Source organism: Metallibacterium scheffleri, assembly GCF_002077135.1.
GTDB lineage: Bacteria > Pseudomonadota > Gammaproteobacteria > Xanthomonadales > Rhodanobacteraceae > Metallibacterium > Metallibacterium scheffleri.
This window is the reverse complement of sequence record NZ_LDOS01000001.1, coordinates 284,453-341,000: the sequence shown is the minus strand read 5'-3', so window position 1 is coordinate 341,000 and position 56,548 is coordinate 284,453. Positions and strand designations below refer to the sequence as shown.

The following is a 56,548-nucleotide window of genomic DNA, read 5'->3' as shown; positions in this document are numbered from 1 at the left end:
TTGCGCCCCCAGGCGCGCGCGCGCGCGCGGCGCAGCATCGGGTGAAACCTCACATCTCGGCGTGCACCATGCCGGTGGCGCCGGGTGGTGGTGGCGCGGCGTCCGCGAACACGTCGCGCCAGGCCACGAACATGAGCACGGCGCTGTAGCTGTAGACGACGGCGATGTACAACACCAGCAGCGCCAGACGCCACCAGGCGCCCAGTGCGGCACCCAGGGCGATCAGCGCGCTCATCACCACGCTGACCAGCAACGCCAGCACGATCAGGCCCAGCATCATCAGCGCCAGCGCACCCAGGTTGCGCCATACCGCGCGCAGGCTCTGGCCCATCGCGGCAAAGCCACCCTGCTGGCGCAGCATCACCTGCGGCACGGCGAAAAAAGTCAGCGCCCAGCTCAACAAGGCTCCACCGATCGCGATCACCAGCAGCGGCACCGCGTGCGCGCGCAGCAGCGCAAGCATGGCGGCCGGGTCGGCCTGCATGGCCTGCAGCTTGGCGGGATCATGGCCGACCGCGCCCATGAGTGCGCCGGAAAACGCGATTACCAGCAACAGCAGCAAGCCGATCGATGGCAGGCACAAGGCCACCAGGCTGGACAGGCGATGGCTGCCGTCGAAGCCCTTGAACAGCATGCCGGGGCCGGGGCGCGCCCCCTGCGCCGCCTGCGCCGCGGCATAGACGATGCCGGCCAGCAGCGCGGGGCCCAGCAGCAGGATCACGATGGTGCCCAGGTAGGGGATCTGCGAGATCAGCACCCACAGCAATCCGAGCAGGAAAAGGCCGGTGAAGTGACGGCCAAACAGGCGCAGCGCCGTGGCGATCCACTGGATGCCCTGCGAGGCGGGAACTTTGCGCATGCGCGGATACACTCGATGATGCCGCTCGCTGCGGCGGTGGGATGCTAACACCGGCCCGTTGCGCATCCGCGCCGCGGGCGCGACCCCGGGCAGCGCCGGATCAGGCCGCCGCGCGCGTGTCGGAAGACGTGCTGGCCGTGACTTCGCCACGACACAGCCGCGCGAAACCGCGCAGCAGGCGGCGCGCCCAGGGCGTGGGACACACCCCACGCAGCAAGGCGTCGAGGTCGTAGGCTTCGGCGCGCAAATCCGCAGCACGGCGCAGGATCAACGCGCGCATGACCGCGGTGCTGAACTCGGGATGGAATTGCGTGCTGAACGCGCGCGCGCCGTACGCCAGGATGTGGTGCGCATCGTGCGCCGAGCGCGCCAGCACGCGCGCGCCGTGCGGTGTCTCCAGCACCGACTGCAGGTGCGTGGTGTGCGCGGGAAAACGCTCGGGCAGCGGCGCCAGCGCGTGCAGCGCGGCGTCCGCCGCCAGCAGTTCGATCGTTTGCGTGCCGATCTCGCGGCCCTGCGGGTGGTAGTCCACGCGCCCGCCCAGCGCGTGCGCCAACAGGTGGTGGCCATAACACACGCCGAACAGCGGCAGGTCCGCGTCCATGGCCGCGCGCAACCATGCGGCCGTGTGCTCGCTCCACGCCGCGCGTTCGCTGACCATTGCCGCCGAGCCGGTGATGACCGCGCCGGCGATCTCGCGCGGCGACGGCAACGGCTCGTCGCGGTCGACCTGTACCACGCGTGCCTGCGCGCGCGGCCAGCGCATGGCATGCAGAAACCAGTCGGCGTAGGTGCCGTGCCGTGCACGGATGTGCGGCGGTGGGGTGCCGGTTGCCACGATCAGCAGCGGGCGCATGCAGGATCCTCTGCCCACGACTGCCGCGGGCACTGCGGCGCATTGTAGCCAGCGCTTCCGGCACAATCCGGATCTGGCCTGACTCCGGCACCCCCATGCATACCCAGCGGTTATGGCTGCGCGCCCAGCAACACATCGCCGATGGCCATCTCGACGCCGCGGCGAGCAATCTGCAGGCACTGCTGCAACGCGAGCCGCGCAATGCGCAGGCGCGCATGTTGCTGTCCAGCGTGGCACTGGGACGTGGCCAGTTGCGCCAGGGTTGCGCCGAGGCGATCGCCGCCGCGCAGGCGCTGCCCGACGACGCCGAGATGATCGCCACCGTGGCCATGTGCCTGTTCCGCGTCGGCGAAACCGTGGCCACGCGGCAATGCATGCAGCATCCCGAGATCGCGCGTACTCGCGACGCGCCGGCGCTGGCGCGTCTGGCGCACGTGTGGCAAATGCTGGGCGAGCACGCCGCGGCGCTGGCGCTGATGGATCGCGCCCGGGCGCTGGGTTTCGACAATCCCGAGTTCCGTTATTTTCGCGCGCTGCAATTGCAGTTCAACGGACGCCTGCACGAAGCCGAACGCGAGATCGAGGCGTGCCTGAGCCAGGGTCCGACGCACGGCCGCGCCTCGCTGACGCTGGCGCGCCTGCACCGGCAAACGGCCGAACGCAACCATCTGGATTACATCGTCAGGCAACTGCCACGCGTCGAGCAGGGCAGCGAGGACCACGCCGCATTCGAGTTCGCGCGTTACAAGGAGCTGGAGGACATCGGGCGTCACGACGAAGCCTGGGAAGCCCTGCAGCGCGGCAACGCCATCATGGCGGTGCGCAACGCGCATGATGGCGCACTGGAACAGCGCCTGTTCGCGCGCCTGCAACAGCACTGCACAGCGGCGTTTCTCGCCGAGCGGGCCAGCGATACCGGCGTGGCGCCGCAGCCGATCTTCATCCTTGGCCTGCCGCGCTCCGGCACCACCCTGCTGGAGCGCCTGCTGGGCAAGCATGCGGCCATCGCCGTGCCCGGCGAGCTGCCGGATTTTCCGCGCCAGTTGCGCTGGTGCGCCGATGCGCACGGCGCCAGCCTGCTGGACGAGCGCGTGCTGGATCGACTCGATGCCATCGACTACGCGCAACTGGGTCAGCGCTACCTGGCGCAGACGCAGTGGCACGCCGGCGCCAGGCCTCAATACGTGGACAAGCTGCCGTCCAACTACATGCTGGCCGGATTGATCCACAAGGCGTTGCCGCGCGCGCCGATCCTGCACCTGGTGCGTGCGCCGCTGGACGTGTGCTTCTCCAACTACCGTGCGTTGTTCGGCGACGCGCACAACTACAGTTACCGCCTGGACGACATGGCCGTGCACTATCGTCGCTATCGCGCGCTGATGGCGCACTGGCACGCGGCCATGCCGGGCGTGATCCTCGATGTCGAATACGTGCAACTGGTCGGCGATACCGAGGGCACGATGCGCCGTGTGCTGGCGCACTGCGGGCTGCCGTTCGATGTGGCCTGCACCGAATCCAGCGGCGCCGGCGCGCCGGTCTCCACGCTGAGTAGCGCGCAGGTGCGCGAACCCATCCATCGGCGCGGCGTGGATGCCTGGCGTCGCTACGCGACGCAGCTCGAACCGCTGCGCATGGCGCTGGCGGACCTGGCCTGATGCGGTGTGCATTCCCGCGCGCCGCCGGCAACGCCGCCGCGACGCGAAAAAAGGCCGGCCCTCGCGGGCCGGCTGCGTCATCACCCGTTGTTGCCCCGATTACTTCTTGCCGGTGCCGAAACGCACATTGAGTTCCAGCCAGTACGAGCGGCCGAAGGCGTTGTAGTTGAACACGTTGTAGTACGGCCAGCCGATCCAGGTGCTGTCGCGCGGCGGCATCGAATTGCGGATGTTGTTGACGATGAAGCCGACGCGCGCGTTGTCGCCGATGCGGTACTCGACGCTGCCGTTGTAAAGGATCCACGGAGCCACTGTGCCCGCGCCCTTGGTCGCATACCCTGCGGTGTAGAGCTGCGCGGTGTAGTTGGGCGTCGCGCCGTAGCGGATGCCGTACAGCGTGGTGGTCCAGTCGCCGATGTTCCAGCTCAGATTGCTGCTGAAGATCGACTTGTACTCGCTGGAGTAATACGGGTTGCGCAGCAGATCGATATCCGGATCACCGGCGTATTGCTGGTAGGTGTGCTTGAGGGTGACGTTGTACTGCGCCCCCAAGCCGAAATCGCCCCAGCGTCCCGCGTCCCAGCGGTAGTTGGCCGAGGCCACGATGCCCGAAACCATCTCCTTGGAGACATTGATCGGTTTCACCGTGATGCCGAGCAGGTTGTAGGGCAACGGTCCGGTCGCCGGTGCACGCTGCACCTGCGCGAGCGCGGCCACGCAGGTGGGCGATGCAGCTGGCAACTGGCCGAGCAGGCAGGCCGCATCATCCTTCATCAACTGGTCGACGCTCTGGTAGCTGACTTCGTTGTCGATATTGATGTGGTAGTAATCCGCCTTGAAGTCGAGCTTGCTGGTCGGCGACCACACCACGCCAAAGCCATAGGACTTGGCGGTGATCGACTTGAGGTTCGCGTTGCCGACCTGTGTGCCCTTGTACTGCGAGGGTGCGTAAGTGCAGTTCTCGATCGGGACGCCCGGTTCGAGCACCGCGCAACGGTAATAGTCGTTGGTTGTACTGTAGAAGCCGCTGGGGCCGATGAAGGCGTAGCCCAGGTCCGGCGCGCGGAACGCCGTGGCGTAGTTGCCGCGGAACAGCAGCGATTCGATCGGCCGGAACTCGAGGCCGAGCTTGTAAGTGGCCTTGCTGTCCGCGCCGCCACCGATGTTCTTGTAGTGGTCATAACGACCGGACAGATCCGCGGTGAGCATGCTGAAGATCGGCACCTTGAACTCCAGCGCCGCGGCGTAGTTGTCGCGCTTGCCCGCGCCCGAGGAGCCGGTGATACCCCAGAAGTCACCGGCTACCAAGGCTGGATCGGCCGGCAGGCTCCAGTAGGAGTTGCCCGCCTGCAGCACGCCCGCCACGCCCACCGGGCCAGCCGGCAAGTCGAACAGGTTGGTGTTGGTCACCTGCAGGTTGACGTTCTGGGTATAGGTTTCCGAGCGGGTGCTGACCACCCCGGTGAAGCTTTGGTATTGCGCCGGCGTGACGCCCTGGTAGAACTTGCTGTAGTCCGGCGCATAGATCGGATAGCCGGATGTCGTACCCAGCTTCGGCCCGAGGAACTGGTTCTCGAAGAACGCATCGACCTTGGCGCCCAGGGTGCGGCGTTGCTGGCTGGACAGGTTGTACTGCGAGCGCGCGTAGTAGGCGTCGTAGGCCCAGTCGGACTGGCCCACGGTGCCGCGCACGCCGCCGGTGAAACTGTAGGCCCGCGACCACAGGCGCTCCGCGCTGGCATCCAGCCCGCCCATTTCCTCGGGCGCGAAGGTCTGCTGCACCAGATCGAAACTGCTGGTGTTGGCGTTGAGGAAGTAATTGCCGGTGTTGGCGCCCCACCACGTGTAGTTCGGCCCTGCGTAACTCTTGCTCTTGACGAAGGAATACAGCAGGGTGCCGTAGACCTGCGTGGTGTCGTTGATGCGGTAGTCCGCGTTCAGATAGCCGCTGTAGGACGTGCTCGGATTCTGCAGCGTGGCGTAGCCGACGCTCTCCTTGCTGCCGCAGTAGTAGCCCGAGCCGGGCCGGTACTGGTAGCTCATGGTGCCGCCGAACTGGTTGGCGATCGGCGCGCAGGGATTGGCCCCCGCCAGACTCACCGGATCCACATAAGGCGGATGCGCCCCATAGCGCAGGACCAGGTAATTGCGCGGCGAATAACGCGCGTTGGGATTGGGGTTGCCGTTGGTGCTGCTGGAGATCGGCCGCTGGAAGCCCCAGATCGGCTGGGTGTCGCTGATCTGCACGCCATACACCATGTTGAGCTTGTCGGTGTTGTAGCCGCCGACCAGTTGCAGGCGCTGGTTGCCGCCGCCGCCATCCGAGGTGCCGCCGGCGCGGTAATCCAGGGTGACGCCCTCGACGTGCTGTTTGAGCACGATGTTGACCACGCCGGCGATGGCCGAGGAACCGTAGATCGAGGACTGGTTGCCGGGCAGGATGTCGATGTGGTCGACCATCGCCATCGGCACCGTGGACAGATCGACGAAGTTGGACTGGCCGTTGTACAGCAGCGGGTAGTCCGCCATCGGCTTGCCATTGATCAGGAACAGCGTGAAGCCGGGCGACAAGCCCAGCAGGCTGATGGTCTTGGCGCCGGGCGTGAAGCCTTGCGAGAACTGGCTGTCCTGTACCGCGCCGGTGGCCAGCGGCTGCGCGCGCAAGGCGTCGTAGACGTTGCTGAAACCCTGGCGCTGCATCTCGCCCGCGGTGATGGTGATCACCGGCGAAGCGGTTTCGATCTGCGCCTGCGGAATCAGCGAGCCGGTGACGACCACCTTGTCGAGCTCCTTGGCTTTCTCGCGTGCGCTCTGCGTGGTGTCCTGGCCCTGGTCGGTTTGTTGCGCCAACGCGGGTGCGACGGCGAACGGCAGCGCGAGCGCGGAAGCGATCGCGGCAACGAGCAGCTTGTGTTTCATGGATTACCCCTTGGATTGGATCGGTCGGATAGCAAGAGCTGCGCGACGCGGCAAGCGCGCTTAACAGAAATTTCGCAGATCTCGTACGAGACCGTAATGCAAATGAAATCACAACGTCAACTGCAGGAAGTCATTTCGTAATAATTGCAAGATGCCGCCCGGATGCGTTGCGCAACGGGTGATCGAGGTGCACGCGCAGTGACGTGCAAGGCGTGGCTGGGCAGGGAATCACGGCCTGGGCAATGGCCATCGGGTCGCCGCGCGGGCCGGATTAGTGTCTCGGCATGGCCGGCAACGTCACGCCAGGCGTCATGCAACCGTAAAGAACCGCTGACGAGCCCATCCTTGACTTGTCAGAGGGCGCCGAGTCCGGCACAGGTCCGGACTCGGCAACTCTGCATCAAGCACGTGCGTGCCCGATACGCGGCAAGTCATCCGTGGCTTGGAGAAGGTCCGAACGTGTTCAGACCTTTCTAAACTCAGGCGTTGCGCGTGCGCATGACCTTCACACGTGCGTGCTGCGCCCGCCATCGACCGGCAGTACGCTGCCGGTGACGTAACGCGCGCCGGCGAGGTAGCGCACCGCCTGGGCGACATCGGCGGGACTGCCGATATGGCCCAACGCGGTGCCGCGCGCGGGCACGGCGTCGGTTTCGCCGCGCTGCGCGCCTGCGGCCCACAGCACCGTGCCCGGCGCCACGCCGTTGACGCGGATGCCCTCACTGCCGAATGCGCGCGCCAGCGCCTGCACCAGCATGCCGCCGGCGGCGCGGCTGATGCTGTAGGCCTCGTAGCCAGGCAGCGGGCGCTGCGCATAGAGATCCAGGATCACCACGATGGCGGCGTCACCGCGCGCACGCGCCGCCGCGGTCAGCAACGGGCGCAGGCGCAGCGCCAGGTCCCAGGTGGCCACCACGTTGACCTCGAGGAAGGCGCGCAGCTCGGCGTTGCGCATTGCCGGCGCGGCAGTGAGGTCACTGGGCGCGTAGCGCGAGGCGTTGAACACCACAAGATCGAGCGGCGCGGCGCCGACGTCCGCGGCCAGTTGCGCGCGTGCAGGTTCATCGCCCAGTTCGGCGCAAAGAATGCGCGCGCTGCGCGCACGTGTCGCGTTGAACCGCGCGGCCAGTGCCTCGGCATCGGCATGTGCGTGCCGGGCGTGCAGCAGCAGATCGTGGTCGGCATGCAACTGGCGCGCGATCTCGGCGCCGACACGGCGCGTGGCGCCGGTGATCAGGGTTCGCGGAAACGGGTTCATGCGTGGTCACTCGAATGCTGCGGATGTCCCGAGTATTGCGCAGCGCGGGCATAACGGTGGTGTCGTCATGCCGAGCGCAAGCGCTGCCATGTCGGCCTGCGCGAGATGCTTCGCTGCGCTCAGCATGACAAAGAAAAATGCCGGAGCGCAGCGAAGCATCTGGCGGAGCCGAAGCATCCCAGCCCATCACGCTAGCGTGCCGCTCATACGGGGCCTGGCGCGCAACCGAAGTTGCCGCGCCTACACCAGGGCGATATCGGCGATGGCGTTGAACGCGGCCCGGATCTGCGCCAGCAGCGCCAGGCGATTGCCGCGCACGGCGGGATCCTCGGCGACGACCATGACCTCATCGAAGAAGCGCGCCAGCGGCGCATCCAGCGCGGCCAGATGCGCCAGCGCGCCGGCATAGTCGCGACCGGTGGCGGCAGTCGTGCTGGCATGACGCACGGCCGCCAATGCCTCGACCAGGGCGCGTTCGGCAGGTACTTCGAGCAGCGCGCTGTTGATGGCCGCAGCGGCCGCATCGCCGGTTTCTGCCTGCTTGCGCAGGATGTTGGCGACGCGCTTGTTGGCCGTGACCAGCGTGGCGCATTCCGGCGTCCGGGTGAAGTCGGCCAGCGCACGCAGGCGTCGGTCGAAGTCCACCAGGCTGGATGGCGCCACCGCCAGCACCGCCTCGAACACGCCGGCGGCGATGCCCTGCTCGGCGTAGTAACCGCGCAGGCGCTCGATGATGAAGCGCTCGATCTCCGCGGCCAGCGCCGCGCGCCGCGCGCCGGCATCCAGCGCCGTCGTGACTTTGGCCGCCTTCAGACCCGCGGCCAGCGCCGTCTCGGGGATGGCGTCCAGCGCCTCCAGCAGCAGGCCGCGCGTATCCAGTTGCAGGCCGCCCTCGATCAGGGTGCGCGCCAGCCCCAGCGCGGCGCGGCGCAGGGCATAGGGATCCTTGGCGCCGCCGGGTTTGCCGCCGATGGCGAACAACCCGGCCAGGGTGTCGGCGCGCTCGGCCACCGCCAGCACCCGGCCCAGCGCGCTGCCGGCGATGGTGTCGCCGGCGCCGCGAGGCATGTACACCTCATCGAGCGCGCGCGCGATCTCGGGTGACTCGCCCTGCGCCAGCGCGTAGGTGCGGCCCATGACGCCCTGCAGCTCGGGAAACTCGCCGACCATGCGCGTGAGCAGGTCGCACTTGGCCAGACTGGCGGCGTGCGCGGCCTGCGCCGCGTCCGCGCCGACGCGGTTGGCGATGACACGCGCCAGCTCGGCGACACGCACGCTCTTGTCCCACAGGCTGCCCAGCGCGGACTGATCCACGACCGCGGCCAGCGCTTTCTGGTGCGTGGCCAGCGGAGTTTTCAGATCCTTGTCGAAGAAAAACTTCGCATCGGCGAAGCGCGGGCGGATCACGCGCTCGTAGCCGTGGCGGATACGCGTCTCGTCCCTGCTTTCGATATTGGCCACGCCGATGAAGCGCGGCAGCAAGGCACCATGATCATCGAGCAGCGGCACGAATTTTTGGTTGGCGACCATGGTCGCGACCAGCGCTTCCTGCGGCACCGCGAGAAAGCTCGCGTCGAACGAACAGCCGATGGCCACCGGCCACTCGGTGAGATTGGCGATCTGCTCGAGCAGCGCGTCATCCATCTGCGGCATGCCGCCGAGTTGCGCCGCCACGCGCGCCACCTCGCCGTGAATGCGTTCGCGGCGCTGCGCGGGATCGGCGATCACCTTGGCGCCGCGCAGCGCCTCGACATAGGCATCGGCGTCGGTGATCCACACCGGTTTGTCGGCCATGAAGCGGTGTCCGCGCGAATGCCGCGTGCTGCGGATGCCGAACAATTCGGCCTCGATCACCTGATCGCCATGCAGCACCACCAGCCAGTGCAGCGGGCGCACGAAGCTCCATGCGTGCGCGCCCCAGCGCATCGGTTTGGCGATGGGCAGTGCCTTGACGGCTTCGGCGAGGATTTCCGGCAACAACGCCGCCAGCGGCTGGCCGACGTCTTCGCTCACGTACACGTAGCGCTCGCCCTTGTCGGTCATCTCGCGGGTCAACGATTCCACGGCCACGCCGATCTTGGCGGCAAAGCCACGCAATGCGGCGGCGGCTTGGCCGGCGGCATCCAAACCCATGGAAACTGCGGGGCCCAGCACCTTGGTGTGAACACGGGGTTGCCCGCAAGCGACCCACGGCAGATAGACCGCCAAGCGTCGCGGCGAACAGTAGAACTGTTGAGTCCTGTCGAGTTCCTCTCTGCCGATACCGAAATGCCGGGTCTCGAGACCCTTGCGGACTGCATTGAAAAACGCTACGGCCAAGGTGTCGACTGCAGCGATCGGCAGTTCCTCGACGCCCAGCTCGATCAGCAACGGCTTGCCAGCGGACTCAGCCATGTGCCGCCTCCGCATGCTTCACGCCCGGAAACCCCAGCTTCTCGCGCTGGGCGACGTAGGCCTCGGCCACGCCGCGCGCCAGCGCGCGCACACGCAGGATGGTGCGCTGGCGTTCGCTGACGCCGATCGCGCGGCGCGCATCGAGCAGGTTGAAGGCATGACTGGCCTTGCACACCTGCTCGTAGGCCGGTAGCGGCAATCCCAGCGCGATGAGGTTTTTGGCCGCGGCCTCGCAGGCATCGAAGCGGTGGCGCAGCTCGTCCACGTCGGCGTGCTCGAAGTTGTAGGCGCTCTGCTCGACTTCGTTCTGGTGGAACACGTCGCCATAAGTCACGGCGCCGTGCGGCGCCACGGTCCACACCAGATCGAACACGTTGTCCACGTTCTGCAGGTACATCGCCAGGCGCTCCAGCCCGTAGGTGATCTCGCCGAGCACCGGCCTGCACTCCAGCCCGCCGGCCTGCTGGAAATACGTGAACTGGGTGACCTCCATGCCGTTGAGCCAGACCTCCCAGCCCAGACCCCAGGCGCCCAGCGTCGGCGATTCCCAGTTGTCCTCGACGAAGCGCAGGTCGTGCACCAGCGGATCGATGCCCAGCGCCTTGAGCGAGCCGATGTAGCGCTCGAGGAGGTCGTCCGGGTTGGGTTTCATCACGACTTGAAACTGGTAGTAATGCTGCAGGCGGTTAGGGTTCGCGCCATAGCGGCCATCGGTGGGCCGGCGCGAGGGCTGCACGTAGGCCGCCGCCCAGGGCTCCGGTCCCAGCGCGCGCAGGAACGTGGCCGGGTGGAACGTGCCGGCGCCGACCTCGGTGTCGAACGGCTGCACCAGCACGCAGCCCTGCTCCGCCCAGTAGCGGTTGAGGGTCTGGATGATGTCCTGGAAACTGGGGCCCGACATGGCGGCTCCGGAAGCTCGCGCAAAGCGGGCTAGTATACGGAGCGACTGCACGAGGTGTTGATGGCCACGCAAGCGAACGCACCGATGCTGCTGGGACGCCGCGGCCGCCTGGAGCTGGACGAGGTGCTGGCGGCGTTGATCGTCGATGGTCGCGTCGCTGCCGAGGACGCCAAGCTGCTGCGCCAGAAGGCGCGTCCGCAGCGCGCGGTGCGCAACGTCATCGACCTGCACCCGCTGGTGCTGATCGCGAACGCCGAGGTGCCCGATCACGCCGAGCCCGAGCGCCCGCTGAGCATGGAGCGCCTCACGCAGTGGCTGGCGGGCAAGGCCGGGCTGGATTACCTGAAGATCGATCCGACCAAGATCGATGTCGCCCAGGTCACGCAGATCGTCAGCCAGGCCTACGCGCAGCGGCATCGCATCCTGCCGGTGAAGGTCAGCGCCGAGGCGGTGACCTTCGCCAGCGCCGAGCCCTTCGAAGTCGCCTGGGCCAAGGATCTGGCGCCAATGCTGCGCCGGGACATCGTGCGCGTGGTCGCCAACCCGATCGACATCAATCGTTATCTGGCGCAGTTCTACGGCGTGCAGCGCTCGGTGCGGATGGCGCGCGACGGCGCCGAGAACAGCCCCGCCGCGCTGTTCAACTTCGAGCAACTGGTCGAGCTGGGCAAGGGCGGTGAACTGGGCGCCGACGACCGCCACGTGGTCAACATCGTCGACTGGCTGCTGCAGTACGCCTTCGAGCAGCGCGCCTCGGACATCCACCTGGAGCCGCGCCGCGAGATGGGCCGCGTCCGCTTTCGCATCGACGGCGTGCTGCACGGCGTGTTCGAGTTGCCGCCGGCGGTGCAGAACGCGGTGACCGCGCGCATCAAGATCCTCGCGCGCATGGACGTGGCCGAGCGCCGCCGCCCGCAGGATGGGCGCATCAAGACGCGCTCGGCCGGTGGCCGTGAAGTGGAACTGCGCATCTCGGTGATGCCCACCGCATTTGGCGAAAAGGTGGTGATGCGCATCTTCGATCCCGACGTCGTGGTGCGCAGTTACGCCGAGCTGGGCTTCGACGCGCACGAGGAACAGCTATGGCGCGCGCTGGTCGAGCGCCCGCACGGCGTCGTGCTGGTCACCGGCCCCACCGGCTCGGGCAAGACCACCACGCTGTATTCCACGCTCAAGCATCTGGCGCGGCCCGAGTTGAACGTGTGCACCATCGAGGACCCGATCGAGATGGTCGCGGCCGAGCTCAACCAGATGCAGGTGCAGCCGGCCATCGACCTCGACTTCGCCGCCGGCGTGCGCACCCTGCTGCGCCAGGACCCGGACATCATCATGGTCGGCGAGATCCGCGACCTGGAAACCGCGCAGATGGCGGTGCAGGCCGCGCTCACCGGACATCTGCTGCTGTCCACCCTGCACACGAACGACGCGCCCAGCGCGATCACGCGACTGCTCGATCTGGGCGTACCGCATTACCTGATCCAGTCGACGCTGGCCGGCGTGGTGGCGCAACGCCTGCTGCGCGTGCTGTGCCCGCACTGCAAGCGTGAGACCGCTCCGGACCTGGACGTGTGGCAGGCGCTCACGCGCGGCCACGCCATCGCGCTGCCGCCGCGCGTGTTCGCGCCGGTGGGTTGCATCGAGTGCCGTCACACCGGCTATCGCGGGCGCATCGCGGTGTACGAGATGCTCAATCTCAGCCCGGCCCTGCGCGCGCTGGTCGGCGCCGATTTCGATTGCGCGCGGCTCACCCGGCAAGCCGAAAGCGAAGGCATGCGCCCGTTGCGCATGGCCGGTGCCAGCGCCGTCGCGCGCGGCATCACCGCGCTGGACGAGGTGCTCACCGTGCTGCCGCTGGCCGAGTGAGGCGCGCGTGCCGCTGAGCTGGAACGAGATCAAGGACCGCGCCCTGCGCTTCTCGCGCGAGTGGGCGCTGGAATCCTCCGAGGACGCCGAGGCCAAGAGCTTCTGGGACGGCTTCTTCGAGGTGTTCGGCGTGTCGCGCCGCCGCGTCGCCAGCTTCGAGCGGCGGGTGAAGAAGATCGACGGCAAGGACGGCTACATCGATCTGCTGTGGAAAGGCGTGCTGCTGATCGAGCACAAGTCGCGCGGCAAGGATCTGGACCGCGCCTCGGCGCAGGCGCGCGATTATTTTCACGGCCTGACCGAAGCGGAACTGCCCAGGTACCTGCTGGTATCGGACTTCGCGCGCTTTCGCCTGTACGACCTCGATGCCGGCGATGCACGCAGCAGAATCCGGCCTGTTTGCTATTCGGTTGTGCCGGATCTGGGCTCGACTGACTGGCGCAGCCATTCTTCGACAATCTGTGCAAAGTCGAGGTAGTTCAACGCCGCGCGATCGATCCGTTGCTGGTCGCAGATGATCGGCAGGGCTTCCGCGAAGGCCTTGTATTGATCACGGATGAAGTCATCGCCCGGAACCAGGCGCCGCGATGTCGTCCTCAACCAGTCCCGCACCACCTGCAAAATCCGCTCGGGACGCGCATCGTGACTGCGGATGTCCTGCCCGGAAATATCCGAAAGGCATTTCTGGTAGCGATAGCTATCGCTGTCGAGGACAAGGAGCTTCTTCGCGGCATATGCCGATCCACCGAACTTCCTGCAGCCCAGATCGAGCCCGAGTTCGAAAGGCATGTTGAAGCGCGGCAGCTTGTTGGCAGGATCCAGTTCGACACGCGAGATGTCGTGGATGGCGTAACGCGACTCGCGGATAAGCCGGATGATCTTGTCGACGCGCACATCTCCCGAGTCGGCCTCCTCAAGAGCGCACCGTGGCCGGAAGCCACAGGCATAGACCGTGAAGACAAGAACCTCAAAGAGCGGCGCGTAGCCGGCATCGAACGGGCAGTTGAGGAAGACATCACTCGGATCCGGACGGGTGGGCTTCCTTGCCATGCAGCTTCATGCGGCCGTGCGGGAGCGCTGCGCCACCGTGATTGCCTCGGGCTCGACAAAGCGCACGTGACCGCTCCCTGTCGCTGTGTCGGACTTGCGCAGAGCCTTGACGCTCTTGATCCCGGACTTTTCTCGCGCATCCCGGACCGTTATCTGTAACTTGGCAGCAGAAATGTTTCCACTTTTGCGTCCCAGGCGCTTGATGACGATTTTGGCTGGCGTGGACTTCTTTTTCATGTCTTCATGTTACTCCGAGAGCAACACCGGAAAGACAGATAGCCGATCTGGAAGTGAACGAGGATGGCGCGCACCACCGGGTGGATGAAGTGCTTGTCGTCGTCGACAAGGTTGGCGAAATTGCACAGCCGCTGCGGCAGCTCGCGGGCCGGCGGCGGGCTGTGCAGGAGGGTGCCGATCTCGTCCTGCACCACGATGTTCTCGTCCGCGCGCCGAAACCTGCCGGCGGCACCCGGATCTTGCAGCGTGCCATCGGTCAGCATGCGATGGATTTCGAACACGACGTTCGGCGTCAGTGGAGAGTCCAGCCAGCGCTTGAGCTCGCGCATGGTCAGGAAATTGTTGACGATCATGCGTTCGCCGTGGTCGCGCGGCGCGCGCCCCGTGCGCAGCATGTCCTTGGCCACCTGGGTCGTGGTGGCGGCGCCTTCCAGTTGCGACGAGGTCATGGCCTCTTCCATCAGCGACCGCAGCAGATAGCGTTCGCGCATGGCGTCGGAAGGCATGCGGTCGGCGCCCTGCAAGGCACCGGCGGCATCGCGCGCGACCAGAAACAGACGCCGCTGGATGCTGTCGCTCGGCACGACCTTGAACGGGTTGCCGTCCTTGTCGTGTAGCGGCGGCACGGGGCGCCCCAAGGCATGTCGCGCGAATTGGATGCCCAGCCACCACTGTTCGGCGTTCAAGCCCGCAGGCGGCGTGAGGTGGTGCAGATGGTCCCAGTGCTCGTTCTTGCCCCTGACCTCGGCGCGGAGCTGATTCGAGAGGATGGCGCCGACCTGTTCGCCGTAGCGATTGAACAATTCCGGCCATGCCGGCGGGGCGACGGGTTGCTTCATGGGCGATCCACCAATGTTCTACCGAAATCCACAGGAATCGGTAGATCATTGGTAGGTGTTTTTCAACCACTTGAATCGAATGATCTTTCCATGCGCATGAAATCACGTCTGCCGACTGCGGCGCGTGACCATGGCAAGGGTCTTGCCGCGCGCGTGCCGCGCATCGCCTAACATCGCCCATAAGAGACTTCCCGTCAACGCCGCGCGCTTGAGGTTCTTGCCTTGAGCTTTCGGGCCATGGCTGGTCATCGTGTTGTCCTCTTTGCTGCGTCGTGCGTGTCAGTGCTGCGTGGTGATGCAACGAATGTCAGACTGCATTTCCATAAACGGTCTTGTTGCGCCGCTGATGCTGGCGCGGACCAGGGTATAAACCGCACCCGGAGACCTCGTTCGTCTTTCGGTATCGTCGGTGTTCGGGGATCAGCCGAAACACGGGGTGACGTCCGGCAGGTTAGTCAGGTTCTCTCCGGGTCGGTCTGACCGTTGTCGACCACTTCGCGCTGACGTGAAAGGATGTGCGTTCGTGTCATGCCATGCCGGCGATCCTCACCGCGCGCTTGCCGGCCGGGCGCTGCACCATCGGGTGCTTCAGCCACGCCTCGGCGTCGTAGGCTTCCTCGCGCGCCAGCATCGCCCACAGTTGCCGCGCGTGTTTGTTCGCAATCGCCACCAGCAGCTTGCCGAACGGCATCCGACACGCCAGTTGGCGGATCCAGATCTGCTCGGGCGTGGCCCGATCCTGTGCAGTCACCTTGGCGCGCTGCAGGCTGCTGCGCGCGCCCTGGATCAGCAGCGTGCGCAGGTAGGCATCGCCGCGGCAACTGATCGTGCCCAGGCGGGTGTGCCCGCCGCTGGAGTGCTGGGTCGGCACCAGGCCGAGCCATGCGGCCAGTTGCCGGCCGTTCTTGAACTCCTTGGCCGAGCCGACGCTCGCCACCATCGCATCGGCGGTGAGCGGGCCAATGCCGATCAGCGCGCGCAGCCGCACGCAGCGCTCATCCGCCTTGGCGTGCGCTTCGATGCGCGCATCGCACGCGGCGATGCGGTCGCGCACCTGCGCCCAGTGCGCGCTGAGATCGCGCAGCAGTTCCTTCAGCTCCGCAGGCAACGATGCCGCTGCGTCGAGATCCGCCAAGGCGATGCGCAACGCCCGGTCACCCTGCGCCATCACGATGCCAAACTCGGCCAGCAGACCGCGCAGGCGGTTGCTGATCTCCAGCCCTTCGGTCTTGTAGCCCTCGCGCACGCGATGCCATGCCAGCCGCGCCTGCTGCTCGACCGACTTGACCGGCACAAAGCGCATGTTGCCCTGGCGTGCCGCCGTGGCAATCGCCTCGGCGTCGTTGCGGTCGTTCTTCAGTGTGCGGCTCTTGCGGAACGGCGTCACGAACTGCGCCGCCATCAAGCGCGGCTGCAGACCGACCTCCAAACAGCGCCGCGCCCAATGGTGCGCGCCACTGCATGCCTCCATCGCCACCACGGTGCCGGCCGGCACCTGCGCCAGCCACAGCGCAAACGCTTCACGCCCGAGATCCTGCCGCCGCTGCACGTGTCCGGCGCCATCCACCGCACATACGGAAAACAGGTTCTTCGCCAAATCCACGCCCATGGTTATAGTGCTCATCGAGACTTCCCCTTCTGCTGACGGTTGTAAAAACCATCATGGCCCTCGAGGCCGTTGGAAGCGGGAAGTCTCTTTTTACTCGGCTTGTTCATGAGCTTTTCTCCATGGCCACCAGCCTGCTCGCCCTGCTCGATGACATCACCACGGTGCTGGATGACGTGGGCGTGCTCACCAAGCTGGCGGCGAAAAAGACCGCCGGCGTGCTTGGTGACGACCTGGCGCTGAACGCGCAGCAGGTCGCTGGCGTGACCAGCAACCGCGAGCTGCCGGTGGTTTGGGCCGTGGCCAGGGGCTCGCTGCTCAACAAGGCCATCCTGGTGCCGGTGGCGTTGCTGCTGAGCGTGTTCGCGCCGTGGGCGGTGATGCCGCTGCTGATGCTCGGCGGCGCGTATCTGTGTTTCGAAGGCGTCGAGAAACTCGCACATGCGTTGCGCCAGGCTGGTGCCGCGGACGCCGCGCACCATGCCGAACTCACGCGCATGCTGGCCGATCCGGCGTTGGATGTGCTGGCCCTGGAGCGCGACAAGGTCAAGGGCGCGATCCGCACCGACTTCGTGCTCTCGGCCGAGATCATCGCCATCACCCTGGGCGCGGTGGCGCAGTCCACGCTGGCCACGCGCATCGGCGTGCTGGTGACCATTGCGTTGGTGATGACCGCGGGCGTCTACGGGCTGGTCGCCGCCATCGTCAAGCTCGACGACCTCGGTCTGCACCTGCAGCAGCGCGCCAGCCGCGCGGCGCAGACCGCGGGTCGCGCCATCCTCGCCGCCGCGCCGTGGCTGATGCGGACGCTGTCGGTGGTCGGCACGCTCGCCATGTTCCTGGTCGGCGGCGGCATCATCGCCCACGGCGTGCCGGTGCTGCACCACGCCAGCGCGATGCTGGCCGCCGTGTCCGATCCATTCGGCTGGTTGACGCCGTTGCTGTTCGATGCCGCGCTGGGCGTGATTGTCGGTGGCGTGGTGCTGGCGCTGGCGGCGCTGAGCAAACGCGCGTGGCCGCGCGGCGTCGCGCGGCCGCGGTAATCACGGACGCGTGGCGGACTCCAGCGCGGTCAGCAGCGTCAGCGCCGCGCCGCGCGAGGTGCCGCACATCGCCGGCTCGGCGCGCAGGCTGGCGCAGACGGCGGGGCGCTCGACGCGCCCGAACAGCGCGCAGCTCAGGTCCGGCAATAGCTGCACGCAGCGCACGCCGGCGGGCTTGCCGTGCGGCATGCCGGGTATTGGCGAGCTGATCGATGGGGCGATGCAGCAGGCGCCGCAGCCGGGGCGGCACTGCATCGGGAACACTCAGGCTTGCGGATGTTGCGCGCGCAGCGCGGCGAACACCGGCTCGGTGTCGGGCGTTTCGCCAAACCAGCGCGCATAGGCCATGGCGCCGCCTTCGATGAGCATGCCGAGGCCATCGAAGGCATAGCGCGCACCCGAGGCATGCGCCCAGCCCATGAAATCGGAGGCGGCGCGGCCGTAGGACAGGTCGTAGCAGGTGGCGCGCGGGGTCACCAGATTGAACGGCAGCTCCAGATGCTGGCCGAGCACGCCGGTGCTGGTGGCGTTGATGATCAGATCGAACACGCCGATGTTGGCCAGGTCTTTCCAGTAACGGCTGTGCACGCGACCGGGCATGCCGATGGCATCAACCAGCGCATCGGCGCCGGCCGGGTGGCGGTTGACCACGGTGATCCGGCGCGCGCCGGCGTCCAGCAGCGCCCATACCGCCGCGCGTCCGGCGCCACCGGCGCCCAGCACCAGCACGTCATGGCCGCGCAGATCGACACGGTAACGTTCGGTGAGGTCGTGCACCAGGGCGGCGCCATCGACATTTTCGCCGTTGATGCTGCCGCCGGCCTCGCGCGTGAGCATGTTCACCGCGCCCAGGCGCTGTGCCCACGGCCCGAGATTGGTGGCCAGATGCGACGCCGCGGTCTTGTGCGGCAAGGTGATGTTGAGCCCGGTGCCGCCTGCGCTGAAGAACGCGCGCACGCCTTCCTCGAGTTGTTCGGGCGCGAGGTCGATGCGCTGGTAATCGATCTGCCGGCCAAACTGCGTGGCGAAGGCGTGATGGATTTCAGGCGAAAGACTGTGTGCGATCGGGTGTCCGACCACGCCGCAACGGGCGATCTGGGTCATGTGGCCTCCGGCCATGGGTCTGCGCGCATTGTAGTGGGCTGCGGCGGATGGTCACGCGCGACCTGCCGGCCGGCCGTGACTTCACTGAAAGCCTGGTTGTCCTGCTTCGGCCGGCGTCTGCGGGATTTTTTTCACCTGGTCCACCGGGAAACCCAGCGCCCTGGCCTTGTCCAGCAGCATGGCGTAGGTGTGCGCATCGAGCGTGGGCGTGCGCGCGAAGATCCACAGCAGCTCGCGCGAGGGCAGGCCGATCAGCGCGTAGTCGTAGGCCGGGCCGGGCCCGACATCGAGAATCGTGTAGTCGGAGGTGAACGGCCAGATGAAGCGCACTTTCCAGCGCGCCGGGTCGCGCGGATCGGGCAGCCACGCCACGCCCTTCCACTCCGAGTACGTCGTGTCCTTGAATGACTTCTTGTAGAAGTACAGGTCGTCGAGCCTGCCATCGGGCCGCTGGCGGTAGATCACGTAGCTGGCCAGCTTGCCGCGTTCGGCGAAATACGGGATGTTGGCGATCACGTACCACTTGCCCAGATAGCGGTCGAGGTCGACGTTGCGTGCGGCCGGCAGGGGCTTGCTCGGCGTGCCGGCGCAGGCGCCCAGCAGGACGGCACCGAGCAGCAGCAGGACAAGGCGGGTGTGGCGTGCGGTCAAGGCGTGGCGCATCAAGATTCTCCGTCAGGGTGACTACCATGCCCGCGCGATGGTCAAGGAAAGATCAAGACGTCCGCGGCGTCGCAGGGTTTGCGATGGCTGGCGCGCAGGCTGTGGTGGTTCCCGGCCCGGAGTCCGCCATGTCCTCATCGTCGATGCGCCAGTCAACGCCCGTTCGTGCCACGCCCAGCCTCGGCGCGCTGGCGTTGCTCGCGGCCAGCGGCCTGCTGCTGCAGCCGTGGTTGCCGCAAGGCCTGGGCTTGGCGCTGACGCTGAGCGCGCTGCTGCTGATGCCGCTGCTGCACGCGCGCCTGCGCCAGTTGCTGCTGCTGGCGGGTGGCGCCGCGTTGCTGTGGTCGCTGCGCGCGCTGGCGCGGCGGCGTGCGCGGCGCGATACGTCGCGCTGAGCATGGCCCGTGCCGTGTCGCCCGCTGGCGCGGCGCTCAGGTCGTCGTCGCGGTGATCACGATGACGGCGCCGGCATAACTGCCCGCGACCTTGGCCTTGGACAGATTCATGCGCATGCGTAGCGCGCCGTTGTGCGCCTGCGCCGCGCCCAGGCCGGTCGGCTTGAAGCGCGCGGGCGTGACCGCGAGGCTGCGCAACACGATGCTGGCACCGCTGCCGCCGGGGCCATTGAGCGTGGCCGTGCTGCCACTTTGAAAGCGCGCGCTGACGCGCGTCTGTGCGTTGCGCGAGCCCAGCGCGCGCACCGCCCAGGCATTGTCGATGGTCAGCAACACGTTGTTCATTGGGTTGGCCTTGCCCGGCGCGATCGCGGCATCGGCGCTGAGCGTGGCGCCGCTGGCGCTGGCGGTCAGCGCCTTGGCGGGCAGGCGCGTACCCGCCGCGGGCGTGGCTAGTTTGCTGAGCACGGCGGCATCGATATCCAGTTCGATGGCGCTGTAGTAATAAAGCAGCGTCAGCGGTTGCAGGGTCACCTTGAATTGCGTGGCGGCGGGCGCTGCCTGCGCGCGGATGCTGGGCAGCACGGCCAGCAGCAGGGCGACAAGCCCGAGTGCGCGCAAGGCCCGCGCGGGCCGCGTGCGGCCAGGCGTGTCGGCATGCTGCATGGTTTCCCCTGCGTCCATGCCAGGAATGAAGCAAGGTCAGTGCCAGCGGCCACAAAGCCGTGCAGTGAGCTGAATCCTGACGCGATCCAGCCGCATGCCGGCGCCGCGCGGTGGACCTGCTGCGCGCATTTGCGTCGCAGCGGGTCGCAGCGTGATCGGCGGGTTGCCGGCGCCGGGCGCGGAACCAAGGCGCGCCGCGCGGGTCTGGTCTGGGATGATGTCTGCAGCGTCTACAGCGCCGGTGGCGTCCACATCGGTACTGCCCGGTTCGCGCTTCGTGCCGATCGAGCGCTTCGGCGCGGTGATGGGTCTGGCGACGCTGGCGCACGCCTGGCTGCTGGCGCATGCGCGGTACCACGCGCCATGGCTGATCGGTGCGTTGCTGGCCGCGCTGGCGCTGCTGCTGTTCGTGGTGCTGGGCCTGCGCACGCTGTGGCAGTGGTGGCGCATGCCGCTGCGCGTGCGCGCGGAGTGGGCGCATCCGCAAAGCAAACCGCTGGTCGGCACGCTGTGGATCAGCCTGCTGCTGCTGCCGCTGCTGCTGGCGCCAGCCAACATGCTTGCGGCGCGCGTGCTGTGGGGCATCGGCGCGCTGGGCGCGCTGGCCTGGGCTTGGCACACGTTGGGCAGTTGGCTGCGCGGGCGCCATCGCCTGGCGCACATCAACGCGGCGTGGCTGATCCCGGTGGTCGGCGTGCTGGATATTCCGCTGGCGCTGCCGGCCTTGCGCTGGTTGCCCGCGCTGACCCCGCTGGCGGCGTTCGCGCTGCTGTTTGGCGCGCTGTTCACGCCGCTGGTGAGCGCGCTGATCTTCGCGCGCATGGCGCTGGGGCGGGCGCTGCAGCCGGCACAGTTGGCGGCGCTGCTGATCCTGGCGGCGCCGGCGGCGGTGGCCTCGAGCGTGTTGCGACTGGTGTTTCCGGCGTGGCCGATGCTGGCGCTGGGCGTGCTGCTGCTGGCGGTGTTTCTGCTGGTCTTGCTGTTGCCGCAGTTCGCGCGCGACAGCCGCGCGCACGATTTCGAGGCGGCCTGGTGGACGCTGAGTTTCCCGCTGGCGGCCACGACCGTGGCGGCACAGCTCAACACACCCTGGGGCGGGTCCGCGGGCTTGTGCCTGGCGCTGCTATTGCTGGCCCTGACCAGCGCCGTGGTCGCTGCGCTGCTACTTGGCAGCCTGCGCTTGTACTGGCGCGGGTCGCGTGCGCGCTGAGCATGCGCGCCCTGTCGGCTATCGCGCGCAACGGCCATGGCGCAGTACGCTGGCGCGACTTGATCCCGGTCCGAGGCAGAAGCGCATGGCGGTTTGCAAACCACGCACGCGCATGATGTTCGCGCTGGCGCTGGCGCTGGCGCTGGCGCTGGCGCTGGCGCTGGCTGCGCCGCTGGCGTTGGCCGCACCCGCGCCAACGCCTGCCGTGCCCGGCGCCGCGCTGCCCGCGGGCCTGGATGCGACCCTGCATGAATTGGCCGGCAGCGTGCCGGTCACGGGCACGCTCACGATCGACCAGACCAGCATCACCGGTACCGGCGCCAAGGCCAAGCACAGCACGGCCAGGATCACCTTCGATGTATCCGCCGCGCGCGGCGTCAGCCTGCATGTGCCGGGCGTCGTGCTGGCCCAGGCCGAGCAGCAGATCGCCGCACACCAGCGCGACCCGGAATTGCCCACGCCGAGCGCCGACCTGCTGGGCGGCACGAATCTGGTGCAGGTGCAGCGCATGCTCGATCCTGCTGTCGCGCTGCGCGCGGCGTTGATCGGCGCCAAGCTGCTGCAGCAATCGCCCACCACGCTCGACGGCGTGCCGGCCACGCTGTTGCGCTTCGATCTGCCGCTGCATGCGGACAAGTCCGAGCGCGACATGGTCAAGCAGTACCACGACGAGCTTTCGCTGTGGTTGAACGCGCAGGGCGCGCCGCTGGGCTTCACGCGCAGCACCCGCACCGAGGTCGGCTGGTTCCTGCTCCATGCCGACACCCGACGCAGCGAGCAGGGGCGCTTTCAGATCATCGCCGGACGCCTGGTCATCACGCAGCTCGACGTGCAGCAGGACGGCAGCGCGCTGGGCCATCGCGGCAGCAGCACGACGCATTATTCCCTGCACCTGAGCGCGCACGCGCCGATACCCGCGGCGCATGCGGCGGCCGCGACCGGCGCGTGAGTCGCGCAATCCGGGAGTCCCCATGAATCCTCTGCTGCGCAGCTTCCTGCTGGAATTGATCCCCCTGCTGTGGCTGGTCTGGCTGCTGTACTGGTGGCTGGGCGCCGGTCACCTGAAAGCCGTCGCGCGCCGCGAGTCGCCCCTGCAGGGCGCCAGCCACGGCATTCCGCTGGTGCTGGCGGCGTTGCTGTTCCTGTTGCCGGGCCGCGACCTGGGCGCGCTGGCGGCGCCGTTCATGGCGCGCAGTTGGACCGGCTACGGCATCGGCGTGGTGCTGGTGGCGCTGGGTCTGGCTTTCGCCGTGCAGGCGCGCCGGCATCTGGGCGCCAACTGGAGCGGCACGGTCACGCTGAAGCAGGAGCACAGCCTGATTCGCAGCGGCCCGTACCGGCACATCCGCCATCCGATCTACACCGGGATACTGCTGGCGTTCGTGGGCAGCGCGCTGGCGCTGGCCGAGTGGCGCGGCGTGCTGGCCGTGCTGCTGGCGGCCATGGCGCTGATCATCAAACTGCGTCGCGAGGAGCGCTGGATGCTGCAGTGTTTCGGCGCCGACTACGCCGCGTACCGCAAGGCGAGCTGGGCACTGCTGCCCGGGCTGTATTGATCACCTCGGCGCCGCGCATCCGCAGCCGCGGCGGACCGCGCGAACACACCCGGCGCGCCCGTCGCGCGGCATGCGCGGTGCGCGTGCCGCGGCATTCAGTGCCGCAGCGGTGCGCGCGGCCATGGCATGCCCTGCGCATCGACTTCGGCCAGGGGCGCATCGCGGCGCGGCGGCGCGCAATCACTGCGTGCGGCGAGCGTCGTCTGCAGCAGCGGCAGGCCAGCCGCATCCAGCGGCGTCGCCAGCACCTCGATGTCGCGCGCATCGCTGTCGCCCAGCAACAGCGCCACGATGCCCAGACCGGGCGCGGTGCAGGCGTGCAGCGCTGACGCGGCCCGGGCATCCGGCGCGCGCAGGATCTCGATCACGCCCGCAGGGCTGAACTGCACCCCCGGCGCGTCATCCAGCGCACCCGGCGGCAGGCCGTGCGCTTGGAACAGGGCCGCGGCCTGGCGCAACTCGAACACCGCCGCGGCATAGGCGTGCACGCGCGCGTCAGGGTCCGGCCGGGTACGCGCCACGAACGCGCGCGGCGTTTCCAGCGCCACGTGCGCGCCGGTCCATTGCCAGCGCGCGCCGCGCGGACTGGTCGCCTGCTCGCGGCGCGCGGGCGTCAGCAGCGCAGCCTCGAGCAGCGGCCAGTGCGCGGCGAAGCCGGCGTGTTCGTACTGCACGCAGGTCAGCGCCAGCAGGTCGGTGAGGCTCATGTAGCGCGCGTGCTGCAGGCGCAGTCCGTAGCCGCGCATCAGCACGTCGGCGCACTGGGCGCTGGCCTCGCCTTCGTTGGCCAGCACCTGTTCGAGGCGGGTGCCGAGTGTGGCGGCGTGACCGGCTTCGGCTTCGATCAACAGGGGCAGATAGCGCATCGGTGCGCCGGCGAATTCGGTGCCGGGCGCCAGCGCCGCGGCGGGCATGCGCCCATGGTGCGCGCCGATGGCAACCACCGCGCCGTGGCCGCGCGGCAGACGCAGGCCCAGCTCGGCCAGCGCCGCGTGCGCGGCGAATCCGGGACGCAGGATCTCCGCCGCATCGAGCAGCCCGGTACCCAGCAGCAGGCGCGCGTGTTCGATGCCGGGCAGCAGACGCTGCAAATCCACGGCGATGGCGGCCGCCAGCGCGTCGCCAGCATCGCGTTCGAGCAGCAGGCGCGCGGGCGCGGGTTGCGGGCTCAGTTCGCAGGCGAGCACGGCGTGCAGGGTGACGATGGCGGACATGGATCGCTCGTGGTGTTGGCGGATGCGCGCCGCGGCGCACTCGGGGAGTGTGCCGGCGCGCGGGCACGCGGCGTGCCGCTGGACGATTGTCTTATGTCTTGTGCGGGGCCGCGCGCGCAACGATGCAGGGGCGGCTTCCTGCACCCGGCGAAAGTCCAGTCGTCTGCCACCTGCCGTGCAGATTCCGCATGCGCGTGTGGCGTGTCGCCAGGCGTAAACCCAAGCGGCCGGAGACAGCGCGAAAACCGCGCTGTCTCCGCTGCGCGCGCCTCAGGCCCCCACCAGCGGCGGCAGCGCCGGCGCGGGCTTCAGCGTCAGCGGCGAGCCGGTGGGCAGCGTGGCCACGCCCGCCGCGTAGGCCGCGGCGTTCCAGGATTTCACCTGGCCCATCAGGCTGCCGTTGTACTGCACCAGCAATTGCCCGATCAGCGCGCGGTTGCTGGCGATCAGCTCGCGCACCTGCGCGCGCGGCGGCTCGCCCCAGCTCGATGCGGCCAGCCCGTACAGCGTGCTGACGTGCTGGTGCAGGTGGCTGAAGTGGCGCAGGAAATCCTCCGCGACCTGGTGCTGGGTGTGCGGATTCCACAGCACGTCCTGGTAATCGCCGAGCTGCTTGTCCAGCGCCTTGGCCTGGGTGATCAGCGTGGCGTGCTGCTGCGCCCAGGTGACATCACCGTGGCCGCGCGCCAGCACCGCGCCGAGTGCCTTGCGCATGGCCGCGACGTGGTTGAGCACGCGATTCACCGCGGACAGCTCGGTGCGCGCCTCGAGCCCGGCCGCGGTATCCGCGCGGTAGGTCGCCAGCGCGACCTTGTAATGCGCATCGGGCAGCACGCGCAGCGCGATGGTCTGGCTGGCGCCGGCGGCGGTGAAGGTGGCGCTGTAGTCGCCCGGCGGCACCGACGGGCCAAAGCCGCGCCCGTGCGGACCTGCCTTGCCCAGCGGTGGGTCGAGCCTGGCCGGGCCCGCATAGCGCAGGTTCCACGCCAGCTGGTTGACGCCGGCCTTGCCCGGGCCGTGCAGGGTGTCGATGAGCTGACCGGCGGCGTCGTGGATGACGATCTTCACCGGCGCATGGTGCAGGGCTTTCTGCGCCGCGGTCGGTTGCACCGCCTTGGCCAGGGCGTAGCTGATCACGGTGCCGGTGGGCGCGTTGGGCGCGACGAACGCGCTCGGGCCGACGCCATTGCTGCCGCTGGCATACAGCAGCTTGCCGGGCGAGGCGGGGAATACATGCAGCGGCGCCGCGGCGATGGCGGTGTCGTAATCCTCGATCGGGCGCAGGTTGTCCAGCACCCAGATGCCGCGCCCGTGCGTGGCCAGCACCAGGCTGTGCGTGCTCGGCACGAAGGTCAGGTCCATCACCGACACGCCGCCCGGCAGGTTGGCGTGCAACGCCTGCCAGTGCGCGCCGTCATCGCGCGAGTACCACAGCCCGTCCGACAGCGTGCCGGCGAACAGCAGGCCGGCGTGGTCGGGGTCTTCGCGCACCACTTCCACCGAGCTGTCGGGCAGGCCGCGGCTGATGTTGGTCCAGTGCTTGCCGTAGTCGCGGGTGCGATACACATAGGCGTGGTTGTTGCCCAGCTCGTGCGCGTCGAACGCCGCATACGCGGTGCCGGCGTGGAAGGGCGAGACGGTGACGTTGTACACGCGCGCCCACTCGGGGGCGCCGCCGGGCGTGACCTTGCTCCAGTGCGCGCCGCCGTCGCGGCTGACCCACACCCAGCCATCGTCGGTGCCGGCCCAGATGACCCTGGCATTGGTCGGCGCCAGCGTCAGCGACTGGATGGTGTCGTAGGTCTCGGCGCCGGACATGTCCTTGGTCACCGGGCCGCCGCTGGGCGCCTGCTTGGCCTTGATGTCACGGGTCAGGTCCGGGCTGACGATCTGCCAGTGCGCGCCGCCATCGGTGCTGTGGAACACCACGTTGGCGCCGAGGTACAAATCGTCCGGATCGGTCGGCGACACCGCGATCGGCGTGGTCCAGTCGAAACGGTATTTCTGCTGCGACATCGGTTTGCCCGACAACAGCAGCCCGGCGAGGATGTCCTTCACGTACGGGTTGATGCTGCGCTTGCGCTGGGTCACGCGGTCATAGCGCGTGGCGTAGCCGTCGTCGGTGACGGCGTAGATGATGTTGGCGTCGCTGGGCGCGGGCACCACGTACTGGCCGTCGCCGCCGGCGACATCGAACCAGTCCTGGTAGCCGGTCACGCCGCCGCGCCGGTAATCGCTGGAATCGCCGCACCAAGCGTCGTTGTCCTGCAGGCCGCCGCAGACCAGATACGGATAGGGCGCCTGCTGCGTGCTCACCGCCACCTGGTAGAACTGCTCGATCGGCAGGTTGTCCAGATAGCGCCAGTGCTTGCCGGTATCCAGCGTCAGGTACACGCCGCCGTCGTTGCCCTGGATGATGCGGCGCGGATTGCGCGGGTCGATCCACAGCGCGTGGTGATCCACGTGCACGCCCTTGTCGGCATAGAACACGTGCCTGCCGCCGTCCTTGCTTTCCATCAGCTTCATCGACATCAGGAACAGGCGGTTGGGGTCATTCGGCATCACCGCCAACTGGGTGAAGTAGAACGGACGCACGTCGTTGTCGTGGTCATCGCTGACCTGCATCCAGTGGCTGCCGAGATCGTGCGACACCCACAGCACGCCGCCCTTGGCCTGGATCACCGCGTACACGGTCTGCGGCTGGCTGGGCGCGAAGGCGATCGCACTGCGGCCGATGTCGCCCTTGGGCAGGCCGTGCGTGAGCTTGCTCCAGTGCAGGCCGCCATCGGTCGAGCGATACAGCCCGCCGGACTTGCCGCCGCTGGTCAGCATCCATGGCCGCCGCTGCAGCGGCCACATGCCGGCGATCAGCACCTTGGGGTTGCCCGGCTCGTAGGCGATGTCGGCGCAGCCGGTGTGGTCGTTGAGGTACAGCACCTTGCGCCAGTGCGCGCCGTCATCGGTGCTCATGAACACGCCACGCTCGGGGCCGCGCTTCCACACATCGCCGGCCGCGCAGACGAACAGCGTATCCGGATGGTCCGCGTCCACCGCGATGGCGGCGATCTGCCCGGCATGGTGCAGGCCCTTGTCCACCCAGGTCTTGCCGCCGTCGGGGGTGAAGTACACGCCATCGCCATTGAGGATGTCATTGCGCGGATTGGCCTCGCCGGTGCCGACCCACAGCCAGTTCGGGTTGTTGCCGGCCAGCGCCATGGCGCCGATGGATTGCGTCGGGCCGTGGTTGAAAATCGGTTTCCAGGTGGTACCGCCATCGGTGGTTTTCCACACGCCGCCGCCGGCGCTGCCGACGTAATACAGCGCCGCATCGCCGGCCACGCCGAGCACGCTGGTCACGCGCCCGCCGGCCACCGCCGGGCCGAGATTGCGGAACGCAAGATGGTGAAACGGTCCGTGCGGCGTGGCCGCCCTGGCGGTGTCGGCCGCCTGCGCGGCGGGCAGCAGCACCGCGCCCAGCAGCGCGGCGGTGGCGATCAGGGATGCAAAACGCATGGCGGGGTGCTCCATGGCGGGGGAGCTGCTTTGGACCGCGGCGCTCAGGTTTCGTTCATGCGCAGCACATGGCGGTCTGGCGGGTCATCGCATCCGTTGCCCGGGATCGATCGTTGCAACCCACGATCGGAGGACCAGGGCGTGCCCCTGTACGAGTCGGCCACCACCCAGGCAGCGGCCGTCAGCGTCCAGGAAACCGTGAACTCGCCCCATTGCGAGACGTCCGCGTGACCCGAGATCACCACCGGCGCCCACACCAGCAGCGTGAACACACCCATCTGCACCGCTGCAAGCGCCGCGGCCAGCCGCGCATGCACGCCGATGAGCAGGGCCGCGCCCGCGACGAGGTACGCAGCGCCGGTCAAACAGGCCCAGAACACCGGAAACGGCAACCAGCCCGGGACGAGCGCGGCGGTCAATTCGAGATAGGCGAAATGGGACAGGCCGAAAGCGATCAAGGCCAGGGCATAGAGCAGGCGCGCGCCGCGCACGCCCGAGTAGCCCGCGGCACGGCCGGCGCGCAGCTCCCGACCGCGGCTGCCAGCGAACCACGCATGCAGTACCCAGGCCCCCGCAACGAGTACCGCCGTCTCGCCGGCGCTTTCGTAGGAGACCTCCACGGCAGGCGCGCGCACGATGACCGACACCTTGAACGCCACCAGCCAGAGCAGCAGATAGACCAGCAGCACGCGCGCGGACACCGCCGCCGTGCGCGGCCAGAGCAGGCCGATGCCGCATCCCAGCGCGACCATGCCGCAGAGCCAGGCCAGACCCGCGCGCGCCGGAAAATCCAGTGGCACCGGTCGCCAGATCGGCGCGAAATGGCCGCGCAGCAACAGGCCGAGTATCCCCAGTGCGATCAGCGTCGCCGCGAAGACGGCATGCCCCACGCTTGCGCTGCGCATCATTGCGAGGCTCTCCCCCTGTACCGGTGCTTTTGCCGCGCCTGCGCGCGGTCAGTCGCCTTGGTGCGCGGTTGGGCACGGGTCCACAGTCCGTGGGCGGATCACTCGCGATCGAACAGCATGCGGAAGATCCAGCCGCCCACCGCGCCGCCGATCAGCGGCACCAGCCAGAACACCCACAACTGGTGTACCGCCCAGCCGCCCTGGAACAGCGCCGGGCCGGTACTGCGCGCGGGATTCACCGAGGTGTTGTCCACCGGAATGCTGATCAGGTGGATCAGCGTCAGGGTCAGGCCGATGGCGATGCCGGCGAAGCCCGCCGGCGCGCGCTTGGAAGTCGAGCCCATGACCACGAACACGAAGAACGCGGTCAGCACGAACTCGGTGATCATCACCGCGCCCAGTGCATAACCACCCGGCGAGTGCGCGCCATAGCCGTTGCTGGCGAAGCCGCTGGCGCTGGCATCGAAGCCGGGCTTGCCGCTGGCGATCAGGTACAGCACCCCGGCCGCGGCGATGCCGCCGATCACCTGCGCCAGCCAGTACGGGATCACGTCCTTCCATGCGAAGCGGCCGCCGGCGGCCATGCCCAGCGAAATCGCGGGATTGAAATGCCCGCCCGAGATCGAGCCGACCGCGTACACCATGGTCAGCACGCTCAGGCCGAAAGCCAGCGCCACGCCGGCGAAACCGATGCCGAGGTGCGGGAATGCCGCCGAAAACAGCGCGGCGCCGCAACCGCCGAAGACCAGCCAGAAGGTGCCGAAGAATTCCGCGAAACAACGCTTGCTCAGGCCCATGCGCGCTCCCCTTGATTGTGCGGTGATGGACATCCGGACAACTGCGCCAAGTCTAGTCGCGGCGTGCCGCGTGCGATCGCCGCCGAGCCATACGGTTCCGTAATGCGCGCCATGCCGCATGGCCACCCGTTCTGGCGATGAAGCGCCCGGTCGCGAAGACGCGAGCGGATGCACGCCGGCCCGCACGGATGCGTCCGCGGGATTGCCCAGAGCCTGCGCGAATCAGCCGCTTGCGTGACGGCTTCGGGTCCGGTCATCCGTGGCCGGGCTGAAAGGCTAAAAATCCACCGCTGCTCAGCGCTCGACGATGGCCGCCACGCCCATGCCGCCGGCGGTGCAGATCGAGATCAGGCCGCGCCCGCCGCCGCGCTGCGCCAGCAGTTTGGCCAGCGTGGCCAGGATGCGCGCACCGGTGGCGGCGAAGGGGTGGCCCACCGCCAGCGAGGAGCCATGCACGTTGAGCTTGGCCTGGTCGATGCTGCCCAGCGGCGCGTCCAGGCCCAGGCGCTTCTGGCAGTAAGTCGCCGATTCCCACGCGCGCAGCGTGCACAACACCTGCGCGGCGAAGGCTTCGTGGATTTCGTAGTAGTCGAAATCCTGCAGGCTCAGGCCATGGCGCTTGAGCAGGCGCGCCACGGCGATGGTCGGTGCCATCAGCAGGCCCTCGCCGGCGACGAAATCCACCGCGGCGACCTCGGCATCCAGCAGATACGCCTGCACCGGCAGGCCGCGCTGCGCGGCCCAGGGTTCGCTGGCCAGCAGCGCGGCGGCGGCGCCATCCGAGAGGCCGGTGGAATTGCCCGCGGTCAGCGTGCCGAGGCCCGAGCTGGTGTCGAACGCGGGTTTGAGCGCGGCGAGTTTGTCCAGCGTGGTATCGCCGCGCAAAAAACCATCGCGCGCGAGGCCGCGGAACGGCACCACCAGGTCATCGAAAAACCCGGCGGCGTAGGCGGCGGCCAGTTTCTGGTGGCTGGCCAGCGCCAGGCGGTCCTGATCCTCACGCGCGATGCCCCACTGCCGCGCCATCAGTTCGGTGTGCTGGCCCATGCTCAGGCCGGTGCGCGGTTCGGCCACGCCGGGAAACGCGGGCATCAGCTCGCGCAGGCTGAAGCCGCGCAGCGCCGCGCGCAGCCTGGCGCCGCTGTCACGCGCACGGTTGACCGCCAGCAGGCGCTTGCGCAGCGGCTCGGAAAACACGATGGGCACGTCGCTGGTGGTGTCGCTGCCGCCGGCGATGCCGGCCTCGATCTGCCCGCAGGCGATCTTGTTGGCGACGATCACCGCGTTGTCCAGCGAGGTGCCGCAGGCGCGCGCCGTGGTGATCGCCGGCGTGGTCGCGGCCAGGCCCGCGGACAGGGTGACCTCGCGCGCCAGGTTCCAGTCGCGGTCGAGCTTGAGCACCGCGCCGAACGCGACCTCGCCCAGTTCGACGCCGGCGAGCTGCATGCGCTCGACCAGCGCGCCGAGCACCTTCACGCCCATGCCGAAATTGCCGACCTCGGCGTAGGCCGTGTTGTTGCGGCAGAACGGAATGCGCGTGCCGCCCAGGATGGCGACACGCCGTGCCGATGGGTTCATGAGCGTGGCTCCGCGGCGAAGGCGCAAGGCTAGCGCGTGGTCGCGCGCGGCGATACCCGGCGCCGCGCGGCGCGTTCACGATGGGCGCATTGCGCCGCCGTAGCACAGCAGCATCGGTCGCGGGCTGGCATGCTTGGCGCATGCCGCGCATCCCCGACCGTTTCATCGATGAACTCCTGGCGCGCGTCGACATCGTCGAGGTGGTCGAGCGCCGCGTGCCGCTGAAAAAGGCGGGACGCGAATGGACCGCGTGCTGTCCATTTCACAACGAGCGCTCGCCTTCGTTCTTCGTCAGTCCGCAGAAGCAGTTCTTCCACTGTTTCGGTTGCGGCGCGCACGGCAGCGCGATCAAGTTCCTGATGGATTACGAGCGCATGGAGTTTCCCGATGCGGTCGAGGAACTGGCGCGCACGGCCGGCATGGAAGTGCCCTACGAGGGCGGCGGCGAGCGCGCGCGCGACGACTTCAGCGAGCTGTACGCGGTGCTGGAGGAAGCCGCGCGCTGGTTCCAGCGCGAGCTGCCGCAAAGCCCGCTGGCGCAGGATTACTGCGCGCGGCGCGGGCTGGATGCCGACACGCTGCAGCGCTTCCGCATCGGCTGGGCGCCGTCCGGCTGGGACAAGCTGCAGCGCGCGCTGGGCGCGACGCCGGCGCGCCTGCAGTTGCTGGAACAGGCCGGATTGCTGGCCAGCAACGAACAGGGGCGGCGCTACGACCGCTTCCGCGAGCGGCTGATGATCCCGATCCTCGACCGGCGCGGGCGCGTGATCGCCTTCGGTGGCCGGATCGTTGCAGGCGCGCAGCCCGCGCGCGCGGATCAGGCAGCCGACGCCCCCGCGCGCGCTGCCGCGGCCGGCGACGGCCCCAAGTACCTCAACTCGCCGGAGACCGCGCTGTTCCACAAGGGCCGCGAGCTGTTCGCGCTGTGGCAGGTGCGCCAGGCGGCGGGCGCGCTGCCGCGCGTCATCGTGGTCGAGGGCTATCTCGATGCCATCGCGCTGCACCAGCATGGCCTGCCGCAGGCGGTGGCGACGCTGGGCACCGCGACCACGCCGGAGCACACCGAGATGCTGTTCCGCGCCACGCCCGACGTGGTGTTCTGCTTCGATGGCGACCGCGCCGGACGCGGCGCCGCGTGGCGCGCGCTGGAAGCCACGCTGCCGCGCCTGCGCGACGGGCGCCAGGCGTATTTCCTGTTCCTGCCCGAGGGCGAAGACCCCGACAGTCTGGTGCGCAAGGAAGGCGGCGCGGCGTTCGCGCAGCGTCTGGCCACGGCCACGCCCTTGTCCGAATATTTTTTCGAGCACCTCGCCGAGGATGTGAACGTGGCCACGCTGGATGGCCGCGCGCGTCTGGCCGAACGCGCGCGCCCGCTGCTGGCGCGGCTGCCCGACGGTGCGTTCCGCGATCTCATGCAGCAGGCGCTGCAGGCGCGCACGGGGGTCAGCGCACCACCGGCAGCGGCGCCAACCACGCCCGCGCGCGCACCGGCGCGGCGCGCATCCGCGGTGCGCCGCAGCCTGGTGCGCGAGGCCATCGCCGTGCTGCTGGCCGAGCCGGCGCTGGCCGCCGAGGTGGCGCCGCCGTGGACGTTCGCCGCGTCCTCGCAGCCCGGCGTGGCGCTGCTGATCGAGCTGCTGGAACTGGTGCGCGCGCGGCCGGGCATCTCGGTGGCGGCGCTGCTCGAACATTTCGTCGGACGCAGCGAGGCCGACGCCTTGCACAAACTGGCGCTGATCGAGTTTCCCGAGGCCCACGATCTGCGTTCGGAGTTTCTCGGCGCGCTGGCCCAGCTCACCCGCCAGGCGCACGCCGAACGCCTCGATCAACTGACCCGCAAGCTGCAGCAGGAGGGCTTGAGCGCGCCCGAGAAAAGCGAGCTGCAGGCGTTGCACGGCATGCGTCGGCACGGCCAGGCCTGAGCGTATCGGCGTATCGGCGTGTCGGCCTGTCGGCGCGCGGATGCGGTAGCCGAAAGGCAACTCCCCCCTTGTCATGCTGAGCGCAGCGAAGCATCCGCGCAGAGCACGGCAACGCCGCTGGATCCCCGGTTCGCGCTGCGCGCGCCCGGGGATGGCGAGAAGAATCGATTCGTTTCACGACTCCCGACTCCCGACTCGCTGTTTCCCACTCGCACTCGCCGCCCTGTCACCACACTGTTGCGCGCAGCGCAGCAGGCTTCGTGCTGCAATCGTGTTTTGCATCGGGAGACGGACATGCGCATCGGATTTCTGGGCACCGGCGGCATGGGCGCGGCGATCGCGCTGCGCTTGCAGGCGGCGGGGCACGACGTGCATGCCTGGAACCGCACGCCCGCGGCGCTGCAGCCGCTGTTGGCGGCGGGGGTGACGGCAGCGGCGGATGCGGCTGGCGCTGCCGCGCAGCCCGTGGTGTTCAGCATGCTGGCCGACGATGCCGCCGTCGACGCGGTGCTGGAACAGGGTGGCGCGCTGGCGGCCATGCCGGCCGGCGCGGTGCACGTCAACATGGCCACGGTGTCGGTGGCCTGCACGCAGCGCCTGGCCGCGGCGCACGCCGCGCGCGGCGTGGGTTACGTGGCGGCACCGGTGTTCGGTCGCCCGGATGCCGCCGCCGCCGGCAAGCTGCACGTGCTGGCCGCCGGCGCGCCCAGCGCGGTGGCGCGCGTGCGACCGCTGCTCGAGGCCATCGGCCAGCGCGTGTGGCCCTTCGGCGACGACCCGGCGCGCGCCAGCGCGGTGAAGCTGGCCGGCAACTTCATGCTCGCCGCCGCCATCGAGGCGATGGCCGAGGCCAGCACGCTGGCGCAGGCGCACGGCGTGGCCGCGGCGGACTTCCTCGGCCTGATGAGCGAGACCTTGTTCGCCAGCCCGGCCTACCGCGGCTACGGCGCGCTGATCGCCGCGCGCCGCTTCGAGCCCGCCGGCTTCCGCCTGCGCCTGGGCTTCAAGGACGTGCGCCTGGCGCAGGCCGCCGCCGATGCCGTCGCCGTGCCCATGCCCTTCGCCTCGGTGCTGCGCGAGAACTTCCTCGACGCCCTCGCCCACGGCGCCGGCGAGCTGGACTGGTCGGCCCTGTCCGAGGTCAGCGCGCGCCGCGCCGGACAGCGCGACTGAGGCCGCTGCGCGCCGGGCGGGCCTGGATTCCCGCCTACGCGGGGATGACGAATAAGTGGGTCGATGCCAAGCCGACATCCCCGTGCCGTGAACTGATTGGCCGTCATCCCCGCGCAGGCGGGGATCCAGCCCGGTCAGCGCGTGGCTGCTGCGTCGGTGCGTGCCGCGCCGATGGCATGCGCATCGAGATCCGTGGCGATCAGGCGGAGCTGCTCCAGCGCGGCCTCCAGGTCGTCCACGATCTCGTCCACGCTCACCGCGCACTCGGCCGGCAGCTTGCGGTGGAGGGTCTCGCCCGCGCCGTCTTCGAACAGCGCGTTGTGGAATTTCAATCCGCCGACGGCAACAGTGGCAGGCCCAGCTCTTTCAGGAATGCGTTGTGTTGCGCCGTCGCTTGGCGGATGGCTTGCTCGATGTCCACCAGGCTCGCATGCGTCGCCGCCAGGTCGATCTCTTCCTCGCCCAGCGCCGTGCTGATGTAGCGCGAGATGTTCAGATTGAAGTCGTTCTTCTCGATCTCCGCCATGTCCACGCGGCGGGCGTAGCGCGGTTCTTCCTTGCGGAACTGGTAGGTATCGACAATCCGGTCGATGTGTTCCTTGCTCAACTGGTTCTGGCGTTTGCCCTTCACGAAATGCTCGGCGGCGTTGATGAACAGCACGTCGTCGGGCTTCTTGCACTTTTTCAGCACCAGAATGCACACCGGGATGCCGGTGGAATAGAACAGGTTGGCGGGCAGGCCGATCACCGTGTCGATGTGGCCGTCCTTGAGCAGCTTGGTGCGGATGCGTTCCTCCGCGCCGCCCCGGAACAGCACGCCGTGCGGCAGGATGATCGCCATCACCCCTTCGTCCTTGAGGAAGTGGAAGCCGTGCAGCAAAAAGGCGAGGTCGGCGGCGGACTTGGGCGCGAGGCCGTGGCTCTTGAAACGCACGTCATCGGCCAGCGCGTCGGTGGGCTCCCAGCGGTAGCTGAAGGGCGGGTTGGCGACGATGGCATCGAAGCTCGGCTTCCTGGCCGGGTTCTGCTCGCGCAGCATGTCCCACTCGTTGAGCAGAGTGTCGCCGTGGAAGATCTCGAACTCGGTGTCCTTCACCCCGTGCAGCAGCATGTTCATGCGCGCGAGGTTGTAGGTGGTGATGTTCTTTTCCTGGCCGTAGATTTTGCCGATGGCGCCGCCCGCCTGGGCCATCTTCTTGCGCACATTGAGCAGCAGCGAGCCGGAGCCGCAGGCGAAATCCAGCACGCTGTCGAGCCTTTTTTTCGTGCCGGTTTTCGGCTCCTGGCTGTCCAGCGTGACGATGCCCGAAAGAATGCTGGAAATCTGCTGCGGGGTGTAGAACTCGCCCGCCTTCTTGCCCGAGCCCGCTGCGAACTGGCCGATCAGGTATTCGTAGGCATCACCCAGCGCGTCGATGTCGGTGGAAAATTCCGCCAGCCCTTCGGCGATCTTCTGGATGATGCTGCACAGCTTGGCATTGCGGTCGGCGTAGGTCTTGCCCAGCTTGGGCGAACCGAGGTCGATCTCGGAGAACAGGCCCTGAAAGGTGCTCTCGAACGATTCCGTCTCGATGTATTTGAAGCCCGCCTGCAGCGTGTTCAGCAGCTCCGGTTTCTGGGTGCGCGCCAGGTTGGCGATGCTGTTCCACAGGTGCGCAGGCTGGATGACGTAATTGTCAGGCTCCGTGTGATTCTATCTTGCAGCGTGTCTGGCGTCTGAGCGCTGCGCGTGATGCGATGAGTCATCTTTACCACGTGCTTGGAGCCATCGCATGCCGCTGACGCTACATCCATTGGCCCGCACCACGCCGCGCATACGCGCCGAGCTGCGTGCTGCCGATCAGGCCCTGAGCGATGCCGAACTGGCGCGCCGCTACGGCCTGACGCCGCCCACGGTGCGCAAGTGGCGCCAGCGTGATGCGACGGCGGACCGCTCGCACCGCCCGCAGACCCTGCACTGCACGCTGACCTCGGCCCAGGAGGCGGTGGCGATGGAGATCCGTCGCACCCTGTGGTTGCCGCTGGACGACCTGCTGGTGGTGGTGCGTGAATTCCTCAACCCGGCGGTGTCGCGCTCCGGCCTGATGCGCTGCCTGACGCGCCACGGCTTGAACCGGCGCCCGGTGGAGGACAAGGACGCGCCGATCGTGCGCAAGACCTTCAAGGATTACGCGCCGGGCTTCGTGCACATGGACATCAAGTACCTGCCACAGATGGCCGACGAGAGCGCCCGGCGCTACCTGTTCGTCGCCATCGACCGCGCCACCCGCTGGGTTTTCCTGCGCATCTACGCCGACCAGAGCGAGGCCAGCAGCAGCGACTTCCTGCGCCGCCTGTACGCGACCGCACCGATGAAGATCGTCAAGCTGCTGACCGACAACGGCAGCCAGTTCACCGACCGCTTCACCGCCAAGAGCAAGAAACCCACGGGCGAGCACGCCTTCGATCGTGAGTGCGCCCTGCTCGGCATCGAGCACCGGCTCACCAAGCCGCGTCACCCGCAAACCAACGGCATGGTCGAGCGCTTCAATGGGCGCATCAGCGACATCCTGGCGACCACGCACTTCCGCTCGCGCGAGGATTTGCAGACCACGCTCGAACGCTACGCCAAGCTCTACAACGACCACCTCCCGCAACGCGCGCTGGGTCACCGCACGCCTCGACAAGCCATGGACCTGTGGCGCAAGAATCATCCCGAAATCTTCGTCAGGCAATTAAAGAACCAGACGGGTCTTGACACGTAATGCACCTTGCGCCGCATCTGCTTCTCGAAGTCCGGAATGTCGTCCACGTTGTTCTCATACCAGAGCGCCAGCGGCACCTTGCGGGGGTCGCCGCCCACATCGGGGTAATCCCGCCCCAGCTCCTTCTTCGCCGCCGTCTCGTAGTTGTCGGAGAGATAGCGCAAAAAGAGGAAGGACAACATGTAATCGCGAAAGTCGTCCGCATCCATCGCCCCGCGCAGTTGGTCGGCGATGCCCCAGAGGGTGTTGCCCAGTTGTTTTTGGTTTTGTTCGGTCATGTTTTTTGTTTCGCTGGTTTGGGTTTTGGCAGCCGCTTCATCGCCTGGTCAAAATCGCTTTCCAATTGATCGGCCTTGGCTATTTGATCCTTATTGAAGTTTTCATACTCCGATTCGGCGAAAGCCTTGGCCACCTCGTGAGAGATTTTTCCGGCGTGGTTGAGGATGTCGCGGTCGTTGATCGTCAAAAAACCGTGCAGCTTGGCAATCCAGTCGTTCATCGTCATGGGCACGCGGCGCATGGCCTGCCCTTCAGCAAACACCAGATATTGCTCCACCAGATTATTCAGTGCAGCGAGTTCATCGGCATTGAGGTAATTCTTGGCAATGCACACATCGGCCTTGCGCACCTTGCCACCACGCCAACTGGTCAGCCCCATATTGGGCTGATTTTTATCGGCACGGGTGTGAATGATCTCTGCCGCCGTTTGCCCCGTAATGGCCCAGTGCATCTTGTTTTGTACGGTCTGGAAAAACGAAATGCTTTCTGCCTGCGTCGGGTCATAGTCAACGCTGGTGGCGTAGATGTCGGTGATTTTTTGATAAAAGCGCCGCTCACTGGTGCGAATGTCCTGAATGCGCCGCGTGAGCTCTTCAAAATAGTCAAAAGGTTGATCCGGGTTTTTCAGGCGCTCGTCGTCGAGCACAAATCCTTTGACGATGTACTCGCGTAATTGTTGGGTTGCCCAGATACGAAAGCGTGTTGCCACCGCACTTTTAACGCGGTAACCCACCGACAGCGTCATGTCGAGGTTATAAAAAACCAAGTTGCGCGCGACCTCTCGCGTGCCCTCTGTGCGAACTTGTCGGAATTCCCGACAGGTTGCGTCCGCCTCCAACTCGCCTTCCTCGTAGATGTGCTGAATGTGTTCCACCACATTCGTGCGCGAAGTCTGAAACAACTCGGCCAACTGCTGCTGGGTCAGCCAGACGGTTTCATCCACAAAACGCACATCGAGCTTGGTACGTCCATCTTCGCTTTGGTAGATCACAAACTGCGATGCATTGCCGTCAGTCATGGTGTTGCACTCCCGGCTTTTCCATTCGCGATACCCTCAATTTGAACCGTCAAGGATTCCTTGACAACTGCCCATGCCCCCCGCCAGCTCATGCTTCAACCGCCTCCGGGGATGGGAAAAGCTGCTGCATCAGGCCTTTCTTGTGGGTCTTGAGGGCTTCGAGTTTTTGGGTTTCGGCGGTGATCAGGGCGTCGAGGCTGCTCAGGCACGAGGCGATGCGTTGTTGTTCGGGCAAACCCGGAAACATGAGTTCGATTTTTTGGATTCCGATTAGGCTCATTCCCGCTTTCGTTCCTGTGTCAGTTGATGCGCGGAAAAGACGCTGCGATTTTTCCGAGGCGAGGAAGTAGGCGACGTATTTCCCAAACAATTGCCCCGAGTCGAAGCGCACAAGTGCGATGTGTTGGTTGATGTAGGCCGGTGAAGGGACGCTTTCGTCCACGTAGCCGATGATTCCGATGTCCGCAGTGATGGAAATCAGCACGTCATGTTCCCTGAGTTGCGTCCGAACCCCCTCATTCGCTCCCGGTGGAAGCTGGACAAACTTCGAACCCGCAAGGTCTAAATAAATGGAGTCCCGCCAGAGATTCGTAATGCGGACAAACAACTCACCTTGCTCAGCGTAGAACGGGGCCCATCCTCGCGAGCCGCTGGTGACAAATGGCTTCAAGTCACCAATTGTCGTCTTATCCCACTCCCCGGCGTTTTGGAATTCGGGGAAGCGGAGGCGGGGTTGGGTTTCGATTGTGGCGGGAGCATCTTGCTCCCTTGGTTCAGACGCTTTGGCGCTGGAAGCTCCAGCTACTCTGGGGAAAAGCTGCTGCATCAGCCCTTTTTTATGGGTCTTGAGTGCGTCCACTTTCCGCGCTTGCGCGGCCATCAGCTCGTCCACCGAACTCAGGCACTCGGCGATTTTTTGTTGTTCGGCGGGGCTTGGCGTGGGGATTTCGACACCAAAGAAGTTTTCTTTGCTGATGTTCAGCAAGCCATTGCTACGAGCGCCGCTCGTGATGTGCTTCTTGAGCTGCTTGCCATGCATGTTCTGCTCGAAGCAGTTCTGAAAAAAGACATTCGAGTAGCCGCCTTTGAGGCGGAAACAGATGAAGACATTCGGGGCCGCGACCTGCCCCCAGCCTTGCAGCTGGTAGACACAACCTTGCGGGAACTTGAGCGAGTTGCCTTTGTTGTAAACGAAGTCGCCGTCGCTGACCAAGGTGTAGAGCTGATATTGGTTGCCTGAGATGTCCCGCCCGAATTTCTCGGCCTGCGGCACAAAGCCAATCCCAGCGGAGATGCTTACGGGCGTCAGTTTCCTTTCCCCTACACGCTCTGTTACTGGCGTGGATGCTTGTTGGAGTGTTACGGGCTTCCACGCCTCCGCCCCCCGAAACTCCGGAAACCGCAGCTTCGGCACCAGCGCTGGCTTTGCCTCTTCCTTGGTAGCGGTGGTTTTGTTCTTACTACTCATACGCGCTGAGTCCTGAGATGTCGCGCCCCCCGGCGCGTTTGGTGAGCAGGGGATGCAAGTCTTCCATCAGGGCGAGTTCGGCCTGGGTGCGGGCGCGCCACGAGAGGTCGAGCGGGGCCATGAGGTCGCCGAGCTGCTCGCCATCGAAGATCATGCGGTCGAGGATGCCGTCCACGAAGGTTTGCAGGGCGGCGGTGGCCTTCGATAGCTCATGGAGCACGTCCTGGTCAGTGGCGGCGCCCGGCGTTGATGCGTACTTGTGGGGGATGGTCATTTCAACAAGGCCTTTCCTTGTGCGGTCAGGCGGTATTTTTGTGTGGGGCTGCGTGGTGAATCTGGCTGGGTCAGTTCCACAAAACGCTGTTGGAGGGCCGGGTTCAGATAGCCTTCCAAAAAGCTAGGGCGGTGTTTGAGGTTGAGCGACTGCATCAGCTCCTTCGTTCCTTTGGCCTCTTGCCCCAGAGCCAAGCACAGTCGGCGAACTTGTTCGGCTACTTGTTCGGCTACTTGCTCGGTTACTTGTTCGGTGGCTTGTTCGCCCGCTCCCGCCCACTGCGCCTTGGGTCGCTGCACCCGGGCGGTGAACTGGTTGCCGCTGACTTCGTCGATCAGTTCGATCTGCGGCCACTCATCGAGCGCGCGGGGTATGCCGCTGCCCAAGCCCCGGTAGGGCAGCAGCCTGAAGGCGTGCTCGCTCAGGGTGGGGTTGCGGCGGTTGCTTTTGCCGTGGCGGATGTCATCAATGCTCAGGCTGTCGGGCAGGTGGCCGGGGCTGATGATGTCGATGCGGTCGGTGAAGACGAGGATGCGAATGGATGCGCTGGTGAAGTAGTCGCGGTGTACCAAGGCGTTAACCAGCAGTTCTTGCAGGGCGATTTCGGGCACTTCCAGAATGCCCGGCGAGTTGAAGCCCTGATCGCCCTGCACCCGGTGCAGGTTGCGTTTGATGAAGGCGAGCGCCTCGGCGTATTGGGTGGGCAGGGTGCCACTGATGTCTTGGCTGTCCAGGTAACGGGTGTCGGTGATGCGGGTGCCCGGAAAGGCCACGGCCTTGATGGTGTAGGCGGGTCGCCAGCGCAGGGGGTTGCGGCCAAACAGCAGCAGGCCTGTGAGGTTCAGCTCCAGCCCGTCGCCCAGACCCAGGTTTTGCAACGACGTGTCCAGCGGCAGCCCGGCGGGGGCGGTGTCGGCGCTGTAGTGCTGGGCGAGGTAGCGGCGAAAGGCGGGCTCGTCCAAGTCGGCGCTGGTGGTGCCCGGCACGGGCACCAAATCGGCATAGACCAGGCCGCCGCGCTGGAACATGCGTTGCAGCTCTTCGCGGGCGGTCACATGGCGTTTGTCGGCGCCCTGTTTGACCCAGATGCGGCCTTGCTGATCCAGATAGGGCTTGGCCAAGCCATTGGGCACAGTGACCACCATCACCAGCCCGGCGTGGGTTTGCACGTTTTCGGTGTGGGGATGAACGGGCGGGCGCAGATGCTGGCTACTGGCGTTGCTGAGCATCTGGTTGAGCTGGCGAACATCCGCCGCGCTCAGGCCAGTGATGATGCCGTCATCGGCCACACCGATCAGCAGCGTGCCGCCGCCACTGTTGGCAAAGGCAGCCAGCTCGGCGGCCAGGGCGTCAGGGTTGTGGAAGTTGCGCTTGAACTGCTGACGGGTGTGCTCGCCCAAGTCTATGCGCGCCAGCAATGTGGCTTCAGTCAGCGGCCGTTCACTCATACGCACTCAACCCCGAAATATCACGCCCCCCGGCGCGTTGGGTGAGCAGCGGGTGCAAGTCCGCCATGAGGGCGAGTTCAGCCTGGGTGCGGGCTTTCCAGCCGAGGTTGAGCGGGGCCATGAGGTCGCTCAAGCGTTCACCATCGAAGATCATGCGCTCAAGAATGCCGTCCACGAAGGCTTGCAGGGCGGCGGTGGCGAGGCCGTGCGTTGCGGCGATGGCGGCGAGTTCCTTGGCGTTCTTGTCCGCCTTGAAGCGGGTGTAGCCGTCGCGGATGGCGGTTTCACTCAGCCCCTCGCCCGCCTTCAGCGTGCCGATGTATTCGGCGATGTCGTCGCGCTCGTTGATGAACTTGGCGTCACTGCTGATGAGGCCGATGAGTTGCTCGCGGGTCATCTTCGATTTGCCCGGTTCTTTGGCCGAGAAGCTGGTCATCAGCTTCATGATGTAGTCGTAGTCGATGACGGCGGAGGCGAAGAGGACGAACTCGAAATCGAGTTGGCCGGCCGGGTTGTCGGCGCCGGGTTGATCGCTGGGTTTGTCTGGCTTTGCCCGGAGCTTTTTGGCGGTTTCCAGATACTGACCCTTGAAGCCGCGCAGGTTTTCCTCGGGCAGCACCTGCTCGATGGCGGCTTTGTTGTCCCCGGTGAGGTCGGTGTATTGGTCGAGCTGGGTTTTGAGGCGCTGGACTTCCTTGAAACGCTCGATGAACACCGTCTTGGCCGCATCGCCTTTCAGGTTGGCGACGGCGGAAGGCGTGCAATCGAGGTCTTGAGACTTCATGAAGGCATCCAGCTTGTGCATGGCGGCTTCCAGTTTCTGGATGACCACGGGCGCTTTTTCGACCAGCCAGATTTCGCGCGCCTGCTCGCCGGTTTTCTCGCCGGAAAACAGGGCGATGGCGGCATCCACCGAATCTTGTTGCTGGCGGAAGTCGAGGATGTTGCCGTAGGGCTTGCTGCCGTTGAGCACGCGGTTGGTGCGCGAAAACGCCTGGATCAAGCCGTGGTGCCGGAGGTTCTTGTCCACGTAGAGCGTGTTCAGAAACTTGGAGTCGAAGCCGGTGAGCAGCATGTCCACCACGAGGGTGATGTCGATCTTCTGCGCCGGGGGGTAGTCGGCATTGGGCCACTGCTGGTCCTTGATGCGCTTCTGCACGTCCTGGTAGTAGAGGTCGAACTCAGCGATGCGGTGATTGGTGCCGTAGCGGGCGTTGTAGTCGGCGAGGATGTTTTTCAGCGCGGCTTTCTTGCCCTCGGGATCTTCTTCGTTGTCGGCCTGCTCTTGCGGCAGGTCTTCCTGGATCTGCTTCACGTCGGCGTCGCCCTCGGCGGGCGGCGAAAACACGCAGGCGATGTTCAGCGGCTTGAAGTCGGGATCGGCGGCCTGTTTCTCGGCCTGCATCGCCTTGAACAGCGCGTAATACTCGATGGCGTCGTTGATGGACGCGGTGGCGAAGAGGGCGTTGAAGCGGCGTCCCGCGGTGGCGGCGTCGTGCTTGGCGAGGATGGCGTCGATGACGGCGCGCTTGGCGATGGGTTCGCCGGGTTTGGGCGGATTTTTTCCCTCGGGCTTGAAGTAATCGACATGGAAGCGCAGCACATTGCCGTCTTCGATGGCGTGGGTGATGGTGTAGGCGTGCAGTTGTTTCTGGAACAGGTCTTGCGTGGTGCGCATCGACGCGGTGGTGTCCTCGATCTTCTGCTGCGAGGCGTTGGCGTCGAAGATGGGCGTGCCGGTGAAACCGAAGAGCTGCGCGCGGGGGAAGAACGCCTTGATGGCCTTGTGGTTCTCGCCAAACTGCGAGCGGTGGCATTCGTCGAAGATGAAGACGATGCGCTGGTCGCTCAGCGGGGCCAGCATCTCCATGTAGGTGGGCTGGTCGTTCCGCGTCCGCTGTTTGTTGCGCTTGCTGTTTTCATCCAGCGCGAGGCCGAGCTTCTGGATGGTGGTGACGATGACCTTGTCGGCGTAGTCCTCGGACAGCAGGCGGCGCACGAGGGCGCCGGTGTGCGTGTTTTCCTCGACGCAGCCTTCCTGGAAGCGGTTGAATTCATCGCGCGTCTGGCGGTCGAGGTCCTTGCGGTCGACGACGAACACGCATTTGTGGATGCGGTCGTTCTCCTTCAGCAGCGTGGACGCCTTGAACGAGGTGAGGGTTTTGCCGCTGCCGGTGGTGTGCCAGATGTAGCCGTTGCCGCTGTCCTCATTGATGCACTGGATCATGTGCTGCACGGCATAGACCTGGTAGGGCCGCATGATCATGAGCTTCTGCTCGCCGGCCAGCAGCACCATGTAGCGGCTGAGGGTCTGGCCGAGGTCGCACTTTTTCAAAAAGCGCTCGGCGAAGGCGTCGAGCTGGGTGATCTTGCGGTTGTCCTCGCCCGCGAACTCATAGACGGGCAGGAAGCGCTCGTCGGCGTTGAACGCGAAGTGGCGGGCGTTGTTGTTGGCGAAGTAATACGTGCGGTCGCGGTTGCTGACGATGAACAACTGCATGAAGCAGAGCAGCGTCCTGGTGTAGCCGTTGCCGGGGTCGTGCTTGTATTCGACGATCTGCTCCATGGCCCGGCGCGGATTCACGCCCAGGGTTTTCAGCTCGATCTGCACGCAGGGGATGCCGTTGATGAGCAGGATGACGTCGTAACGGTGGTGGCTGTAGTCGGTATTGATGCGCAGCTGGTGGATGACCTCGAAGGCGTTCTTGCACCAGTCCTTGAGGTTGACCAGGCTGTAGTTCAGCGGCGTGCCGTCGTCGCGGGTGTAGGCATTGATGCTGCGCAGGGTCCTGGCGGCGGTGAAAACATCCGGGCTGACGATTTCTTCCAGCAGACGGGCGAACTCGGCATCGGTGAGATGAACGCGGTTGAGCGCCTCGAATTTCTCGCGGAAGTTCTGCTCCAGCGCGGCGCGGTCGCGGATGTCGTCGCGATACGCGTACTTGAGGTTTTGCAGGGTGCCGATGAAGCCGTATTCGATGGTGTCCTCGCGGACGACAGAATGCGGGCGAGCAGCGGGCCGACTGTCGGTGTCTTTTGAATGGGGCATGGCTAGCAACGCAGAGACGGCAATGGATGCGTGCTGCGCGGCAAAACCCGACCCGGGCCGGCCCGCAGCGGAAACTCGCGGATGGCGACGCCGCGCGCGGCGTGGATGTGGACGGCGCCGACGTCCTGCACCACCCAGCCCGCGGCGGCGAGGAGGGTGTCGATGGCGGTGCGGGCCTGCTGTTCGGGCGTCATCGCGATGCCCCCTGGCGAAGCGTGCAGTCTACGTGGCCCGGGGCGCTGTTTCACGTTTGCGCACGCTGCGATCGGCGCGCGGCGCTGCAACCGATGCGCGGTGGTGCGATCATCGCCGCTCCGTCCACGCCCGGAAGTCCATGCAGGCCCTGCTGGTGTTGTGTACCTGTCCCGATGACGCCCATGCCGCGCGCATCGCCGAGACGCTGGTGGCCGAACGTCTGGCCGCCTGCGTCACGCGCCTGCCCGGCGCGCGCTCGGTGTACCGCTGGCAGGGCGCGATCGAGCATGCCGACGAGGTGCAGTTGCTGATCAAGACCACGCGCGCCGGCTTCGAAACCCTGCGTGCGCGCTTGTGCGCCTTGCATCCCGACGAGCTGCCCGAGATCCTTGCCGTTGCCGTCGAGGCCGGGCATGCGCCCTACCTGGACTGGCTGGCGGCGCAGGTGACGCCATCTTCCGACTGATTTCCCGATCGAGCCCCCGCCGATGAACCGATTGCTGCTGCTGTTGCTGTCCGCCTGCCTGATGCTGGGTCTGGGCCTGCCCGCGCCCGCCCGCGCCGCCGGCGGCCTGCTCGCCTTCAACCAGGCCTATCGCCTGTCCGCGCAGGCCGCGCCCGGCAGCGCCAGGCTGGACTGGACCATCGCGCCGGGTTACTACCTGTACCGCGACCGCACGCATTTCAAGGCGCTGGATGCCGGCGTCACGCTGGGCAAGGCCAGCTTCCCGCCGGGCGTGGTGGAGAACGATCCGTACCTCGGTCGCCTGGTGGTGTTCTACAAGCACATGGACGCGACGCTGCCGTTCAGCGCACCGGCCGGACTCAAGGTGCTGCGCCTGTCGGTGACGTATCAGGGCTGCCACGCCGTGCCGCCGCAGATCTGTTTTCCGCCGCACACCGATGAGCTGGACCTGCCGATCGGCGGTGGCATGGTGCAGGTCGGCGCGGCGACCAATGCGCTGCAGCCGCCGGCCGCGGCGGGCGCGCAGGCGGCGTTTGCCGCGCCGGCGCCCGGCGCCGCCGCGACGCAGGCTTTCGCCGCCGCCGCCGCGCCTGCTGAGGCCACGACTGCCGCCGCGGCGCCCGTGCCTGGCGTCAATGCGCAGGCCGGGGAAGCCGGACGCCTGGCTGGCCTGCTGGGCAAGGATCGCGCGTGGGCGCTGCTGCTGTTTTTCCTCGGCGGACTGGGCGTGGCGTTCACGCCCTGCGTGTTGCCGATGCTGCCGATCCTGTCCGGGCTGATCGCCGGTGGCGGCACGCGCGCGCGCGCCGGCCGCGCCTTCGCGCTGTCGCTGGTGTATGTGCTGGGCGCGGCGCTGGTGTATGCCGCGGTCGGCGTGATCGCGGGTCTGGCCGGCACCAACCTGCAGGCGGCGCTGCAGAACGGCTGGGTGATCGGCGCCATGGCGCTGCTGTTCGTGTTGCTGGCGCTGAGCATGTTCGGCTTGTACGAACTGCAGTTGCCGGCGCGGCTGCAGACGCGTCTGGCCGGGGCCAGCAATCAGCAGAAAGCCGGTTCACTGGTCGGTGCCGCGGTGATGGGCATGCTCTCGGCGCTGATCGTCACCTCGTGCGTGACGCCGGTGCTGGCGGCCGGGGTGATCTACATCGGCCAGCAGGGCAGCGCGGCGTTTGGCGCGCTGGCGCTGTTCGTGTTCGGCCTGGGCATGGGCCTGCCGCTGCTGGCCTTCGGCACCGCGGCCGGGGCCCTGATGCCGCGCGCGGGCGCCTGGATGAACACGGTCAAGGCGGTGTTCGGCGTGCTGTTTCTGGGGCTGGCCATCTGGATGCTCGATCGCGTGCTGGCGCCGGGCTGGATTCTCGCGCTCAGCGGCGTACTGCTGCTGGGCTGCGCGGTGTATCTGGGCGTGTTGCAGCGCCTGCCGGCCGAAGCCGGCGGCTGGCACAAGCTGCACATGAGCCTGGCGCTGATCCTGCTGCTGCTGGGCGCGGCCGAGCTGGCCGGGGCACTGGCCGGCAGCCGCGCGCTGCTGTCGCCGCTGGCGGTGTTCGCCGGCGCGGGTGTCGCGCCACAGACTTCCGGCGCCCTGCATTGGCGGCGCGTGACCACGCCGGCGCAACTGGATGCCGCGCTGGCGCAGGCGCGCGCCGCGCATCAGGGCGCGCTCATCGACTATTACGCCGACTGGTGCGTGGCCTGCAAGGAAATGGAGCACGGCACCCTGGTCGACCCCGCGGTCGAGCGCGCGCTGGCGCCGCTGGCGCTGATCCGCGTCGATGTCACCTCGGATGACGCCGCCAGCCGCGCCCTGCTCAAGCGCTACGATTTGCTGGGTCCGCCGGCGACGCTGTTCATCGCGCCCGATGGCCGCGAGCAGACCGCCGAGCGTCTGGTCGGTGCCGAGGGCAGCGCGGGGTTTTTGCGGCGTCTGGCGCGCGCCGGGCTGTAACGCGATGCGCAAACTGCCGGTCGTGATCCTGCTGCTGGCCCTGGCGGCGGCCGTGGGCGGTTGGGCGCTGCAGCGCGCGCTGCAGCCGCCACCGCCGTCGATGTTGGCGCCAGCGCCGCAAGCACCGGCTTTCACGGCCGGCGCCCCGCGCCCCGATCCGCTGCTGACGGATCTCGCCGGCAAGCCCGTGCGGCTGGATCAGTGGCGTGGGCGCTGGTTGCTGCTGAACTTCTGGGCGCCGTGGTGCCCGCCGTGCCGCGAGGAATTGCCGGTGCTGCGCGCGCTGCAGCAGCGCGCCGGGCCGCGCGGCCTGCAGGTGATCGGCATCGCCGAGGACGCGCCGGACGCGGTGCGCGCGTTCCTGAAAACCACGCCGCTGGATTACCCGGTGCTGCTGCCGCGCGCCGATCATCCCGGTCTGGCCTTTGGCAACACACGCCAGGGCCTGCCCTACAGCGTGCTGATCGCCCCGGACGGGCGTATGCTCAAGCGCCACTACGGCGCGTTTACCGCGCCCGAACTGCAGGCCTGGCTGCCGCCCGCCGTGCAATAGCAACGAACGTCGCCGAATGGCGCCGAACTGGACAAGTTTTTCGTATCGGTCCAGACTTCCGCACCCCAATGACCCGGACCACTGGCGTGGCGCAACTGCTGGCCTTGCACGGCCCCAACCTCGATCTGCTCGGCAGCCGCGAACCCGGCTACTACGGGCACACCACGCTGGCGGCCATCGACGCCGTGCTGCGCGGCGAAGCCGAGCGCGCCGGGCATGCGCTGAGCACCTTCCAGTCCAGCGCCGAGCACGCCCTGATCGAGCGCATCCACGCCGCGCGGCACGAGGGCGTGGCCGGCATCGTGTTCAATCCGGCCGGCTACACGCATACCAGCGTGGCGCTGCGCGACGCGCTGCTGGCCGTGGCCATTCCCTTCGTCGAGGTGCACCTGTCCAACCCGCAGGCGCGCGAACCGTTCCGGCGGCACTCGTATTTCAGCGACATCGCCGTCGGCACGGTGGCCGGTTTCGGCGCGGAAAGCTATCGCCTGGGCCTGCTCGGTTTGCTCGCCCATCTGGCGCGCGCGGCTTGAGCCGGATGGCTCCGCGCGCCGGTCATTCCCATTCCACCGCACGAGGCCCCACATGGACCTGCGCAAAATCAAGAAACTGATCGACCTGCTCGAAGCGTCCAACCTGGCCGAACTGGAGATCAGGGGCGAGCCGGAAGATTTCGCGTGATGCGTTGAAGCGCATCACGCGCCGGCGCGCGCCCGGCCAGGGCAGGCCGGGCCGGCGTCACGCACCAGGGATGGTCATTCATTCACACTTTCACCGGGACCGTTCATGGACCTGCGCAAAATCAAGAAACTGATCGACCTGCTCGAAGCGTCCAACCTGGCCGAACTGGAGATCAGGGAGGGCGAGGAAGTCGTGCGTCTGTCGCGCGTGCCCAAGACTGGCGTCGCCGCGCCAGCCAGCGCGCCTGCGACGCAGGTCAACTTGCCCGCGCTGCGCGCCGAGGATGCCGCGGCTGCGTCGCCGGCGCCGCTGGCGCACGCGACCGCCGCAACACATGCCGGCTCCACCCTGCCGGCCGGGCACGTGGTGCGCTCGCCCATGGTCGGCACGTTCTACGTGGCCTCCAGCCCCGAGGCGCCGCCCTTCGTCAAGGTCGGGCAGAGCGTCAAGCAGGGCGAAACCCTGGGCGTGATCGAAGCGATGAAGATGTTCAACCAGATCGAGTCCGACAAGGCCGGCACCGTGGTCGCCATCCTGGTCGAGAACGGCCAGCCGGTGGAGTTCGACGAACCCATGTTCGTGATCGGCTGATGACCCCGCACGGGCCTCGATCCTTGCCACGCGAAAATCGCATCGCATCGCAGCGCGCCGGCGCCGCCGTGCAGCCATCCCGGCTTGGGTCGAGTCCCGAGTTCCGAGTTCCGAGTTCCGAGTCCCGGTGCCCCCATGCTTGAAAAAGTCGTCATCGCCAATCGCGGCGAAATCGCGCTGCGCATCCTGCGCGCCTGCCACGCGCTGGGCATCAAGACCGTGGCCGTGCACTCGGTCGCCGACCGCAACCTCAAGCACGTGGCCATGTCCGACGAGGCCATCTGCATCGGCCCGGCGGCACCGCGCGAGAGCTACCTCAACGGCCCGGCCATCATCGCCGCCGCCGAGGTGACCGACGCCGACGCCATCCATCCCGGCTACGGGTTCCTCAGCGAGAACGCCGATTTCGCCGAGCAGGTCGAGCAGTCCGGCTTCGTGTTCATCGGTCCGCGCGCCGAGACCATCCGCACGATGGGCGACAAGGTCGAGGCCATCCGCGCCATGAAGGAAGCCGGCGTGCCCTGCGTGCCCGGCTCCGGCGGTCCGCTGCCGGCCGATGACATGGACACCTGCCGGCGCTTCGGCCGCGAGATCGGCTACCCGGTGATCATCAAGGCCGCCGGCGGCGGCGGCGGTCGCGGCATGCGCGAGGTGCGCAACGAGGCCGAGCTGGAAACCGCGGTGCAGCTGACGCGCAGCGAGGCGCAGGCGGCGTTCGGCAATCCCGAGGTGTACATGGAGAAGTTCCTCGAGAACCCGCGCCACATCGAGATCCAGGTGCTGGCCGACGGCCAGGGCCACGCCATCCACCTGGGCGAGCGCGACTGCTCGATGCAGCGCCGCCACCAGAAAGTGGTCGAGGAATCCCCGGCGCCGGGCCTGTCCGCCGAACAGCGCGAGCGCATCGGCGCGGTGTGCGTGGACGCCTGCCTGCGCATCGGCTACCGCGGCGCCGGCACCTTCGAGTTTCTGTATCAGGACGGGCAGTTCTATTTCATCGAGATGAACACGCGCATCCAGGTCGAGCATCCGGTGACCGAGATGGTCACCGGCATCGATCTGGTGCGCGAGCAGTTGCTGATCGCCGGCGGCGAGGCGCTGCGCATCCAGCAGAGCGACATCGTGATGCGCGGCCACGCCATCGAGTGCCGCATCAACGCCGAGGACCCCGACACCTTCATGCCCTCGCCGGGCTGTGTCACTACCTTCCACGCGCCCGGCGGTCCCGGCGTGCGCATGGAAACGCATTTGTATTCGGGCTACCGCGTGCCGCCCAACTACGACTCGATGATCGGCAAGCTGATCTGTCACGGCAACGACCGCGGCATCGCGCTGGAGCGCATGCGCGTGGCGCTGGGCGAGCTGATCGTCGAGGGCGTGAAAACCAACATTCCGCTGCAGTTGCGCATCATGGCCGATGCCGGTTTCCGCAAGGGCGGGCAGAACATCCACTACCTCGAGAAACGCCTGCTCGAGCGCAAGGACAAGGGCATCAAGCTGGGCTGAGAGGCTGTAAAAAAATCGCCCGCCTGCTGCGACCGCCGCCAGACGCCCGTGCCGGCGGCGCGCTGCGGGAAAATCCGGGTCATTTGGCTTACCAAACTCCCCGGATTTGCCCACAACGCACCTTGTCCCGAACGCCTGGCGACGCTCTCGCTACGGCGCTCGAATTTTTCACAGCCTCTGCCGCGGGCGTGGCCCGGGGTGATCGTCGAGCCTACGAAAGACTCACGCCGCGTGTGCATGATCGGCAATGCACGGCTTCATTCAGCGCCGTTTGGAACCGCGCGCCGTCGCGCTTGTCCATGCATGGTGCGCTGCGAAATCGAGCGCAAGCGCGCCCCGCCTGCAGCGAAGCACCCATGGATCTTGCGATGACCCCGAATTCCGAACCTCGCGCCGTTGTGCTGGCCGATGCGCCGATCGAGCGCAGCGCCAGCGAGGCCCTGGCCATGGCGCGCCAGGGCGCGGCCTGTCTGATCGATATTCGCCAGCCCTTCGAGCTGGAGCTGAAAGGCGCGTTGCCCGATACGCTGCATGTGCCGTTCTTTCATTTCAAGCAGCACCTGGGCCTGAGCCTGGATGAGGAAGAACAGGAGATCCTCGATGCCGACGCGCCGGGCGAACTGGACCGCAGCGAGTTCGTCGAGAATATCGAGTTGCTCGAGCGGCGCCGCGACGTCCCCCTGCTGCTGGTCTGCAACAGCGGGCGCCGCAGCTTGATCGCCGCGCACCTGCTGCGCGGCATCGGCTATCCGCAGGCCTGTTCGGTACGCGGTGGCATGCACGCGCTGCTGCATGAGATGGACTGAACGACGCCCGCTTTGCCGGCGCGCATGGATGTCCGATCATGGCGTCTGCCCCGCCACCACGCCGCGCGCATGCCCTTTCTCGAACTTGCACTCGCCCTGCCCAGCAACCTGCAGCGACGCGCCGAACAGGCGCTGGAGGATCTCGGCGCGCTGGCCGTGACCCTCGCCGATGCGCGGGCTGACACGCCCGACGAGAGCGCCATCTACGAACCCGGCGTGGGCGAGACGCCGCTGTGGGCAACGCTGTGCATGCAGGCCTTGTTCGCCGCCGAAGTGGATCGACGCGGGTTGCTGGCGGCGCTGTTCGAGTTGCTGCCCGAGCTGGCGCCGGAACTTGTCGAGGTGCGCGAAGTGCCCGACCAGGACTGGACGCGCGCGTGGATGGACCGCTACCAGCCGATGCGTTTCGGCCAGCGGCTGTGGGTGTATCCGTGGAACATCGAACCCGCGGATCTGGACGCCGATGCCGTGGTCCTGCGCATGGACCCCGGGCTGGCTTTCGGCAGCGGCACGCATGCGACCACGGCGCTGTGCCTGGAGTGGCTGCAGGCGCAGGATCTGCGCGGCAAGACGGTACTGGATTACGGTTGCGGCTCGGGCATCCTCGCCATCGCCGCGCTGAAACTTGGCGCGGCCAGCGCGATCGGCGTGGACAATGACCCGCAGGCGCTGATCGCCAGCCGCGACAATGCCGAGCGCAATGAGGTTGCCGCGCAGCTCGCGGTGCATGCGCCCGAGGCCTTGCCGGCGCCGCGCTGCGACGTGCTGGTGGCCAACATTCTCGCCGCGCCGCTGCTGCAACTGGCGCCGCGGCTGCTGGCCGCGCTGGCGCCGGGCGCGGCGTTCGCGCTGTCCGGCGTCCTCGTCGGGCAGGCCGAGGAAGTGCGCGCGCACTACGCCGCGCTGGGTGCGGTCGGGCTGGACATCGCGCGACGCGAGGACTGGGCGCGGATCAGCGGCCGGCGCGGCTGAACCCGCCGCGCGGGGAACCGCTCGCGTCAGGCGCGGTCAGTAGGTGAGCGCCATGCGGCGCGGCCTTCAGGGAGATCGCATGCACACCTGGTCACGCTGGCTGAGCGCCGCATGCCTGCTGGCGCTGCCGCTGCTGGCCGCGGCGGCGCAACCTGGGGTGGTGCGCGCCACACTGGACAACGGCCTGCGCGTGGTGATCGTGCGTAATACGCTGGCGCCGGTGGTCACCACGCAAGTCAGCTATCTGGCCGGATCGGACGAGGCGCCGGCGGGTTTCCCCGGGACCGCGCATGCGCTGGAGCACATGATGTTCCGCGGCAGTCCGGGCCTCACGCGCGATCAACTGGCGGTGATCGGTGCCGGCATGGGCGGCGATTTCAACGCCTTCACCACGCAAGCGGTGACCTCGTACTACTTCACCGCGCCGGCGCAGGATCTGGATGTGGCGCTGCACATCGAGGCGCTGCGCATGCGCGGGCTGGATCTGAGCCCGGTCGGCTGGGCCAGGGAGCGCGGCGCGATCGAGCAGGAAGTCGCGCGCGACCTGTCCGATCCGTTCTACGTATTCAACACGCAACTGCTGGCGGCGATGTTCAAGGGCACGCCCTATGCGCACGATGCACTGGGCACGCGGCCCTCGTTCAACCGGACCGGGGCGCCGCTGCTGAAAAAGTTCTATGACACCTGGTACGCACCCAACAACGCGATCCTGGTGGTGGCTGGCGATGTCGATCCGGCGGCCACGCTGACCGAGATCAGGAGCCTGTTCGGCGCGATTCCGCGCAAGCGCCTGCCGGCGCGGCCGCGCTACGACTTCCAGCCGGTGGCTGCGGCAACGCTGCATTACCCCACCGATTACCCGGTCGGCGTGGCGGTACTGGCGTATCGCATGCCCGGGCTGAAGGCCGGCGACTACGCCAGCGCCGATATCCTGGCGCGCGTGCTGGGCAGCCAGCGCGGCGCTTTGTACGCGCTGGTGCCGCAGGGCAAGGCCTTGTTCGCCAGCTTCCAGAGCCAGTTCCTGCCACGCGCCGGTATCGGCTATGCCGTGGGTGCATTTGCCAAGGGCGGCGATGCCGAGGCGCTGTTGGCACAGATGCGCGCGATTCTGGCCGGCTACGCCGCGCACGGCGTGCCCGCCGATCTGGTCGCCGCGGCCAAGCGCAAGGCCATCGCGCAGTTGGCATTCCAGAAAAACTCGATCACCGGCCTGGCCAATGCGTGGACCCACGCGCTGGCCTTCCAGGGTCTGGACTCGCCCGAGGACATGGCCGCGGCCTACGCCGCGGTGACCCCGGCCGCGGTGGATCGTCTCGCGCGCAGCGTGTTGCAGCCGGCGCATGTGATTACCGCGATCCTTACCCCCGAACCTTCGGGCAAGCCGGTCGCCGGCAAGGGCTTCGGCGGCGCCGAAAGCTTCGCCGCGGCGCCCGAAAAACCCGTGGCGCTGCCGCACTGGGCCGACGCCGCACTCGATCAGCTGGCGCTGCCGAAGTCCACGCTGCAGCCGTACTCCACGACGCTGGCCAACGGCCTGCGCCTGATCGTGCAGCCGGAGAACATCAGCGACACCATCACCGTGCTCGGCAGCGTGCGCACGCAGCCCGACCTGCAGCAACCCAGGGGCCAGGACGGCGTCGGCGAGGTGCTCTCGGGCCTATTCAACTTTGGCACGACGACGCTGGACCGGCTGGCGTTCCGCAAGGCGCTGGACGACATCGCCGCCAGTGAAAACGCCGGCTACAGCTTTGCCATCGCGGCGCCATCCGCGCACTTCGCGCGCGCGGTGCAGCTGCTGGCCGACAACGAGTTGCACCCGGCGCTGCCCGAGGCCGCCTTCAGGATCGTGCGGCAGCAGACCGCGCAGGCGCTGGCCGGGCAGATGGACACGCCGGATTATCTGTTTGCACGCGCCATCAAGCAGGCCTTGCTGCCGGTCCATGACCCGGCGCTGCGCGAGGCCACGCCGGCTTCGGTGATGAAACTCAGCTACGGTGATGTCAGAAACTACTACGCGCAGATCATGCGCCCGGACCTGACCACGATCGTGGTGATCGGCAAGGTCACCCCCGCGCAGGCGCTGCGCGTGATCAGCGCGCAGTTTGCCGGCTGGCGGGTGCCGGGCGCCAGGCCCGAGCTGGATCTGCCGGCGGTGCCGCCCAACCGGCCCGCGCAGCGCGTGGTGCCGGACAAGACCAGCGTGCAGGACACCGTGGCGCTGGTGCAAAACACACCGCTGACGCTGCGCGATCCAGCGCGCTATGCGCTGACCGTGGGCAACCAGGTGCTGGGTCAGGGCGGTTTCGCCTCGCGGCTGTGGCGCGATCTGCGCGTCAAGACCGGGCTGGTGTACGGGGTCAGCTCCAGTTTCGATATCGGGCGCACGCGCTCGACCTACCGGGTGACGCTGGGTTGCGATGCGGACAAGGTGGGCCAGGCGCGCGCCATCGTGGTGCGCGATATCGAGCAGATGCAGCAGCAGCCGATCAGCGCGCTGGAACTCAAGCGCGCGCAGGGCATGCTGATCCGGCGCATTCCGCTGGGCGAGTCCAGCATCAACGCCATCGGCGGCGCGCTGCTGTATTACGCGCAGCACGATCTGCCGCTGGACCAGGCCAGCATCGCCGCGCGGCAATATCTGCACGTGACGGCGCCGGAAATCCGGACTGCTTTCGCCAAGTACATCAGGCCCAAGGATTTCGTCGAGGTGGTCAAGGGGCCGGCGCCACGCTGATCCGCGACCAGGCCTGGCGGATGGCACGACGTCTTCGTCGTCCCCGCACAGGGCCCGGTGATGAACTGCGCGTTCCGGGCCCCGGTTTGCCTCAGCACGCCTCCAGCCGGGCGTAGGCCAGCACCAGCCATTTGCTGCCGGCCTGGGCGAAATTGATCTGTACGCGTGTGTGCGCACCGCCGCCTTCGGCAGCGGTCACCACGCCCTCGCCGAACTGCGCGTGGCGCACGCGCTGGCCGAGGCGCAGCGCGGGCAAATCCGTCTCTTCTTCCACTGCGTGCGCGCGTGCTGGCGCATACAGCGGCCGGCTGACCTGCACGCGCGGGCGCACCTCGTCGATCAGTGCCGCGGGCAGCTCGGCGAGAAAGCGCGAGGGCCGCGCCAGCATCTCGGTGCCGTGCAGGCGCCGCGACTCGGCGTAGCTCAGCAGCAGGCGCTGGCGCGCGCGCGTCAGGCCGACATAGGCGAGGCGGCGCTCTTCTTCCAGGCGGCCGTCCTCGTCCAGCGATTTCTGGCTGGGGAACAGGCCTTCCTCGAGTCCGACCAGGAACACGATGGAAAACTCCAGGCCCTTGGCCGCATGCAGCGTCATCAGCTGCACGCAGTCCTGGCCGGCCTCGCCCTGCGCCTCGCCGGCCTCCAGCGCGGCATGACCGAGGAAGCTGGCCAGCACGCCGAGGCCGGCCTCGACGTCTTCCGGGCCGGGCTCGAAGCGCGCGGCGACGCTGATCAATTCGTCGAGATTTTCGACGCGCGATTCGGCGTTGCCGCGGCTGTCTTTTTCGTAGAACGCACGCAGTTCGGACAGCGCCAGCATCTGCGCGACATGCTCGGCCAGGGTCAGGCCGCCACTGGCATCCGGCGCGCTGGCGGCGATGCGCTGGATCAGCTCCATGAAACCGCGCAGCGCGTTGCCGGCGCGCGCGCTGAGCGCGGACTTGTCGGCCAGCAGCAGGCTCGCCGCCTGCCACATCGCCACGCGCGCCGCGCGTGCGTGGGTGCGCAGCGTGTCCAGGGTGCGCTCGCCGAGGCCGCGCGGCGGCGTGTTGACCGCGCGCTCGAACGCGGCATCGTCATTGGGATTGGCGGCCAGGCGCAGATACGCCAGTGCATCGCGGATCTCGGCGCGCTCGAAAAAGCGCAGGCCGCCGTACACGCGGTAGCCGATGCGCTGCTGCATCAGCTGTTCCTCGAACACGCGCGATTGCGCGTTCGAGCGATACAGGATCGCGCAATCGTCGGCGCGGCCGCCGCCATCGAGATGCTCGGCGATGCGCTGCACCACATGCCGTGCCTCGTCCAGCTCGTTGTAGGCGGCGTACAGGGCGATGCGCGCGCCGTCCGCGCCCGCGGTCCACAGCTGCTTGCCCAGGCGCGAGCCGTTGTGCGCGATCAGCGCGTTGGCGGCCTTGAGGATGGTCGCGGTCGAGCGATAGTTCTGCTCCAGACGCAGCGTGCGCGCGCCCGGAAAATCGCGCAGGAAGTGCTGCACGTTCTCCACGCGCGCGCCGCGCCAGCCGTAGATGGCCTGATCGTCATCGCCGACCGCGAACACCTGACCCGTGTTGCCGGCGAGTACGCGGATCCACGCGTACTGCAGCGTGTTGGTGTCCTGGAACTCGTCGATCAGCAACTGC

Annotated in this window: 50 protein-coding genes (2 of these 50 cut by a window edge); 21 read left to right on the top strand and 29 right to left on the bottom strand. The window is 67.4% G+C overall.

All coding sequences use genetic code 11. The annotated features are described in order from the left end of the window. Nucleotides 1-45, top strand: partial view of a rhomboid family intramembrane serine protease gene (locus Mschef_RS01510; RefSeq protein WP_081126084.1) — the 3' end only. The gene continues 651 nt to the left of window position 1, outside the view; 45 of the gene's 696 nt are visible here — the last part of the coding sequence; its start codon lies beyond the left edge, outside the window; the stop codon is at nt 43-45. A 4-nt stretch (nt 46-49) separates the two neighbouring features. Here the strand turns inward: Mschef_RS01510 and Mschef_RS01505 are convergent, their stop codons facing one another. Both Mschef_RS01505 and Mschef_RS01500 read right to left on the bottom strand, forming a co-directional pair. Next, the gene (locus Mschef_RS01505) at nt 50-859 is read right to left on the bottom strand and encodes a BPSS1780 family membrane protein (RefSeq protein ID WP_136256197.1); all 810 of its coding nucleotides are present in this window, start codon (nt 857-859) and stop codon (nt 50-52) included. 100 nt (nt 860-959) lie between these two features. Then, on the bottom strand, nt 960-1,715 hold the full coding sequence (locus Mschef_RS01500) for a glutamine amidotransferase (protein ID WP_081126082.1): 756 nt from the start codon (nt 1,713-1,715) through the stop codon (nt 960-962). A 95-nt stretch (nt 1,716-1,810) separates the two neighbouring features. On the opposite strand from Mschef_RS01500, the gene Mschef_RS01495 reads away from it, so the two are divergent. Next, complete coding sequence (locus Mschef_RS01495) at nt 1,811-3,370, top strand: tetratricopeptide repeat-containing sulfotransferase family protein (RefSeq protein ID WP_081126081.1); 1,560 nt, start codon at nt 1,811-1,813, stop codon at nt 3,368-3,370. Nucleotides 3,371-3,469: 99 nt separating this feature from the next. Here the strand turns inward: Mschef_RS01495 and Mschef_RS01490 are convergent, their stop codons facing one another. The 4 genes from Mschef_RS01490 to glyQ form a co-directional block, all read right to left on the bottom strand. After that, on the bottom strand, nt 3,470-6,289 hold the full coding sequence (locus Mschef_RS01490; RefSeq protein ID WP_081126080.1) for a TonB-dependent receptor domain-containing protein: 2,820 nt from the start codon (nt 6,287-6,289) through the stop codon (nt 3,470-3,472). 505 nt (nt 6,290-6,794) lie between these two features. Further along, a complete protein-coding gene (locus Mschef_RS01485) occupies nt 6,795-7,547 on the bottom strand; it encodes an SDR family oxidoreductase (RefSeq protein WP_081126079.1) in 753 nt (250 codons plus the stop codon). Between the two features lie 240 nt (nt 7,548-7,787). After that, complete coding sequence (gene glyS, locus Mschef_RS01480; RefSeq protein WP_081126078.1) at nt 7,788-9,941, bottom strand: glycine--tRNA ligase subunit beta; 2,154 nt, start codon at nt 9,939-9,941, stop codon at nt 7,788-7,790. Next, nucleotides 9,934-10,842: a glycine--tRNA ligase subunit alpha gene (gene glyQ, locus Mschef_RS01475; protein WP_081126077.1), complete on the bottom strand. Its 909-nt coding sequence runs from the start codon at nt 10,840-10,842 to the stop codon at nt 9,934-9,936. The genes glyS and glyQ overlap by 8 nt, the downstream gene beginning before the upstream one ends. 60 nt (nt 10,843-10,902) lie before the next feature. Here glyQ and tfpB point away from each other — a divergent pair, with 60 nt between their 5' ends. Together tfpB and Mschef_RS01465 are read left to right on the top strand one after the other, a co-directional pair. Continuing rightward, complete coding sequence (gene tfpB, locus Mschef_RS01470) at nt 10,903-12,705, top strand: type IV pilus assembly ATPase TfpB (protein WP_081126076.1); 1,803 nt, start codon at nt 10,903-10,905, stop codon at nt 12,703-12,705. A 7-nt stretch (nt 12,706-12,712) separates the two neighbouring features. Next, on the top strand, nt 12,713-13,183 hold the full coding sequence (locus Mschef_RS01465; protein ID WP_197686705.1) for a type IIL restriction-modification enzyme MmeI: 471 nt from the start codon (nt 12,713-12,715) through the stop codon (nt 13,181-13,183). On the opposite strand, the gene Mschef_RS01460 is transcribed toward Mschef_RS01465, so the two are convergent. From Mschef_RS01460 to Mschef_RS01445, 4 genes are all read right to left on the bottom strand, one after another. Beyond that, nucleotides 13,108-13,755: a hypothetical protein gene (locus Mschef_RS01460; protein ID WP_136256198.1), complete on the bottom strand. Its 648-nt coding sequence runs from the start codon at nt 13,753-13,755 to the stop codon at nt 13,108-13,110. The two genes, Mschef_RS01465 and Mschef_RS01460, sit on opposite strands and share 76 nt — an antisense overlap. A 6-nt stretch (nt 13,756-13,761) precedes the next feature. Then, nucleotides 13,762-13,992, bottom strand: coding sequence for a hypothetical protein (locus tag Mschef_RS01455; protein WP_081126074.1), 231 nt, complete (start codon nt 13,990-13,992; stop codon nt 13,762-13,764). After that, nucleotides 13,989-14,831 carry a Fic family protein gene (locus tag Mschef_RS01450; RefSeq protein ID WP_081126073.1) on the bottom strand — a complete coding sequence of 281 codons (843 nt, stop codon included), beginning with the start codon at nt 14,829-14,831 and terminating at the stop codon, nt 13,989-13,991. Before Mschef_RS01450 ends, Mschef_RS01455 begins: the two co-directional genes overlap by 4 nt. Before the next feature lie 526 nt (nt 14,832-15,357). Then, complete coding sequence (locus Mschef_RS01445; RefSeq protein WP_081126072.1) at nt 15,358-16,455, bottom strand: IS110 family RNA-guided transposase; 1,098 nt, start codon at nt 16,453-16,455, stop codon at nt 15,358-15,360. Nucleotides 16,456-16,559: 104 nt separating this feature from the next. Between Mschef_RS01445 and Mschef_RS01440 the strand changes: the two genes are divergently transcribed. Continuing rightward, nucleotides 16,560-17,480 carry a DUF808 domain-containing protein gene (locus Mschef_RS01440; RefSeq protein WP_081126071.1) on the top strand — a complete coding sequence of 307 codons (921 nt, stop codon included), beginning with the start codon at nt 16,560-16,562 and terminating at the stop codon, nt 17,478-17,480. Here the strand turns inward: Mschef_RS01440 and Mschef_RS01435 are convergent, their stop codons facing one another. From Mschef_RS01435 to Mschef_RS01425, 3 genes are all read right to left on the bottom strand, one after another. Further along, nucleotides 17,481-17,735 carry a YkgJ family cysteine cluster protein gene (locus Mschef_RS01435; protein ID WP_081126070.1) on the bottom strand — a complete coding sequence of 85 codons (255 nt, stop codon included), beginning with the start codon at nt 17,733-17,735 and terminating at the stop codon, nt 17,481-17,483. 9 nt (nt 17,736-17,744) lie between these two features. After that, complete coding sequence (gene aroE, locus Mschef_RS01430; RefSeq protein WP_081126069.1) at nt 17,745-18,584, bottom strand: shikimate dehydrogenase; 840 nt, start codon at nt 18,582-18,584, stop codon at nt 17,745-17,747. 81 nt (nt 18,585-18,665) lie between these two features. Then, nucleotides 18,666-19,247: a lipocalin family protein gene (locus Mschef_RS01425; RefSeq protein ID WP_081126068.1), complete on the bottom strand. Its 582-nt coding sequence runs from the start codon at nt 19,245-19,247 to the stop codon at nt 18,666-18,668. A gap of 128 nt (nt 19,248-19,375) precedes the next feature. Here Mschef_RS01425 and Mschef_RS01420 point away from each other — a divergent pair, with 128 nt between their 5' ends. Further along, complete coding sequence (locus Mschef_RS01420; protein ID WP_136256468.1) at nt 19,376-19,642, top strand: hypothetical protein; 267 nt, start codon at nt 19,376-19,378, stop codon at nt 19,640-19,642. A gap of 36 nt (nt 19,643-19,678) precedes the next feature. On the opposite strand, the gene Mschef_RS01415 is transcribed toward Mschef_RS01420, so the two are convergent. Then, on the bottom strand, nt 19,679-20,308 hold the full coding sequence (locus tag Mschef_RS01415) for a hypothetical protein (RefSeq protein ID WP_136256467.1): 630 nt from the start codon (nt 20,306-20,308) through the stop codon (nt 19,679-19,681). 217 nt (nt 20,309-20,525) lie between these two features. Between Mschef_RS01415 and Mschef_RS01410 the strand changes: the two genes are divergently transcribed. From Mschef_RS01410 to Mschef_RS01400, 3 genes are all read left to right on the top strand, one after another. Further along, nucleotides 20,526-21,518 (top strand): SLAC1 family transporter, encoded by a 993-nt coding sequence (locus Mschef_RS01410; RefSeq protein WP_168708932.1) that lies wholly within the window; start codon nt 20,526-20,528, stop codon nt 21,516-21,518. 85 nt (nt 21,519-21,603) lie between these two features. Next, nucleotides 21,604-22,467, top strand: coding sequence for a hypothetical protein (locus tag Mschef_RS01405; RefSeq protein ID WP_136256466.1), 864 nt, complete (start codon nt 21,604-21,606; stop codon nt 22,465-22,467). Between the two features lie 22 nt (nt 22,468-22,489). Next, on the top strand, nt 22,490-23,074 hold the full coding sequence (locus Mschef_RS01400; protein ID WP_168708931.1) for a methyltransferase family protein: 585 nt from the start codon (nt 22,490-22,492) through the stop codon (nt 23,072-23,074). A 95-nt stretch (nt 23,075-23,169) separates the two neighbouring features. On the opposite strand, the gene Mschef_RS01395 is transcribed toward Mschef_RS01400, so the two are convergent. From Mschef_RS01395 to Mschef_RS01375, 5 genes are all read right to left on the bottom strand, one after another. Then, entirely contained in the window at nt 23,170-24,288 is a 1,119-nt protein-coding gene (locus Mschef_RS01395; protein WP_081126062.1) for a hypothetical protein, read from the bottom strand. Between the two features lie 270 nt (nt 24,289-24,558). Continuing rightward, the gene (locus tag Mschef_RS01390; RefSeq protein ID WP_136256465.1) at nt 24,559-27,801 is read right to left on the bottom strand and encodes a hypothetical protein; all 3,243 of its coding nucleotides are present in this window, start codon (nt 27,799-27,801) and stop codon (nt 24,559-24,561) included. A gap of 44 nt (nt 27,802-27,845) precedes the next feature. Next, complete coding sequence (locus Mschef_RS01385) at nt 27,846-28,709, bottom strand: DoxX family membrane protein (RefSeq protein WP_081126060.1); 864 nt, start codon at nt 28,707-28,709, stop codon at nt 27,846-27,848. Nucleotides 28,710-28,807: 98 nt separating this feature from the next. Next, nucleotides 28,808-29,506, bottom strand: coding sequence for an aquaporin Z (gene aqpZ / locus Mschef_RS01380; protein ID WP_081126059.1), 699 nt, complete (start codon nt 29,504-29,506; stop codon nt 28,808-28,810). Nucleotides 29,507-29,800: 294 nt separating this feature from the next. Next, complete coding sequence (locus tag Mschef_RS01375) at nt 29,801-31,084, bottom strand: acetyl-CoA C-acetyltransferase (RefSeq protein ID WP_081126058.1); 1,284 nt, start codon at nt 31,082-31,084, stop codon at nt 29,801-29,803. A 140-nt stretch (nt 31,085-31,224) separates the two neighbouring features. Between Mschef_RS01375 and Mschef_RS01370 the strand changes: the two genes are divergently transcribed. Together Mschef_RS01370 and Mschef_RS01365 are read left to right on the top strand one after the other, a co-directional pair. Continuing rightward, nucleotides 31,225-33,006 carry a DNA primase gene (locus Mschef_RS01370; RefSeq protein WP_081126057.1) on the top strand — a complete coding sequence of 594 codons (1,782 nt, stop codon included), beginning with the start codon at nt 31,225-31,227 and terminating at the stop codon, nt 33,004-33,006. A gap of 276 nt (nt 33,007-33,282) precedes the next feature. Continuing rightward, nucleotides 33,283-34,179, top strand: coding sequence for an NAD(P)-dependent oxidoreductase (locus Mschef_RS01365; protein ID WP_276965072.1), 897 nt, complete (start codon nt 33,283-33,285; stop codon nt 34,177-34,179). 134 nt (nt 34,180-34,313) lie between these two features. On the opposite strand, the gene Mschef_RS01360 is transcribed toward Mschef_RS01365, so the two are convergent. Then, entirely contained in the window at nt 34,314-34,511 is a 198-nt protein-coding gene (locus Mschef_RS01360; protein WP_081126055.1) for a hypothetical protein, read from the bottom strand. Beyond that, on the bottom strand, nt 34,508-35,809 hold the full coding sequence (locus Mschef_RS01355; protein WP_242426457.1) for a type I restriction-modification system subunit M: 1,302 nt from the start codon (nt 35,807-35,809) through the stop codon (nt 34,508-34,510). Before Mschef_RS01355 ends, Mschef_RS01360 begins: the two co-directional genes overlap by 4 nt. A 142-nt stretch (nt 35,810-35,951) precedes the next feature. Between Mschef_RS01355 and Mschef_RS01350 the strand changes: the two genes are divergently transcribed. After that, the gene (locus tag Mschef_RS01350; RefSeq protein ID WP_081126054.1) at nt 35,952-36,923 is read left to right on the top strand and encodes an IS481 family transposase; all 972 of its coding nucleotides are present in this window, start codon (nt 35,952-35,954) and stop codon (nt 36,921-36,923) included. On the opposite strand, the gene Mschef_RS01345 is transcribed toward Mschef_RS01350, so the two are convergent. The 7 genes from Mschef_RS01345 to Mschef_RS01315 form a co-directional block, all read right to left on the bottom strand. Next, complete coding sequence (locus Mschef_RS01345) at nt 36,869-37,201, bottom strand: type I restriction-modification system subunit M N-terminal domain-containing protein (protein WP_081126053.1); 333 nt, start codon at nt 37,199-37,201, stop codon at nt 36,869-36,871. The two genes, Mschef_RS01350 and Mschef_RS01345, sit on opposite strands and share 55 nt — an antisense overlap. Beyond that, nucleotides 37,198-38,220 carry a virulence RhuM family protein gene (locus Mschef_RS01340; RefSeq protein WP_081126052.1) on the bottom strand — a complete coding sequence of 341 codons (1,023 nt, stop codon included), beginning with the start codon at nt 38,218-38,220 and terminating at the stop codon, nt 37,198-37,200. Before Mschef_RS01340 ends, Mschef_RS01345 begins: the two co-directional genes overlap by 4 nt. 88 nt (nt 38,221-38,308) lie before the next feature. Beyond that, nucleotides 38,309-39,688 (bottom strand): restriction endonuclease subunit S, encoded by a 1,380-nt coding sequence (locus tag Mschef_RS01335; RefSeq protein ID WP_081126051.1) that lies wholly within the window; start codon nt 39,686-39,688, stop codon nt 38,309-38,311. Beyond that, the gene (locus Mschef_RS01330; RefSeq protein WP_197686704.1) at nt 39,681-39,962 is read right to left on the bottom strand and encodes a type I restriction endonuclease subunit R, EcoR124 family; all 282 of its coding nucleotides are present in this window, start codon (nt 39,960-39,962) and stop codon (nt 39,681-39,683) included. Before Mschef_RS01330 ends, Mschef_RS01335 begins: the two co-directional genes overlap by 8 nt. Continuing rightward, complete coding sequence (locus Mschef_RS01325) at nt 39,959-41,410, bottom strand: Fic family protein (RefSeq protein WP_081126050.1); 1,452 nt, start codon at nt 41,408-41,410, stop codon at nt 39,959-39,961. The genes Mschef_RS01330 and Mschef_RS01325 overlap by 4 nt, the downstream gene beginning before the upstream one ends. Continuing rightward, nucleotides 41,403-44,459 carry a type I restriction endonuclease subunit R gene (locus Mschef_RS01320; protein WP_081126758.1) on the bottom strand — a complete coding sequence of 1,019 codons (3,057 nt, stop codon included), beginning with the start codon at nt 44,457-44,459 and terminating at the stop codon, nt 41,403-41,405. Before Mschef_RS01320 ends, Mschef_RS01325 begins: the two co-directional genes overlap by 8 nt. Before the next feature lie 2 nt (nt 44,460-44,461). After that, nucleotides 44,462-44,653 (bottom strand): hypothetical protein, encoded by a 192-nt coding sequence (locus tag Mschef_RS01315; protein ID WP_176212387.1) that lies wholly within the window; start codon nt 44,651-44,653, stop codon nt 44,462-44,464. 140 nt (nt 44,654-44,793) lie between these two features. Here Mschef_RS01315 and cutA point away from each other — a divergent pair, with 140 nt between their 5' ends. From cutA to Mschef_RS01270, 9 genes are all read left to right on the top strand, one after another. Continuing rightward, on the top strand, nt 44,794-45,120 hold the full coding sequence (cutA, locus tag Mschef_RS01310; RefSeq protein WP_081126757.1) for a divalent-cation tolerance protein CutA: 327 nt from the start codon (nt 44,794-44,796) through the stop codon (nt 45,118-45,120). Nucleotides 45,121-45,142: 22 nt separating this feature from the next. Beyond that, complete coding sequence (dsbD, locus tag Mschef_RS01305) at nt 45,143-47,068, top strand: protein-disulfide reductase DsbD (RefSeq protein ID WP_081126049.1); 1,926 nt, start codon at nt 45,143-45,145, stop codon at nt 47,066-47,068. A 4-nt stretch (nt 47,069-47,072) separates the two neighbouring features. After that, nucleotides 47,073-47,621 carry a TlpA family protein disulfide reductase gene (locus tag Mschef_RS01300; protein WP_081126048.1) on the top strand — a complete coding sequence of 183 codons (549 nt, stop codon included), beginning with the start codon at nt 47,073-47,075 and terminating at the stop codon, nt 47,619-47,621. Between the two features lie 86 nt (nt 47,622-47,707). Then, a complete protein-coding gene (gene aroQ, locus Mschef_RS01295; protein WP_081126756.1) occupies nt 47,708-48,154 on the top strand; it encodes a type II 3-dehydroquinate dehydratase in 447 nt (148 codons plus the stop codon). A 253-nt stretch (nt 48,155-48,407) separates the two neighbouring features. After that, nucleotides 48,408-48,893: an acetyl-CoA carboxylase biotin carboxyl carrier protein gene (gene accB / locus Mschef_RS01290; RefSeq protein WP_081126047.1), complete on the top strand. Its 486-nt coding sequence runs from the start codon at nt 48,408-48,410 to the stop codon at nt 48,891-48,893. Nucleotides 48,894-49,028: 135 nt separating this feature from the next. Further along, a complete protein-coding gene (accC, locus tag Mschef_RS01285; protein WP_081126046.1) occupies nt 49,029-50,399 on the top strand; it encodes an acetyl-CoA carboxylase biotin carboxylase subunit in 1,371 nt (456 codons plus the stop codon). 368 nt (nt 50,400-50,767) lie between these two features. Then, on the top strand, nt 50,768-51,205 hold the full coding sequence (locus Mschef_RS01280; protein ID WP_081126755.1) for a rhodanese-like domain-containing protein: 438 nt from the start codon (nt 50,768-50,770) through the stop codon (nt 51,203-51,205). Nucleotides 51,206-51,274: 69 nt separating this feature from the next. Then, entirely contained in the window at nt 51,275-52,177 is a 903-nt protein-coding gene (gene prmA / locus Mschef_RS01275) for a 50S ribosomal protein L11 methyltransferase (RefSeq protein ID WP_081126754.1), read from the top strand. A 79-nt stretch (nt 52,178-52,256) separates the two neighbouring features. Beyond that, a complete protein-coding gene (locus Mschef_RS01270) occupies nt 52,257-54,911 on the top strand; it encodes a M16 family metallopeptidase (protein ID WP_081126045.1) in 2,655 nt (884 codons plus the stop codon). 91 nt (nt 54,912-55,002) lie between these two features. On the opposite strand, the gene uvrD is transcribed toward Mschef_RS01270, so the two are convergent. Further along, nucleotides 55,003-56,548: the 3' portion of a DNA helicase II gene (gene uvrD, locus Mschef_RS01265; RefSeq protein WP_081126044.1), read on the bottom strand. The gene runs 644 nt beyond the window's last position; the window shows 1,546 of its 2,190 coding nt (coding positions 645-2,190); its start codon lies off the right edge, out of view; the stop codon is at nt 55,003-55,005.

Bases quoted from the DNA above. Each gene is read 5' to 3' on its own strand.
- Mschef_RS01315 (WP_176212387.1), bottom strand. From the start codon at position 44,653: ATGACGCCCGAACAGCAGGCCCGCACCGCCATCGACACCCTCCTCGCC.
- Mschef_RS01455 (WP_081126074.1), bottom strand. From the start codon at position 13,992: ATGAAAAAGAAGTCCACGCCAGCCAAAATCGTCATCAAGCGCCTGGGA.
- glyQ (WP_081126077.1), bottom strand. From the start codon at position 10,842: ATGTCGGGCCCCAGTTTCCAGGACATCATCCAGACCCTCAACCGCTAC.
- tfpB (WP_081126076.1), top strand. From the start codon at position 10,903: ATGGCCACGCAAGCGAACGCACCGATGCTGCTGGGACGCCGCGGCCGC.
- Mschef_RS01460 (WP_136256198.1), bottom strand. From the start codon at position 13,755: ATGGCAAGGAAGCCCACCCGTCCGGATCCGAGTGATGTCTTCCTCAAC.
- Mschef_RS01425 (WP_081126068.1), bottom strand. From the start codon at position 19,247: ATGCGCCACGCCTTGACCGCACGCCACACCCGCCTTGTCCTGCTGCTG.
- Mschef_RS01375 (WP_081126058.1), bottom strand. From the start codon at position 31,084: ATGAACCCATCGGCACGGCGTGTCGCCATCCTGGGCGGCACGCGCATT.
- Mschef_RS01485 (WP_081126079.1), bottom strand. From the start codon at position 7,547: ATGAACCCGTTTCCGCGAACCCTGATCACCGGCGCCACGCGCCGTGTC.
- accB (WP_081126047.1), top strand. From the start codon at position 48,408: ATGGACCTGCGCAAAATCAAGAAACTGATCGACCTGCTCGAAGCGTCC.
- aqpZ (WP_081126059.1), bottom strand. From the start codon at position 29,506: ATGGGCCTGAGCAAGCGTTGTTTCGCGGAATTCTTCGGCACCTTCTGG.
- Mschef_RS01370 (WP_081126057.1), top strand. From the start codon at position 31,225: ATGCCGCGCATCCCCGACCGTTTCATCGATGAACTCCTGGCGCGCGTC.
- Mschef_RS01410 (WP_168708932.1), top strand. From the start codon at position 20,526: ATGTCTGCAGCGTCTACAGCGCCGGTGGCGTCCACATCGGTACTGCCC.
- aroE (WP_081126069.1), bottom strand. From the start codon at position 18,584: ATGACCCAGATCGCCCGTTGCGGCGTGGTCGGACACCCGATCGCACAC.
- Mschef_RS01405 (WP_136256466.1), top strand. From the start codon at position 21,604: ATGGCGGTTTGCAAACCACGCACGCGCATGATGTTCGCGCTGGCGCTG.
- Mschef_RS01415 (WP_136256467.1), bottom strand. From the start codon at position 20,308: ATGCAGCATGCCGACACGCCTGGCCGCACGCGGCCCGCGCGGGCCTTG.
- Mschef_RS01505 (WP_136256197.1), bottom strand. From the start codon at position 859: ATGCGCAAAGTTCCCGCCTCGCAGGGCATCCAGTGGATCGCCACGGCG.
- Mschef_RS01490 (WP_081126080.1), bottom strand. From the start codon at position 6,289: ATGAAACACAAGCTGCTCGTTGCCGCGATCGCTTCCGCGCTCGCGCTG.
- Mschef_RS01385 (WP_081126060.1), bottom strand. From the start codon at position 28,709: ATGATGCGCAGCGCAAGCGTGGGGCATGCCGTCTTCGCGGCGACGCTG.
- Mschef_RS01300 (WP_081126048.1), top strand. From the start codon at position 47,073: ATGCGCAAACTGCCGGTCGTGATCCTGCTGCTGGCCCTGGCGGCGGCC.
- prmA (WP_081126754.1), top strand. From the start codon at position 51,275: ATGCCCTTTCTCGAACTTGCACTCGCCCTGCCCAGCAACCTGCAGCGA.
- glyS (WP_081126078.1), bottom strand. From the start codon at position 9,941: ATGGCTGAGTCCGCTGGCAAGCCGTTGCTGATCGAGCTGGGCGTCGAG.
- Mschef_RS01270 (WP_081126045.1), top strand. From the start codon at position 52,257: ATGCACACCTGGTCACGCTGGCTGAGCGCCGCATGCCTGCTGGCGCTG.
- Mschef_RS01335 (WP_081126051.1), bottom strand. From the start codon at position 39,688: ATGAGTAGTAAGAACAAAACCACCGCTACCAAGGAAGAGGCAAAGCCA.
- Mschef_RS01340 (WP_081126052.1), bottom strand. From the start codon at position 38,220: ATGACTGACGGCAATGCATCGCAGTTTGTGATCTACCAAAGCGAAGAT.
- Mschef_RS01325 (WP_081126050.1), bottom strand. From the start codon at position 41,410: ATGAGTGAACGGCCGCTGACTGAAGCCACATTGCTGGCGCGCATAGAC.
- Mschef_RS01320 (WP_081126758.1), bottom strand. From the start codon at position 44,459: ATGCCCCATTCAAAAGACACCGACAGTCGGCCCGCTGCTCGCCCGCAT.
- Mschef_RS01440 (WP_081126071.1), top strand. From the start codon at position 16,560: ATGGCCACCAGCCTGCTCGCCCTGCTCGATGACATCACCACGGTGCTG.
- Mschef_RS01395 (WP_081126062.1), bottom strand. From the start codon at position 24,288: ATGTCCGCCATCGTCACCCTGCACGCCGTGCTCGCCTGCGAACTGAGC.
- Mschef_RS01420 (WP_136256468.1), top strand. From the start codon at position 19,376: ATGTCCTCATCGTCGATGCGCCAGTCAACGCCCGTTCGTGCCACGCCC.
- Mschef_RS01390 (WP_136256465.1), bottom strand. From the start codon at position 27,801: ATGCGTTTTGCATCCCTGATCGCCACCGCCGCGCTGCTGGGCGCGGTG.
- accC (WP_081126046.1), top strand. From the start codon at position 49,029: ATGCTTGAAAAAGTCGTCATCGCCAATCGCGGCGAAATCGCGCTGCGC.
- Mschef_RS01280 (WP_081126755.1), top strand. From the start codon at position 50,768: ATGACCCCGAATTCCGAACCTCGCGCCGTTGTGCTGGCCGATGCGCCG.
- Mschef_RS01500 (WP_081126082.1), bottom strand. From the start codon at position 1,715: ATGCGCCCGCTGCTGATCGTGGCAACCGGCACCCCACCGCCGCACATC.
- Mschef_RS01445 (WP_081126072.1), bottom strand. From the start codon at position 16,455: ATGAGCACTATAACCATGGGCGTGGATTTGGCGAAGAACCTGTTTTCC.
- cutA (WP_081126757.1), top strand. From the start codon at position 44,794: ATGCAGGCCCTGCTGGTGTTGTGTACCTGTCCCGATGACGCCCATGCC.
- Mschef_RS01450 (WP_081126073.1), bottom strand. From the start codon at position 14,831: ATGAAGCAACCCGTCGCCCCGCCGGCATGGCCGGAATTGTTCAATCGC.
- Mschef_RS01400 (WP_168708931.1), top strand. From the start codon at position 22,490: ATGAATCCTCTGCTGCGCAGCTTCCTGCTGGAATTGATCCCCCTGCTG.
- Mschef_RS01435 (WP_081126070.1), bottom strand. From the start codon at position 17,735: ATGCAGTGCCGCCCCGGCTGCGGCGCCTGCTGCATCGCCCCATCGATC.
- Mschef_RS01495 (WP_081126081.1), top strand. From the start codon at position 1,811: ATGCATACCCAGCGGTTATGGCTGCGCGCCCAGCAACACATCGCCGAT.
- dsbD (WP_081126049.1), top strand. From the start codon at position 45,143: ATGAACCGATTGCTGCTGCTGTTGCTGTCCGCCTGCCTGATGCTGGGT.
- Mschef_RS01345 (WP_081126053.1), bottom strand. From the start codon at position 37,201: ATGACCGAACAAAACCAAAAACAACTGGGCAACACCCTCTGGGGCATC.
- Mschef_RS01330 (WP_197686704.1), bottom strand. From the start codon at position 39,962: ATGACCATCCCCCACAAGTACGCATCAACGCCGGGCGCCGCCACTGAC.
- Mschef_RS01350 (WP_081126054.1), top strand. From the start codon at position 35,952: ATGCCGCTGACGCTACATCCATTGGCCCGCACCACGCCGCGCATACGC.